This window comes from Psychrobacillus sp. FSL K6-2836 (genome assembly GCF_038003085.1).
Lineage (GTDB): Bacteria > Bacillota > Bacilli > Bacillales_A > Planococcaceae > Psychrobacillus.
In genome coordinates this window covers 461,372-519,042 of record NZ_JBBOOM010000001.1, presented here as the reverse complement: position 1 = coordinate 519,042, position 57,671 = coordinate 461,372, and the positions used below count along the sequence as shown (strand labels likewise).

The 57,671-nt window shown below is 35.1% G+C and carries 55 protein-coding genes, 2 pseudogenes and 1 riboswitch (2 of these 58 running past the window's edge); of the genes and pseudogenes, 45 read left to right on the top strand and 12 right to left on the bottom strand.

Going from position 1 to position 57,671, the window contains the following annotated elements; all coding sequences use genetic code 11:
* From MKY37_RS02600 to MKY37_RS02590, 3 genes are all read left to right on the top strand, one after another.
* Positions 1–1,252: the 3' portion of a nicotinate phosphoribosyltransferase gene (locus tag MKY37_RS02600; RefSeq protein ID WP_340773458.1), read on the top strand. Its footprint begins 212 nt before the window's first position; only the last 1,252 of its 1,464 coding nucleotides appear in the window; the start codon falls outside the window, past its left edge; its stop codon occupies positions 1,250–1,252.
* A gap of 75 nt (positions 1,253–1,327) precedes the next feature.
* Positions 1,328–1,942: a nicotinate (nicotinamide) nucleotide adenylyltransferase gene (nadD, locus tag MKY37_RS02595; protein WP_340773456.1), complete on the top strand. Its 615-nt coding sequence runs from the start codon at positions 1,328–1,330 to the stop codon at positions 1,940–1,942.
* 720 nt (positions 1,943–2,662) lie between these two features.
* The gene (locus MKY37_RS02590) at positions 2,663–3,382 is read left to right on the top strand and encodes a TrkA C-terminal domain-containing protein (protein WP_340773454.1); all 720 of its coding nucleotides are present in this window, start codon (positions 2,663–2,665) and stop codon (positions 3,380–3,382) included.
* Positions 3,383–3,547: 165 nt separating this feature from the next.
* Here the strand turns inward: MKY37_RS02590 and MKY37_RS02585 are convergent, their stop codons facing one another.
* On the bottom strand, positions 3,548–5,737 hold the full coding sequence (locus MKY37_RS02585) for a YhgE/Pip domain-containing protein (RefSeq protein WP_340773453.1): 2,190 nt from the start codon (positions 5,735–5,737) through the stop codon (positions 3,548–3,550).
* 336 nt (positions 5,738–6,073) lie between these two features.
* Here MKY37_RS02585 and MKY37_RS02580 point away from each other — a divergent pair, with 336 nt between their 5' ends.
* Positions 6,074–7,339, top strand: a complete 1,266-nt coding sequence (locus MKY37_RS02580) for a M48 family metallopeptidase (RefSeq protein WP_340779825.1) — start codon at positions 6,074–6,076, stop codon at positions 7,337–7,339.
* 210 nt (positions 7,340–7,549) lie between these two features.
* On the opposite strand, the gene MKY37_RS02575 is transcribed toward MKY37_RS02580, so the two are convergent.
* The gene (locus MKY37_RS02575) at positions 7,550–8,740 is read right to left on the bottom strand and encodes an MFS transporter (RefSeq protein WP_340773451.1); all 1,191 of its coding nucleotides are present in this window, start codon (positions 8,738–8,740) and stop codon (positions 7,550–7,552) included.
* Positions 8,741–8,830: 90 nt separating this feature from the next.
* Between MKY37_RS02575 and MKY37_RS02570 the strand changes: the two genes are divergently transcribed.
* Complete coding sequence (locus tag MKY37_RS02570) at positions 8,831–10,516, top strand: ABC transporter substrate-binding protein (RefSeq protein ID WP_340773449.1); 1,686 nt, start codon at positions 8,831–8,833, stop codon at positions 10,514–10,516.
* Positions 10,517–10,872: 356 nt separating this feature from the next.
* Here the strand turns inward: MKY37_RS02570 and MKY37_RS02565 are convergent, their stop codons facing one another.
* The 3 genes from MKY37_RS02565 to MKY37_RS02555 are packed head-to-tail and all read right to left on the bottom strand — an operon-like array spanning position 10,873 to position 14,934.
* On the bottom strand, positions 10,873–12,735 hold the full coding sequence (locus tag MKY37_RS02565; protein ID WP_340773447.1) for an ABC transporter ATP-binding protein: 1,863 nt from the start codon (positions 12,733–12,735) through the stop codon (positions 10,873–10,875).
* Positions 12,732–14,456: an ABC transporter ATP-binding protein gene (locus MKY37_RS02560; protein ID WP_340773444.1), complete on the bottom strand. Its 1,725-nt coding sequence runs from the start codon at positions 14,454–14,456 to the stop codon at positions 12,732–12,734. Before MKY37_RS02560 ends, MKY37_RS02565 begins: the two co-directional genes overlap by 4 nt.
* Positions 14,449–14,934, bottom strand: a complete 486-nt coding sequence (locus tag MKY37_RS02555; protein ID WP_340773442.1) for a MarR family winged helix-turn-helix transcriptional regulator — start codon at positions 14,932–14,934, stop codon at positions 14,449–14,451. Before MKY37_RS02555 ends, MKY37_RS02560 begins: the two co-directional genes overlap by 8 nt.
* 320 nt (positions 14,935–15,254) lie before the next feature.
* Here MKY37_RS02555 and cax point away from each other — a divergent pair, with 320 nt between their 5' ends.
* From cax to glgA, 9 genes are all read left to right on the top strand, one after another.
* The gene (gene cax, locus MKY37_RS02550; protein WP_340773440.1) at positions 15,255–16,307 is read left to right on the top strand and encodes a calcium/proton exchanger; all 1,053 of its coding nucleotides are present in this window, start codon (positions 15,255–15,257) and stop codon (positions 16,305–16,307) included.
* Between the two features lie 203 nt (positions 16,308–16,510).
* Positions 16,511–16,651 carry a hypothetical protein gene (locus MKY37_RS02545; RefSeq protein ID WP_340773438.1) on the top strand — a complete coding sequence of 47 codons (141 nt, stop codon included), beginning with the start codon at positions 16,511–16,513 and terminating at the stop codon, positions 16,649–16,651.
* 207 nt (positions 16,652–16,858) lie between these two features.
* A complete protein-coding gene (locus tag MKY37_RS02540) occupies positions 16,859–17,866 on the top strand; it encodes an LLM class flavin-dependent oxidoreductase (RefSeq protein ID WP_340773436.1) in 1,008 nt (335 codons plus the stop codon).
* A gap of 777 nt (positions 17,867–18,643) precedes the next feature.
* Entirely contained in the window at positions 18,644–20,101 is a 1,458-nt protein-coding gene (dacB, locus tag MKY37_RS02535; RefSeq protein ID WP_340773434.1) for a D-alanyl-D-alanine carboxypeptidase/D-alanyl-D-alanine endopeptidase, read from the top strand.
* 479 nt (positions 20,102–20,580) lie between these two features.
* The gene (locus MKY37_RS02530; RefSeq protein WP_340773431.1) at positions 20,581–21,603 is read left to right on the top strand and encodes a glycoside hydrolase family 15 protein; all 1,023 of its coding nucleotides are present in this window, start codon (positions 20,581–20,583) and stop codon (positions 21,601–21,603) included.
* A gap of 305 nt (positions 21,604–21,908) precedes the next feature.
* The gene (gene glgB / locus MKY37_RS02525; protein WP_340773429.1) at positions 21,909–23,858 is read left to right on the top strand and encodes a 1,4-alpha-glucan branching protein GlgB; all 1,950 of its coding nucleotides are present in this window, start codon (positions 21,909–21,911) and stop codon (positions 23,856–23,858) included.
* Positions 23,848–25,005 carry a glucose-1-phosphate adenylyltransferase gene (locus MKY37_RS02520; RefSeq protein WP_340773427.1) on the top strand — a complete coding sequence of 386 codons (1,158 nt, stop codon included), beginning with the start codon at positions 23,848–23,850 and terminating at the stop codon, positions 25,003–25,005. The genes glgB and MKY37_RS02520 overlap by 11 nt, the downstream gene beginning before the upstream one ends.
* Before the next feature lie 15 nt (positions 25,006–25,020).
* On the top strand, positions 25,021–26,127 hold the full coding sequence (gene glgD / locus MKY37_RS02515) for a glucose-1-phosphate adenylyltransferase subunit GlgD (RefSeq protein ID WP_340773425.1): 1,107 nt from the start codon (positions 25,021–25,023) through the stop codon (positions 26,125–26,127).
* Positions 26,128–26,144: 17 nt separating this feature from the next.
* A complete protein-coding gene (glgA, locus tag MKY37_RS02510; protein WP_340773423.1) occupies positions 26,145–27,581 on the top strand; it encodes a glycogen synthase GlgA in 1,437 nt (478 codons plus the stop codon).
* 186 nt (positions 27,582–27,767) lie between these two features.
* Here glgA and MKY37_RS02505 read toward each other — a convergent pair whose 3' ends face one another.
* Positions 27,768–27,908 carry a hypothetical protein gene (locus MKY37_RS02505; protein ID WP_340773422.1) on the bottom strand — a complete coding sequence of 47 codons (141 nt, stop codon included), beginning with the start codon at positions 27,906–27,908 and terminating at the stop codon, positions 27,768–27,770.
* A gap of 419 nt (positions 27,909–28,327) precedes the next feature.
* Here MKY37_RS02505 and MKY37_RS02500 point away from each other — a divergent pair, with 419 nt between their 5' ends.
* Positions 28,328–29,563: a sugar ABC transporter substrate-binding protein gene (locus MKY37_RS02500; protein ID WP_340773421.1), complete on the top strand. Its 1,236-nt coding sequence runs from the start codon at positions 28,328–28,330 to the stop codon at positions 29,561–29,563.
* A 278-nt stretch (positions 29,564–29,841) separates the two neighbouring features.
* On the opposite strand, the gene gdhA is transcribed toward MKY37_RS02500, so the two are convergent.
* Positions 29,842–31,224 carry an NADP-specific glutamate dehydrogenase gene (gdhA, locus tag MKY37_RS02495; protein WP_340773419.1) on the bottom strand — a complete coding sequence of 461 codons (1,383 nt, stop codon included), beginning with the start codon at positions 31,222–31,224 and terminating at the stop codon, positions 29,842–29,844.
* Between the two features lie 373 nt (positions 31,225–31,597).
* Between gdhA and MKY37_RS02490 the strand changes: the two genes are divergently transcribed.
* From MKY37_RS02490 to MKY37_RS02475, 4 genes are all read left to right on the top strand, one after another.
* Positions 31,598–31,996, top strand: coding sequence for a VOC family protein (locus MKY37_RS02490; protein WP_340773416.1), 399 nt, complete (start codon positions 31,598–31,600; stop codon positions 31,994–31,996).
* A 569-nt stretch (positions 31,997–32,565) separates the two neighbouring features.
* Positions 32,566–33,534, top strand: coding sequence for a tRNA dihydrouridine synthase (locus MKY37_RS02485; protein WP_340773415.1), 969 nt, complete (start codon positions 32,566–32,568; stop codon positions 33,532–33,534).
* A 321-nt stretch (positions 33,535–33,855) separates the two neighbouring features.
* Positions 33,856–33,981 carry a hypothetical protein gene (locus MKY37_RS02480; RefSeq protein ID WP_340773413.1) on the top strand — a complete coding sequence of 42 codons (126 nt, stop codon included), beginning with the start codon at positions 33,856–33,858 and terminating at the stop codon, positions 33,979–33,981.
* Positions 33,982–34,035: 54 nt separating this feature from the next.
* Positions 34,036–34,386, top strand: a complete 351-nt coding sequence (locus MKY37_RS02475) for a hypothetical protein (RefSeq protein WP_340773411.1) — start codon at positions 34,036–34,038, stop codon at positions 34,384–34,386.
* A gap of 257 nt (positions 34,387–34,643) precedes the next feature.
* On the opposite strand, the gene MKY37_RS02470 is transcribed toward MKY37_RS02475, so the two are convergent.
* Complete coding sequence (locus MKY37_RS02470; protein ID WP_340773409.1) at positions 34,644–35,630, bottom strand: diaminopimelate dehydrogenase; 987 nt, start codon at positions 35,628–35,630, stop codon at positions 34,644–34,646.
* An 850-nt stretch (positions 35,631–36,480) separates the two neighbouring features.
* Between MKY37_RS02470 and MKY37_RS02465 the strand changes: the two genes are divergently transcribed.
* The 3 genes from MKY37_RS02465 to MKY37_RS02455 all read left to right on the top strand — a co-directional run bounded on the left by MKY37_RS02465 (position 36,481) and on the right by MKY37_RS02455 (position 38,502).
* Positions 36,481–37,029, top strand: coding sequence for a sigma-70 family RNA polymerase sigma factor (locus MKY37_RS02465; RefSeq protein WP_340773408.1), 549 nt, complete (start codon positions 36,481–36,483; stop codon positions 37,027–37,029).
* A complete protein-coding gene (locus MKY37_RS02460) occupies positions 36,999–37,388 on the top strand; it encodes a YvrJ family protein (protein WP_340773407.1) in 390 nt (129 codons plus the stop codon). The genes MKY37_RS02465 and MKY37_RS02460 overlap by 31 nt, the downstream gene beginning before the upstream one ends.
* A 424-nt stretch (positions 37,389–37,812) precedes the next feature.
* Positions 37,813–38,502 carry an N-acetylmuramoyl-L-alanine amidase family protein gene (locus tag MKY37_RS02455; protein ID WP_340773403.1) on the top strand — a complete coding sequence of 230 codons (690 nt, stop codon included), beginning with the start codon at positions 37,813–37,815 and terminating at the stop codon, positions 38,500–38,502.
* Between the two features lie 188 nt (positions 38,503–38,690).
* Here the strand turns inward: MKY37_RS02455 and MKY37_RS02450 are convergent, their stop codons facing one another.
* Positions 38,691–39,656, bottom strand: coding sequence for an aromatic acid exporter family protein (locus MKY37_RS02450; RefSeq protein ID WP_340773402.1), 966 nt, complete (start codon positions 39,654–39,656; stop codon positions 38,691–38,693).
* A 300-nt stretch (positions 39,657–39,956) separates the two neighbouring features.
* Here MKY37_RS02450 and MKY37_RS02445 point away from each other — a divergent pair.
* The 3 genes and pseudogenes from MKY37_RS02445 to MKY37_RS02435 form a co-directional block, all read left to right on the top strand.
* Positions 39,957–40,061 (top strand): annotated as a pseudogene (locus MKY37_RS02445) (SMI1/KNR4 family protein); the annotation flags it as partial.
* A 167-nt stretch (positions 40,062–40,228) separates the two neighbouring features.
* Positions 40,229–40,945: a dihydropteridine reductase gene (locus tag MKY37_RS02440; RefSeq protein ID WP_340773400.1), complete on the top strand. Its 717-nt coding sequence runs from the start codon at positions 40,229–40,231 to the stop codon at positions 40,943–40,945.
* An 844-nt stretch (positions 40,946–41,789) separates the two neighbouring features.
* Complete coding sequence (locus MKY37_RS02435) at positions 41,790–41,996, top strand: hypothetical protein (protein ID WP_340773399.1); 207 nt, start codon at positions 41,790–41,792, stop codon at positions 41,994–41,996.
* 685 nt (positions 41,997–42,681) lie between these two features.
* On the opposite strand, the gene MKY37_RS02430 is transcribed toward MKY37_RS02435, so the two are convergent.
* Positions 42,682–43,851: an MFS transporter gene (locus MKY37_RS02430; RefSeq protein WP_340779823.1), complete on the bottom strand. Its 1,170-nt coding sequence runs from the start codon at positions 43,849–43,851 to the stop codon at positions 42,682–42,684.
* 90 nt (positions 43,852–43,941) lie between these two features.
* Positions 43,942–44,042, bottom strand: a riboswitch (purine riboswitch).
* Positions 44,043–45,527: 1,485 nt separating this feature from the next.
* On the opposite strand from MKY37_RS02430, the gene MKY37_RS02425 reads away from it, so the two are divergent.
* A complete protein-coding gene (locus MKY37_RS02425; protein ID WP_340773398.1) occupies positions 45,528–46,274 on the top strand; it encodes an SDR family NAD(P)-dependent oxidoreductase in 747 nt (248 codons plus the stop codon).
* Between the two features lie 102 nt (positions 46,275–46,376).
* Here the strand turns inward: MKY37_RS02425 and MKY37_RS02420 are convergent, their stop codons facing one another.
* Complete coding sequence (locus tag MKY37_RS02420) at positions 46,377–47,033, bottom strand: TetR/AcrR family transcriptional regulator (protein WP_340773397.1); 657 nt, start codon at positions 47,031–47,033, stop codon at positions 46,377–46,379.
* Between the two features lie 594 nt (positions 47,034–47,627).
* On the opposite strand from MKY37_RS02420, the gene MKY37_RS02415 reads away from it, so the two are divergent.
* From MKY37_RS02415 to MKY37_RS02395, 5 genes are all read left to right on the top strand, one after another.
* Positions 47,628–48,107 (top strand): GNAT family N-acetyltransferase, encoded by a 480-nt coding sequence (locus MKY37_RS02415; RefSeq protein ID WP_340773395.1) that lies wholly within the window; start codon positions 47,628–47,630, stop codon positions 48,105–48,107.
* A gap of 163 nt (positions 48,108–48,270) precedes the next feature.
* Positions 48,271–48,567 (top strand): hypothetical protein, encoded by a 297-nt coding sequence (locus MKY37_RS02410; RefSeq protein WP_340773393.1) that lies wholly within the window; start codon positions 48,271–48,273, stop codon positions 48,565–48,567.
* 115 nt (positions 48,568–48,682) lie between these two features.
* A complete protein-coding gene (locus MKY37_RS02405; RefSeq protein ID WP_340773390.1) occupies positions 48,683–48,844 on the top strand; it encodes a hypothetical protein in 162 nt (53 codons plus the stop codon).
* Positions 48,841–49,347 (top strand): hypothetical protein, encoded by a 507-nt coding sequence (locus MKY37_RS02400; RefSeq protein WP_340773388.1) that lies wholly within the window; start codon positions 48,841–48,843, stop codon positions 49,345–49,347. Before MKY37_RS02405 ends, MKY37_RS02400 begins: the two co-directional genes overlap by 4 nt.
* A 195-nt stretch (positions 49,348–49,542) precedes the next feature.
* On the top strand, positions 49,543–50,202 hold the full coding sequence (locus MKY37_RS02395) for a Yip1 family protein (RefSeq protein WP_340773387.1): 660 nt from the start codon (positions 49,543–49,545) through the stop codon (positions 50,200–50,202).
* Positions 50,203–50,559: 357 nt separating this feature from the next.
* On the opposite strand, the gene MKY37_RS02390 is transcribed toward MKY37_RS02395, so the two are convergent.
* Complete coding sequence (locus MKY37_RS02390; RefSeq protein ID WP_340773386.1) at positions 50,560–50,865, bottom strand: hypothetical protein; 306 nt, start codon at positions 50,863–50,865, stop codon at positions 50,560–50,562.
* A 173-nt stretch (positions 50,866–51,038) separates the two neighbouring features.
* Between MKY37_RS02390 and MKY37_RS02385 the strand changes: the two genes are divergently transcribed.
* The 14 genes and pseudogenes from MKY37_RS02385 to MKY37_RS02320 form a co-directional block, all read left to right on the top strand.
* A complete protein-coding gene (locus tag MKY37_RS02385; RefSeq protein WP_340773385.1) occupies positions 51,039–51,377 on the top strand; it encodes an ATP-dependent metallopeptidase FtsH/Yme1/Tma family protein in 339 nt (112 codons plus the stop codon).
* Positions 51,378–51,603: 226 nt separating this feature from the next.
* A complete protein-coding gene (locus tag MKY37_RS02380; protein WP_340773383.1) occupies positions 51,604–52,164 on the top strand; it encodes a hypothetical protein in 561 nt (186 codons plus the stop codon).
* Positions 52,165–52,170: 6 nt separating this feature from the next.
* Complete coding sequence (locus MKY37_RS02375) at positions 52,171–52,917, top strand: hypothetical protein (protein WP_340773382.1); 747 nt, start codon at positions 52,171–52,173, stop codon at positions 52,915–52,917.
* Complete coding sequence (locus MKY37_RS02370) at positions 52,904–53,068, top strand: hypothetical protein (protein ID WP_340773381.1); 165 nt, start codon at positions 52,904–52,906, stop codon at positions 53,066–53,068. The genes MKY37_RS02375 and MKY37_RS02370 overlap by 14 nt, the downstream gene beginning before the upstream one ends.
* A 19-nt stretch (positions 53,069–53,087) precedes the next feature.
* Complete coding sequence (locus MKY37_RS02365; RefSeq protein WP_340773380.1) at positions 53,088–53,438, top strand: hypothetical protein; 351 nt, start codon at positions 53,088–53,090, stop codon at positions 53,436–53,438.
* 339 nt (positions 53,439–53,777) lie between these two features.
* Entirely contained in the window at positions 53,778–53,909 is a 132-nt protein-coding gene (locus MKY37_RS02360) for a hypothetical protein (RefSeq protein ID WP_340773379.1), read from the top strand.
* Between the two features lie 175 nt (positions 53,910–54,084).
* Entirely contained in the window at positions 54,085–54,681 is a 597-nt protein-coding gene (locus tag MKY37_RS02355) for a hypothetical protein (RefSeq protein WP_340773377.1), read from the top strand.
* Positions 54,682–54,791: 110 nt separating this feature from the next.
* The gene (locus MKY37_RS02350; protein ID WP_340773376.1) at positions 54,792–55,013 is read left to right on the top strand and encodes a transcriptional regulator; all 222 of its coding nucleotides are present in this window, start codon (positions 54,792–54,794) and stop codon (positions 55,011–55,013) included.
* Positions 55,010–55,213, top strand: coding sequence for a LexA family protein (locus MKY37_RS02345; protein WP_340773375.1), 204 nt, complete (start codon positions 55,010–55,012; stop codon positions 55,211–55,213). The genes MKY37_RS02350 and MKY37_RS02345 overlap by 4 nt, the downstream gene beginning before the upstream one ends.
* The gene (locus MKY37_RS02340) at positions 55,210–56,472 is read left to right on the top strand and encodes a Y-family DNA polymerase (RefSeq protein WP_340773374.1); all 1,263 of its coding nucleotides are present in this window, start codon (positions 55,210–55,212) and stop codon (positions 56,470–56,472) included. Before MKY37_RS02345 ends, MKY37_RS02340 begins: the two co-directional genes overlap by 4 nt.
* Positions 56,473–56,483: 11 nt before the next feature.
* Complete coding sequence (locus MKY37_RS02335; RefSeq protein WP_340773373.1) at positions 56,484–56,813, top strand: YolD-like family protein; 330 nt, start codon at positions 56,484–56,486, stop codon at positions 56,811–56,813.
* 12 nt (positions 56,814–56,825) lie between these two features.
* Positions 56,826–56,957, top strand: a complete 132-nt coding sequence (locus tag MKY37_RS02330) for a hypothetical protein (protein ID WP_340773372.1) — start codon at positions 56,826–56,828, stop codon at positions 56,955–56,957.
* A 357-nt stretch (positions 56,958–57,314) separates the two neighbouring features.
* A complete protein-coding gene (locus tag MKY37_RS02325; RefSeq protein WP_340773371.1) occupies positions 57,315–57,572 on the top strand; it encodes a hypothetical protein in 258 nt (85 codons plus the stop codon).
* 35 nt (positions 57,573–57,607) lie between these two features.
* Positions 57,608–57,671: pseudogene (locus tag MKY37_RS02320) on the top strand (holin); its annotated part runs 176 nt beyond the window's last position; the annotation flags it as partial.

The window sequence follows — 57,671 nt, the reverse complement described above, 5'->3', positions numbered from 1 at the left end:
CGCATATCTGAGCGAGATTGGGAGTTATTCAGAGTCATACCTGGAATACCTAAGTAACCTTAAATTCACTGGAACGATTAGTTCTATGAAAGAAGGAGAATTGGTATTTGCAAATGAACCAATTATTCGAATAGAAGCACCACTAGCAGAAGCCCAACTTATTGAAACAGCACTATTAAATATAGTGAATTTCCAAACATTGATTGCAACAAAAGCTTCACGAATCAAACAAGTGATTAAAGATGAGACGGCAATGGAGTTTGGTACAAGACGAGCTCATGAATTCGATGCTGCTATTTGGGGTACTCGAGCTGCGTATATAGGAGGATTCTCTGCTACGAGTAATGTGAGAGCAGGGAAATTATTTGGTATCCCTGTGGCAGGAACACATGCACATGCTATGGTTCAAGCTTATCATGATGAATATGTAGCATTTACAAAATATGCAAGTACTCATAAAGATTGTGTTTTCTTAGTAGACACTTATGACACGCTACGTTCCGGAGTTCCAAATGCTATCCGTGTAGCAAAGGAATTTGGAGATAAGATTAATTTTATTGGCATTCGATTAGATAGTGGAGATATGGCTTACCTTTCAAAAGAAGCAAGAAAAATGTTGGATGCAGCTGGTTTTACAAAAGCGCAAATATCAGCATCTAATGATTTAGACGAATACACTATTATGAACCTAAAAGCACAAGGGGCTAGAATTGATACATGGGGTGTAGGAACAAAATTGATAACTGCTTATGATCAGCCTGCTCTTGGTGCTGTATATAAATTAGTTGCTATTGAGGATCCGAACGGAGAAATGGTTGATACCATTAAAATCTCTGCTAATCCTGAGAAAGTAACAACACCTGGACGCAAACGAATTTATCGTATCATCAATAACGCCAATGGTCATGCTGAGGGAGATTATATTGCGTTAGCTCATGAAAATCCACAAGAGGAGGAACGATTGAAAATGTTTCATCCCGTACACACCTACATTAGCAAATTCGTAACAGACTTTACAGCTAAAGAGTTGCATGTAGATGTGATTGTAGATGGTTCTGTTGTATATAAAATGCCAACAATTCAAGAAGTACAATTATATGCAAAAGATAATCTTGGGTTATTATGGGATGAGTATAAACGTACGATGAATCCAGAAGAATACCCAGTAGATTTGAGTCAAGCTTGTTGGGATAACAAGATGGTGTTGATCAAAGATATACAAAGAAAAGTTACAGAGATGACTCATCGATGAATCATGAGATTACTTTGTAAAAGGCATTTGAAAAAATAGTGGAGAATTAAACAACTGATAAGGAGGGAATATTCCATGGGTAAAATTGGTATTTACGGATCTTCATTTGATCCAATCACAAATGTACATTTATGGACTGCAAGCACTGTTGCACATCGTTGTAAATTAGATCAGGTAATCTTCTTACCCTGTTCAAATAAAAGAAAAGATAAACGGATGAAAACGGAAGATGACCATCGTTGGAATATGCTTCAAATAGCTATAGAAGATGACAGTCGTTTTATTGCAGATGATCATGAAATGAAACAAGAAGCGTGGAATATATATACGTATGATACAATGGAACACTTTAAAAAGAAATATCCGAATGATGAAGTGTACTTCATTATGGGAGCTGATTTGTTAATAGATATAGGAAAAGGAGAATGGGTCAAAGGGAGAGAGTTAGTTTCTGAAAATAAATTCATTGTGATGGCAAGAAATGGAGTAGATATGCTATCAACGATTAGTCGCTCGGCTATTTTAAGAAATAATGACGATGGATCAACATTCCACTTAATAGATAAGGGATTAGCTATGGAAATTAGTTCGACGTATATTAGAGAAGAAATTTCTATGGGAGGAGAACCTAGATATTTATTGCCAAATCAATGCTATAACTATATAAAAAAACATGAACTATATAGTTGAGAATACTTCCTGTGCTAGAAACAAATCGGAAAAATATATTTTCATCCCGGTTTCACAAAGAGCAATTCAAAATGAGGACAAAACGAATTAATTAATCTGGCAGTAGTCAGCAGTGGATCTAATGAAATGATAATCGAAGTCTGTGGGAGGAGCATGTCGCATGGACCAGAATACTAATATTAGCCTTACGTTTAACTTGCCAGATGTAAGTTTATAGATAATGACAATAATTTCACATCTAAAAATAGAAGGATAAAACACTTTAACATAACTTATACGAGTGAAAGTGAAATGATTCTGAGTCGGTTTACGGCAAACAAAACTGTGATAAACCAGAAATAACCCATAGCATGCAGTTAGAATAATTGCTAAAAAGTATTTGACGATTTAATATTGTTGAATGCTTTTTTTATTATTAAAGTTTTTTTCAATTTTTATAGAAATAGTAGTTTTCCAATATTCTTTAAATATTTGTTTTCGTTGATTGTCTAGCGTTTCTTTGTCGAGTTTCTGATTTCTTCTAATTTTTTTATTTGAAAATGCTTCGGTTGAAGAGAGTGGAGGAAACACTAAAAGTTAAGGTATTTATGTTTTAATCTTGCTGCAAATGGGAAAGTGATGTTAAAAGTTTACCGTAATATATATTTATCAATTATTGGATAAAATAGATTAACTTAGAGGTTTTTATATTCCTCACAGTTTAAATCGGAGGTGGACCATATGGGGTTTGTATTTATTTTAATATATTTAACCATTATTTTAGTTGTAATAGAAATTAATACCGTTCTGTTTACTTTTACTGGGTTAAAAAAGCATATTGCCAGATTTCAGGTTATCTCCATGCTTACAGGTACTGGATTTACCACAGGAGAATCAGAACTAATCATTGACCACCCCATACGCAGAAGAATTGGAGCTTTTTTAATTCTCTTTGGGGCATTTTCTTTAGCGGTTATTATTTCTGCAATTAGTAGCATACTCTCTGATGAATTTCACACTATGAAAATAGGCTATGTTGCAGGAGTATTGGTTTTGTTTCTATTTGTTTTGAAAGTAGGTAAAGTAAAGAACAGACTAACTGTCTTTTTCGAGCATGAACTGGAAAGCAACTTTGAGCTTCAGGATTTGACAATAAAGGATGTCTTCCTAAAAGAAAAGAATGATTACTTAGTGGAAGTTCCTCTCCACAGCTCTTCCACTATGATTGGAGGGGAGCTAATAGAAAAACTAAATTCAGAGGAAGACATAAATATTCTATTAATAAAGCGTGGTGAAATCATTATCCGAAAGGAAAGACTTAATACTGAACTTCAAGCTGGAGACTTCATCCTAATGTTCGGTGACAAAGAAGTGATTAGGAATATGTTTAAAACGGAACTGAAAGAACATGAAGCGGAGACGAAAGGCGAAATTGATCGAAGGAATAATATCCAATCCTAAATGAGTAGTTTTAACTCAAAATTACTAGAGAATATGCTAGATGGGGCAAGTTCTAGTTTTCATATTAAATTTTGTATGATTTCATTCTACTTAAAAAACCTTGATTGGCAATGCCTTTCAAGGTTTTGTTCGACTGGTCCGATAACTAGGTACCTGACATTAATTTTAATGAAATAATCCGGATTCACGTGACTTTTTCAACATTAGTTTTGTTTTTTGGTTTATTTTTTTCTTTAGGAAGGTGCCTAATATTAAAAACGATAGACTGAAGAGTAGAAGGTGGGATGCATCCCGTATTGCTCTTTGCCACACAATGCCACCTACAGCTTCTCGCATAATATCTACCGCATACGTAAAAGGAAGCGCAGGATTAATCGCTTGAAAAAACTCAGGTAATAGAACGACTGGATAGGTTCCACCTGCCCCGGCAATCTGTAAGACGAGCATAATAATTGCTAAGGCTTTTCCAATGTCACCAAATAGAGAAACGAGGGTGTATACAATAGTCATGAAAACGAAACTAATAAGGAATCCAAATAGTATAAACCAATAGGAATCCTTGACATCCACACCTAATAGAACAATGTCTCCTACTGTTACAATCAACGCTTGTAGTAGACCAATTGCTGAAAATGTAAACAACCTACCGAAATATACGGAGCGTTCACTTACATTATTATCATGGTTGGCATCTGTAGCAAGTAGTGAGATAAGAAGCAAGCAACCGACCCATATAGCAAGAACTGTATAAAAAGGGGTCATACCTGTCCCATAATTTGCGATAGGGAAAAGTTTATTTTCATTTAAAACAATTGGTTCTTCAAAAAAACTACGTTCCGCTTGTGGATCATTGCGTAGTAACTGGATTATTTCAAGGATATTCGTTTCCCCCTGAACTTTTCGAATCCTTTCTGCTAATTGCTTCACTTTATCATTTATATATGGATACTGCGCCAATGCCCGATCCAATGTAGTTTTTCCGTCTTTAAGATGAGTGTTTGTGCTATTTAGTGTACGGGCGACTTCTGGTAACGTGGACTGTATATTGCTCAGCATTTCTTTGGCATTTTCTAGAGTCTTTTTTGCTTTGGATACTTCGGAAATAACAGTTGGTTCAATCGTGTTTTTGTATTCGAGAATAAAGGTATCCAGTTGGACGGATGTATTTAGGGTTATTTTTTGTAAATCATTCACTGTCTTTTGCATTTGTTGCTCTTTATCTTTTACTATTGTATCGATTGTTCTTGCATTTGTTTGCACTTCTTGTAAAAAAGTTTTCAGTTCGTTTGTTTTATCAATTGCATTTGCCAATTTTGATTGTTGTTCTAAGTTATTTTCTTCCAAATTAGATTCATTTGTGCTTTTGGACAAATCTTCTAGCCAATTGAGGTCCTTCTCGATGGAGTCCACTGTTTGAATATTGGAGGTTATCTTGTTGTCGAGATCCTTTTTTAACCCATCCAACTCCGTATTATCTAATTCGATGTTTTGCACGTTTTGAAGAAGTTCATTTGCACTTTTTGAAATCTTTGATACTTTTTCCAAATCATTCTCAACTACAGGAGCCAGTTCATTTAAACGATTTTGTGCCTTAGTCAAGAAATCGATTGTTTTTTCAATGGAACTCAAACCTTCTGTCGTTACTTGCTCTGCAAGTGGCATCATTGATTGTGATTGCGTGATAATTTTCTGTGCGGAAGAAGCATCTTTTTGAGCATCTGTTAGCAAATTGTGAATCATTGGCAATTCTTGTTCCAATTTAAAAACATAGTTTTCGAAGTTTTGAATATCCGGTAGGTCATTTTCAATTTCAATTCCTAAATCATTAAAAAGATCGAAAATGACACCATTCACACTTGAGATAAACTGGCTGCTAACTTTTTGAACAATAACCGTTGCACCTTTTTCTGTTATTTTTGGCGCAATGGAGTTTATTTTTTCATTTACATAGTATTCAATTTCCGCCTTCTCGGGATGATCCGAAACGACGGAAGCTAACTTTTCGGAAAAGTTTTCGGGAATAATTATGACAGCAAAATAATCACCGTATTCAACTTTTTCCATAGCCGTTTTTCGAGAAGTAAAAGACCATTTCATATCTGGACTATTTTTTAATGTATTGGTTAGGTCATTACCAACGTTTAGCTGTTCTCCTCGAACTTTCGCTCCTGCATCTTCGTTCACAATGGCTACAGGGAGCTGATCAGTTTTAGCATAGGGATCCCAAGATGCATAAATATTAAGCCATGCATATAAAGAAGGCAGGAAAACCAAACCAGCTATAAGAATTGCAGCCACCCAATTCTTGCTTATATTTTGAATGTCTGTCTTGAAAATATTCCAACTATTTTTCATAACCAGTCCACCCTACTAAAATTGAAGTTGATAGGTATTCGATATTTTTAGTATGCCCCCAATTAATAGTGACTAACCTAAGAAGGACAGGGGATTAGTAAGAATAAGCTTTAGGTACTTGGTGCTCAAACAATATAAGGATCGGCTTCCTTTTTCGCTGAAATATGGAAATCGGAATAGGGACATATATATTACTCTAATTATATTTTTGTCACCCGGCTCAATGACAAAGAAAATTGCAACTTCTTCAAAGTAGCCTATCACTATAATTGGTTCTATCTTTCTTTTTTTTGATTACACTTAATGTAAGAAAGTGTGAATGGAGTTGAAGTGCATTTGGCGAAAAAATACGGAATTACCGCTCTTTTGTTATTTGGGGTATATGCATTATTGATGTATGTATATATTTTTCATAGTAATGGTGGGGGTATCCCGGAATCGTTGAAAGGGACGGTTGCAGATCCACAAGTTTTTATGTCTGAGCAAGAATTATACCTTAGTGAGGAGTATTCAAAAATAAAGAATTTCCTCTTTTTTGTAGCAACACCGTTCGAGTGGCTTGTCTATATATTTGTATTAACTACCGGACTTTCTCAAGCGTTTGAAAAATGGAATCCCTTTCGAAATAAATGGGGAATAGTGCAAAACGGAGTATATTTATTTTTACTTTCTCTTTTTATATTTATCGTATTCTTTCCTTTAGACTATTACCGATATTCTTTAGGAAAGAGCTATGGGATCAGTACCCAAGTTTTCGCTTCCTGGATGCGAGATAATGTAATTGGTTTTTGGATAGACTTCGCAATGACTGTAGTAATTGTGTCCGTCCTCTATTGGCTGATTAAGAAAAGTCCTAAAAAATGGTGGCTAATAGCTTGGCTATTAATGATTCCATATTCCATTTTCCTTATGTTTATCCAACCGGTAGTAATCGACCCATTGTATAATGATTTTTACCCATTAACGAATAAAGAATTAGAGACGAAAATACTCACGTTAGCCGAACAAGCAAATATTCCAACCGAGCATGTGTATGAAGTGAATATGGCGGAAAAGACAAATGCGCTAAATGCTTATGTTACGGGTATTGGTAGTAATTCCAGAATTGTATTATGGGATACGACGTTAAACCGTTTATCAGAAAATGAGATTCTCTTCATTATGGCCCATGAAATGGGACACTATGTGGAGAAACATATATATTTCGGAATAGCTGAATATATTTTAACTATGTTTCTGGGGCTCTGGTTAACAGCGAAAATAATGCCTTGGATCGTCGATAGGTTTGGGCGTAGTTTAAAAATAAAGCAGATAAATGCTATTCACTCGTTACCATTGTTTTTACTAATTACATCCTTTCTATTATTCGCTTCAAGTCCACTTTCAAATTATATTTCTAGATATCAAGAAACAAGGGCTGATCAGTATGCAATAGAGTTAGTCACAGACCCAAGTGCTGCTGTGAGCACTTTTCAAGAACTTACAAGAGCCGGGTTAAATGAAGTGAATCCTCCATTCCTCGTAAAATGGTTTCGATATTCCCATCCGACAATGCTAGAAAGGATTAATAAGGTAGCCAATGAAATAAAATCTAAAGAGTAAATAAGTAGATAATTTAAAAGACTTGTCCTTTATAAAAGGCAAGTCTTTTAAATCGTCCTCCATCTAATCTAACGAGAAAGAAAACAATCAACATGATTAACCTGGATGTAGAAGGATACAAGTCATAATTCTCTACTGCCTTTTTAATTTAACGGGAAAGAATTCATTTCGAATAACCTTTTATATATTCATTTTTTATTTCACAAGATCCTACACTAACTTTTGGAAATTGTTTTTTCGCAACAGTATACAAATGCTAAGTACTATCGATGCTGAGATGATGAAAATATATGGTATTGGAAATGTTTCTGCCCAAATCCCCCCAAAAAATAATCCAATTGGTAGCGCTAATTTCATGAACATAGAAGAAGTCCCCGCGACACGACCAAGCAAATGATTCGGTGTGGATTCTTGACGAATTGCTAGATAAATAATATTGGTAATAACCGTCGTACACGAACGAAAAGCTAATAAAATCCCAAGTTGCCACCAAGTTGTTGCAAAGAAGAAGAAAACAAGAACGAAAGCATCTATGGCATGTAGCCCAATATATATAGAACCTCTAGTCCAGCGTTTTCTTAATGGCTTAATAAGTCGTGCCCCTACAAGCCCTCCTAGTGCAGCAATTGAATACATAAGACCAAGCTGCTCCTTCGTTTCACCTAATATATCAACGACATAAAACATAAGTACCCCAATAATTAAACTAGTTGCTAAGTTTACTAATAAAATAGAAAGTGTTGGGGTAAGAAGCAGTTTATTACCAAATAATTCTTGAATTCCTTCCTTCATATCTTCAAGTAGTGACTGCTTCTTCAGGCGTTCGGGAGTTGTTGTCTGATCAATAAAAAGACTAATGATCCAAATAGTAAGTAGCGATACTGTGTATACGATCATTAAATGATCGTAGGCAATTATAAGTAGTAGCGCACCAGCCAAGGAAGGTCCAATAATTGAGACAAATGTATTTACAAAAGAAAATTTCGCTTGAATATCGGTCATCCACTTTTTATAGAACAGCTGCGGAATAATAGCGTGAGTAGCATTACCAACAGTATAACTAACGGTTGAAATGAGAAAGCCTAAAAGGTACAAATGCCATGGCTCCACTGCATTTAAGTAAATAACAAACGTTAAGAAGGCGGAAAGGAGCACCTTTAGGAATCCACCATATGTAATCATCATATTACGATTCACGCGGTCAACAATAGCTCCGGCAAGCATACCTAACAAAACATTCGGCAAAAAATCAACAATCCGCATTGTACTCATTGCTAAAGCTGATTGGGATAAATCATATATAAGTAAAGGCAAAATGAATGTGTAAATGGTACTTCCAAATGTGGATAAAATCGTAATGGAATAGAGAATAGTAAAGTTTTTATTGCGATATAAATTCATATAAACCCTCCTATACAAATGATAAAATAATAAAAGAAGAACAAAAAGTGAAATATAAAATAAATTTGTTCACCTTTTAGGGGGATATGGATGATTCGATATTTATTGCCTTTATATGAAAAGTTCGAGCCATTTACAAATTATGAGACGACGATTGAGGAGCTATCAAATACTTGGAACTGCTCAACAAGGTATGCGAAAACCATTATTAAAAAGTGCTATGAGTCAGGTTGGGTCGACTGGGAGACCTATCAAGGTCGTGGAAAAAAGCCACAGTTAAAAATCAAGCTACCAAAACTACAGGCAATATTTATAGAGTTTGATAAACAGTGGCAAGGAGCACAGTATGACAAAGCTTACAAGCTGCTACACAAATATCAGCTATTAGGGAAACCAGAGGTGAATACATGGCTGATAGATAGATACGGGTTTACCAAATCTGACGATGAACAAGATGTTTTTCGTTATCCCTACCCAAAAGTTGAACTTATTTTAGATCCTCTTAAAGGATTATCAAGACATGACAGCCATATCGCACAACAAATATTTGGAACATTATTTGAATTTTGTACTGAAACACAGCAAGCTCGACCGAATTTAGTATTTGCCTATCATACTGTAGATCACCGTGTATGGAGATTTACACTTCGTAAAGATGTCACGTTCCATGATGGGGAAAAGCTAACGAGTCGTGATGTAGTCGCATCATTAAAGAGAACGATGAATACAGTATTTGATTTGTTTACGATTGTGAAAATTATTTCACTGAATTCGTATAGTATCGAAATTACACTTAAAAATCCGAATGCATTATTTCCACGTCTCTTGTGCAGTACTAAAATGGCGATTGTATCTTATGAGTGGATAAAAGGTGGAGAAATAGGAGTTCCTGTTGGCTCTGGACCGTTCCAGTTAACTATTTTTAAAGAGGAATATATGCAATTAACTGCCTTTCCTAATTACTTTAAAGAACGCCCATGGATTGATGTTGTAGAAATTATCCATACGCCGGCAATAGTTAAGTTTGGGCTATCAACTAGCCCAATTGATGTTACGATTCCGCATACAAAGAAAACTTTTCATGAAGAAGGTGGGGACTTTATATTATTAAATACTACTTCACATAGCGTTCTACAAGATGAGCAGCTTAGAAGGACCGTTTATTCACTTATTAACCCGAATGAATACTGCTTAAAGGAATACGGTGAAACGGTGGCACATAGCTTTTTCTTAAATGCAGATGAAGTAGTCGTACCAATAAAAGATCTAGTTCCAGGAAATTATTTTCCAAAATTAAAAATCGGGGTACAGCAAATTCGTGCGAATGTAAACCATTTACGAGAGGCAAACATCTTAAGTGAGCGTCTAACGGCTTACGAAATTGAGCATGAAATAGAGCTAGCACCTTACCGTACACCTTCAGATCAACTTGCATCCAATTACGATATTTATATAGGTGGTGTTGCCTTAGGGCAAGATCGAATTATATCGTTACTTCATATTTTTCAATCGGTTCAATTTCCGTATATGACGTTTCTTAATGGTAATGTAAAGGGACAGGTAGATGAATTATTGGAACAGATATTGAATTATACAGATGACCAGCTAGTGTTTAAATTGTTTATAGAGGTTGAAAAGATCATGCAACAAGCAGCAACTATTAAGTTTCTATCTCACCGTACACATAATTTATACATTCGAGATGATAGTCCGTTCGCCGGTATTGAAATGGAAACAAACGGGAAAATAGATTACAGGAAAATATATCGAATTTAATAAATTTTGATAACTAAAGAAGTAAGTGAGTGGAGCAAGAAGGAGTATATTTGTTGCTAGAGACCTTTTTGGTAAACTTTTTTAACTCCCATGAAAATTTAAAAAAGCTCAGAGTCTAATAAATTGCTTAACAAAAGAGCAGATTAGTGAAACTTGGGAGACCAAAAAGTAGATTTAGACTGGAACAATTCAGTCTTGTTCTACTTAATGTACTTATTCTATTGATCCTCAAAGAGCTATTAATACATACGTTTTAACCTGCAAACCAAACCTATGTAATAAGCATATAGATAGAAAAGATGAATAAATGTATGTAAGAAAAAAGAGAGTCAGGCGAATGACTCTCTCTCATATGTTTAAATCGCTTTTTTAGTTGAAAATTGACTGTTATATAGATCCGCATAGAAGCCATTTTTTTCGATGAGTTCTACGTGGCTTCCTTGTTCAATTACTTTCCCTTGATTCATTACTAATATTAAGTCTGCATCTCTAATAGTAGAAAGTCGATGGGCTATAACGAAGCTAGTTCGTTCTTTCATTAAACGATTCATCGCTTGTTGAATTAGCAATTCTGTACGAGTATCCACACTAGAAGTGGCTTCATCTAAAATCATGATTGGTGGATTTGCAAGAACGGCGCGAGCGATTGTTAATAGTTGTTTTTGACCTTGCGAAATATTGGATGCTTCTTCGTTCAAAACTGTATCGTAGCCATCCGGTAAAGTGCGTATGAAATGGTCGGCACGGGCTGTTTTAGCAGCTGCAAATATTTCTTCGTCTGTCGCTCCGTCTTTGCCGAAAGCAATATTGTCTTTAATCGTGCCATTAAAGAGCCAAGTATCTTGAAGAACCATTCCAAATGTTGTGCGCAAATCTGAACGTGACATCATTCGAGTATCATGGCCATCTATTGTTATTTTTCCGTTATTTAACTCATAAAATCTCATTAATAAATTGATCAATGTTGTTTTCCCAGCGCCAGTTGGACCTACTATCGCAACCGTTTGACCTGGAAGCACATTAATATTCATATTTTCTATTAATAGCTCTTCTCCATAACCAAAGTCTACTTGTTCAAACGTTACGGCACCTTCCGCTCTAAATAGCGTTTCGGTAGTTATTTCTTTTTCTTCCTCTTCTTCATCCAGTAATTCAAATACACGTTCGGCAGCTGCTACGGTCGACTGAACGATGTTAGCAATATTGGCTGTTTGCATTACCGGTTGTGTAAATTGCTTAGAATAAGTGATAAAAGCTTGTATATCACCAATTGAAATGGCACGTTGTATAACTAATATTCCACCGACAACACTTATCACGACATAGCTTAAATTTCCGATTAAAGACATCATCGGCATGATAATCCCAGAGATAAATTGAGCTTTACGACCGGCGTCATACAATTGCTCATTCACTTCGTCGAACTCGGCTAGTGCTTCCTTCTCATGACCAAATACTTTAACGACTTGGTGTCCTGTATACATTTCTTCAATATGACCATTCAACTGCCCCAATGTCCGTTGTTGGTCGGCAAAATGCTTTTGCGATCTTTTCAAAATCGGTTGAATCACAAACATCGATAACGGTAAGCTGATAATAGTGATTAAAGTTAGTATTGGACTTATTGTAAGCATCATTACAATTATACCGACTATTGTAACAATGGAGGTAATAAACTGTGTTAAACTTTGTTGAAGTGTACTTCCAATTGTATCGATATCATTCGTCACACGACTTAGTGTCTCTCCATTTGGCCTTCCGTCATAATATTTAAGTGGAAGTTTTTCAAGTTTGTTATTTACATCTTCGCGTAAATCATAAACCGTTTTTTGTGCAACACTTGACATGATGTATTGCTGAATATAGGTAAACAGACTGCTTATGACATACAGACCCGCTAGTAGCAAAAGAAGTTTACCAATTGCATCAAAATCGATTCCTGCACCTGGCACTCCTGAAAGTTTTCCATATGCGCCTTCAAATAATATTGTAATTGCGTTCCCCATAATTTTAGGACCGACAATCGCAAATACAGTACTTAAAATAGCAGCGATAAACACTGCAATTAGTTGATTGCGACGAGGTTTTAAGTAAGACAGAAGGCGACGTAATGTACCTTTAAAATTCTTCGCCTTCTGCCCGCCCATCATCATCATGTTTCCTCCGCCAGTTCCCGTGGGATGTCCGCCTTGAGACTGCGATTTTTTTTGCTTGCTCATGCGATTTCCTCCTCTGAGAGCTGTGATTCGACTATTTCACGATATACATTATTCTTTTCAAGAAGATCTTGATGAGTGCCAATTCCTACAATTTCGCCTTTATCTAATACGATAATTTGATCAGCATCGGCTACAGTGCTAACTCTTTGTGCAACAATCACCACAGTGGAATTGGTAGTTTCGTCATTGAGTGCTTCTCGAAGTTTTGCATCTGTTTTGAAATCGAGCGCCGAAAAACTATCATCGAAAACGTAAATGTCAGGTTTACGAACGAGCGCCCTTGCAATCGATAGACGTTGTTTTTGCCCTCCAGATACATTCGAACCACCTTGTGTAATAACTGCATCGTATTCGTCGTCCATTTTGCTTATAAAATCTTCAGCTTGTGCAATACGAGCAGCATGCTCAATCTCCTCTTGTGTTGCATCTTGTTTTCCGTACCGTATATTTTCCTTAATGGTACCGGAAAAGAGAAGTGCTTTTTGAGGTACAAACCCAATTTTCGAACGTACCTCATCTTGGGAAGCTTCGCGAATATCGACACCGTTTACACGAATGGTCCCACTTGTCACATCATAAAAACGAGGTATCAAGTTTACAAGCGTCGACTTACCAGCACCTGTACCTCCGATAATTGCAGTTATTTCTCCTGACCTTGCTTGAAAGGTAATATTCGATAAAGCTGACTCTTCGGCTCCTGGATAACTAAAAGATACATGATCAAATTCAAGTGTTCCCCGTTCTTTATCCGCCGATTTTGTTCCCTCAGTCAAGTAGATCGGTTTTTTACTAAGTACTTCGTTAATCCGATTTGCTGAAACTGCAGCCCGGGGGACCATGATGAACATCATGGATGCCATAACAAGCGCGAACATAATTTGCATTACATATTGTATGAACGCCATTAAATCACCAATTAACATGGAGCCCCCGTCAATACGAATTCCACCGAACCAAATGATTAAAACTACAGTTATATTCATTACGAGCATCATGACTGGCATTAAGAATGCCATAACTTTGTTCACTTTAATGGATACATCCGTCAAATCTTTATTTGCTTTTTGAAGGCGCACCTTTTCCTGCTTTTCATGGTTAAACGCACGGATAACACGAATTCCAGTCAAATTTTCACGTAATACTAGATTTAAGCGATCTAACCGCTTCTGAACAGTTTTGAAAAGCGGTACACCTTTATACAAAATTAGTAATACGGAAGCTACTAACATAGGCATCGTAAGAACAATCACAAGGGATAATTTAGCATCTTTAGATACAGCCATAATTATTCCTCCAACAAACATAATTGGAGCGCTGACAACCATACGAAGCATCATAATTACCACTTGCTGAACTTGGGTAATATCATTTGTCGTTCTAGTAATAAGTGAAGCAGTACCAAACTCGTCAAATTCTTGTAGTGAAAATTGCTCTACATGTTTAAAAACCTTGCGGCGGATATCCCTTCCTAGTCCTATTGCTGCTTTGGAGGAGTAGTAACTTGCAGCGATTGATGCAATGGCACCAAATGCAGCCACCAAGAGCATTAGACCACCAATTTTCCAAATATAAGATGTATCACCAATCACAACGCCTTTATCAATAATATCTGCCATTAGCGTTGGTAAATAAAGGTCAGCCATAGATTGTATAAAAACGAATCCTAGCACGGAAAGAACAATCCACTTATACACTGATAAGTTTTTTAAAAGTTTAATCATTGTGGATGTTCTCCTTTGTGATGATTTCATTTTCTAATAAATCAGCGATATGAAGGAGCGTATTTTGTAGCTCTTCAAATTTCTTGTCGTCAATGGTGTTTATAATGGTTTCAATTGTATGATGAATGCTTCCTTTTTGAAGACTTATTTTTTCAAACAATGCGTTTCCTTTTTCGCTAAGTATTAAATGCATCTCCCTTCGATTATCCTGAACCGGCTGCCTATTGATCCATGCCGTTTGAACAAGGCCATCAACGGCTTGACTTAAAGTACTTTTCGGAATTTGTAATATTTCCCCTAATTGTTTTTGAGTCATTTCTTTGCGTGGTGCAATAATCATTAATACCGAATATTGTGGAATCGATAGATCATTTTCTTGAGCAGTATTATGTACAAAACGCATTAGGTTTCTGTTCACACGCCAAAATGAATGTAAAAACTCCGATGATTTGTTATCAGATACACTGTTAAAATCCATTATTTATCACTCCGTTCTCATTAGAATAGTTCGCTTATGAACAGTTCTTAAATGGTTACTTTAATTTACTCTTACTTATGAAAGGAGTCAACCATAAAGGGAGGGGAGTGATTCTATAAAAATTTAATACACAGAAAAAGCTAGCCGAAAAAGCTAGCTCTTCACTATGCTCATGTCATTTTTAAAGGTGCTCCTTTTCCATTTGTGACTTTGATGATCCTCAGATAATTTGCTTCATAAGTTACAGATTATAATAGGTTTCTATTTATAAAAAAAGGGAAAGATAGTGTAGGAACTCGTTTAATGAAGAGGTGTTTTTTATGGATAAATTTTTTGCTATTCTTGTTTTTGCGGGAGTGCCATTAGTTCTGGCAGGTGCATTTCTCAATTGGTCGGATATGGTTATGTTCATTCTTTGTTGTGCAAGCATTATTGGTCTTTCAGGATACATAGGGCGTGCTACAGAAAGTCTTGCAATTGTGAGTGGACCAAGAATTGGGGGATTGTTAAACGCTACCTTTGGAAACGCAGTTGAACTTATTATTTCTATTTTTACGTTAAAGGCAGGTATGGTTGGAATCGTTTTAGCTTCTCTGACGGGATCCGTTCTTGGAAACTTACTACTTGTACTTGGGCTTTCATTTTTTGCTGGTGGTATCAAGTTTAAACGTCAAAAATTCAGTGTTCATGATTCCAGATATAATGCAGGGTTGCTTATTTTTGCTGTTATTATTGCGTTTGTAATTCCTGAAGTATTTTCAATGGGGATGGATTCGCAAAAAACGTTGAACTTGAGCATTGGAATTGCCGTTATTTTAATAGCACTATATCTTGCGGGCTTATTTTTCAAACTGGTAACACATCGAGGGGTTTTCGCATCTTCGGACCAACCAGAAAAGGAGAAAGAAGTGCCGGAATGGACAAAAGGTAAATCTATTTTAATACTTCTATTAGCAACTGTAGTGGTCGCTTTTGTGTCGGAACAATTAGTCCATACATTTGAAATGCTTGGCGAGAAGTTTGGTTGGACAGAATTATTTATCGGGGTTATTATCGTAGCGATTGTTGGTAATGCAGCTGAACATGTTTCTGCCATTACTATGGCCGTAAAAAACAAAATGGATGTATCAGTGGAAATTGCAGTCGGTTCAACATTGCAAGTTGCCATGTTCGTAGCACCAATATTAGTTATTGTTTCTTTGTTTATGCCAGAACCAATGTCGCTCGTGTTCACATGGCCAGAACTGGTGGCAATGGTTACTGCCGCACTTCTAGTGATTAACCTTTCAAATGACGGGGAATCGAATTGGTTTGAAGGATTGACCCTTTTTGCCGCATACTTAATCATGGGAATCGGTTTTTATCTTCTGTAGGAGTGCAAAGTAAAAAGTCAGTGTCCGAGAGATGGATGCTGACTTTCTTTAAAAAAAACAAGAGGTTGTTCCTGCGTATTGTGCAACTCGAACTCATGAAAGAATAGAAGTAGAGGATATCGCAGTTGCATCAATAAATTCAAGACTCATACGAGGGTTGGAGAAAACCTGATAAACAACGGGTAGATGATTTAGTATCTAAGATGACACTTGCTGAAAAAGCAGGATTAATGTTGATTGACACACAAACTCCAATTGTGAATCCAACAAATGGAAAGTATGTTAAATCAGATGATCCATTATGGAAAGATGCATATAAGTATAGTTTTGGTCTTTCCTATTAAAAGCGGAAAGCAAAAGAAATAAGACAATGCAGGGAATAAGTAAACCTTAAAAAATAGGAAGTTTTGGAGGCTCATCCTTTGAGGATGGGCCTTTCGAAATGTAAAAATTTACTCGGTGATTCATTTATAAAGCAGATACCTTGAAGAAACCTTTACTTGGTTCTATTATCATATGGAGATGTTTGAATAACGAAAGGAAGTAAATATATGAATAAAAAACCTCAGTCCGTCCATGTATCGGTCTTAGATTTAGTAGCCGTTAAAGAAGGTCAGACAAATAAAGAAGCTTTTAAGGATATGGTTAAACTTGCACAACATGCGGAAAAGCTCGGCTACAAACGATTTTGGCTAACGGAACATCACAATTCACCGACCGTTATTAGCTCTGCTACTTCCATTTTAATCGGCCAAGTGTTGGAAAAAACAGAAACTATTAAAGTAGGTTCAGGTGGGATTATGTTGCCAAATCATGCTCCGCTTGTCGTTGCAGAGCAGTTTGGGACACTTGAAACCATCTATCCGGATAGATTAGATTTAGGACTTGGCCGCGCTCCAGGAACAGACATGCAAACTGCTCATGCTCTACGCAGAACGACACAGGAAACTTCTTTTTCTTTTCCACAGGATGTGGTGGAATTGCAAAATTACTTTAAATCACTAGATTCCCAAGGTGGAGTTCGTGCCTTTCCAGGTGTAGGTGTTAATGTACCAATTTACATTCTTGGCTCAAGTACTTCAAGTGCGGAATTAGCTGCTCGTTTAGGACTACCTTATGCATTCGCTGCACATTTTGCCCCACAGCAGTTAGAACTAGCGATTCAAATTTACCGAAATAAGTTTGTACCTTCTGAATATTTATCTGAACCGTATGTGATAGTTTGTGTAAATGTAATAGCAGCAGATTCAAATGAGGAAGCTAAAAAGCTTGCTACATCTAGTGATCGATTTTATTTAAATGTAGTAACTGGTAAAAAGGACTTGTTGCAACCTCCAGTTGATACAATGGAAGGTCTATGGAACCATTTAGAAGAAAATGCGGTACGTAGGATGTCATCTTATACTTTTAAAGGTGACCCAAATGTAATCTCTGACCAATTAAAATCATTCTCGGGAACATTACATATTGATGAATTGATGGCTGTTTCCTATATTTATGATCAGGAAGCGAGAAGACGTTCATATGAAATATTTAAGGAAGCCGTTGATCAACTTTAAGGAAAACATTTTCTGCCAAATTGAATTTTTACTGTTCAATTAAAGAATTCAGGATTTGTGTTTCCAATAGATGGCGTTGGACGGATAGTTTAATAAAAAAGACATTCCTTTTGGAATGTCTTTTTTGAAAGATAAGAAAGTATATAAAAATGTCCCGTGAATACTGGGTTCATCGGACTTGGAATAATGAATAATAAGCTGATTTCCGTTTCAGGTGGAGTACAAAGGCTAAGTGCGCCACGTCGTGTGGCAACGCTTAGTGATCAACTTCCTGTTGGCCTCCGCAGTGTGAACAGGTTTAGACTTTAAAGGACCGGGCGTCTATATCCGGTTTTTCTTATAGAAAAATCCACTAATTAGGGAATGACCCTTATAAGAATAGCAATGCAAAATAAATTGAACAGATTCTATTTATAGTAGAAAATCTTTGCTAGATTGCTCGCTAAAAGTTCTCTTTTAGAAGTTAGTACTAACTATACTATACTCTATAATATTCTTTTCTATCGACTTAGTATCTATTTTTTAGTTGTTCAGAAGCGGAATAAATTAAAACGACTTAACAGTCATAATTTAATGAATCTAATAATTATAATTTATTGTCCGAATATTCCAGGGCAATAGATATAATTTTCGAAAAAAGTATAGGTTTTTATATTTAGAGTAAGTTCTTTAAGCTCAATCTAAAAGCCTGTTTCTTATTGTCTTAGAGGATAAATTTTCTTTTTGATGAATATACACTTAAGTAATAATTGTAAAATTCAAACAAGGGGGAAAAACATGAAGAAAAAATGGATTACCATTGTGATGACTTGGGTGTTGGTTATGGGTATGTTTAGTTTTCAAAATGCTGCTCAAGCAGAAGGATTAGTTAAGGAAACGTTAAATGATTCTATTACTAGGGTTGTAGAAGAAAAATTAGCAGGAGCAAATGTAAGTATTACTGTAAGAGACCGATTCTCCGGAGAAGCGATTTATGACTACAATGGTCTTGCACCTGTAAAACCAGCGTCTAATATGAAACTATTGACTACTGCAGCGGCTTTAGACATATTGGGAAAGGATTACCGCTTTAATACAAGCCTTTATACCTCTGGGAAAATTTCAAACGGGATTTTAAAAGGGGATGTATTTATAAAAGGGCAAGGTGATCCAACTTTATCCATAGAAGACTTGCAACAGTTCGCAGAAGAATTAAAAGCACAGGGTATCCATGAAATCGATGGTCGGATTGTTGGTGATGACAAATGGTTTGATGATGATTTATTAACACCGGGAATTTGGGTTGGGGACGAGTCTTATTATTACGCTGCACCTATTTCAGCTTTAACCACTTCTCCAAATACAGACTACGATTCTGGTACGATTATTGTAGAAACAGTCGGGACTATAGTTGGAGACTTACCATCCATTAAAGTAACTCCTCACATTGGTGATTTACAAATAGTAAATGAAGCACAGACAGTGGAAGAGGGAAAAGCCAATACAATAACGATCGAAAGATTACATCAAACAAACAAGATTGTCATTAGTGGTAACCTTCCTGTCGATAAAACTAAGAGAGAATGGGTGACAGTCAAACATCCAACGACACATACATTGACGATGTTCCAGACAGTTTTAGCAGAAGCAGGAATTGAGTATTCAAAAGAAAAAGTATTTCAAGCTGCAACACCAAATAGTGCAAAACTCGTTGCAATGAAGCAATCGATGACACTGGAGCAACTGCTTATCCCCTATATGAAACTAAGTAATAATGGTATTGCGGATATTTTAGTGAAAACGATGGGTAAAGTGAAAAATAATCACGGTAGTACAAAGGCTGGTCTACAAGCTATTAGAGAATATGGCAACTCAAAAGACTTAAATATGAAAGATTGGCAATTTGAAGATGGTTCAGGAATGTCTCACGAAAATAGGGTTTCGAGTTTATTGGTAAGTGAGTTGTTATATCAAGTGCAAGGAGAAGATTGGTTTACTACCTATTTTACTAGTTTACCAGTAGCTGCAAATACAGATCGAATGGTAGGAGGTACTTTAAGAAATCGATTGAAAGATCCATTAACAGCCGGAAAAGTCTATGCAAAAACCGGGTCATTAACCGGTGTTAGTACTTTGAGTGGTTATCTAGAAGCTGGTAGTGGCCGATCGTACATCTTTAGCGTGTTAGTACAAGATAAATCTGGGGCTTCCACTACGATTGATGAAATTGTTAAAATAATAGCAGAAGAATTGTAAGGTTTTGTGTTAGCACTTCTACTATTCTGTATTTAGTAAGCTACTGCTTAACTAGAATTAGATATTATATAAACACCTTTACGTAAAAATGGGTTCTGTCCCTTTCAACGTGAGGTGTTTTTTATTTGTTTGTAAGTGGAGAGTAACTTTATGTTTTTTCTAAAAAAATACTAAAGAAAAGGTAAACTCATTACAAATGTCAAAAGTTGATTTGAAGTTTTATCTTTCGGGTATTAGTAACATTAGTTACTAAAACAAAAATCGTGATCATTTCCCATATTGAATATAAAATGTTGGCCAATGAACATTTTGGGGAATTGGGTCTGATTGCTTTTCCAAATAACAATTTCCTACATAATATATATATACTTAACTTTCTTCAATTTAAAAAGGAAGCGCTTTCGCAAAATAGTTTGTCTAGAATAAATGCAAATGGTTAACAATCACTGTAAAGGTATTATTTCAGGGAGGTCTCATATATGAACATCAATAATGCAATTGAAGTATTAGATCGGATGCGCCTACCGAACGGCGCTTACACTGCAAGTGTTTCAAAGGATTACCATTTTGTTTGGATACGTGATGTCGTATACACAGTTTTGCCTTTTTTGCAAAGCCAATCTGATCGGTACGAAAAAGCATATCATGCCTTATTTGAACTATTTACAACTTATGAATGGAAAATCGACATTCATCGAGAACAAAAACCGGTTTATCTTTTTGAATATATTCACTCACGATATTCCACAGATCTAAAAGAAATGAATCAAGAATGGGGGCATGCTCAAAATGATGCAATTGGAGCATTTTTATGGGGAGTAGGGGTTGGTGTTAGCCACGGACATAAGGTTATCCGTGATGAGAAAGATCTCGCTATTGTTCAAAAGCTAGTAGATTATTTAGAGTGTCTAGGGTACTGGCAGGCAAAGGATAATGGAATGTGGGAAGAGAATATGGAACTGCATGCTTCAAGCGTAGGTGCATGCGTGGCAGGCTTGCGTGCGGTGAAAATGCTCGTAAATGTTAAGGATGAACTGATACAAAAAGGTGAAGAGACCCTGCGTTTTCTTTTACCTAGGGAAAGTGAAACGAAAGAAACAGACTTATCCCTGCTTTCACTTATTTATCCGTATCGTATAGTTGAAAGGAAAACAGCACTTAAGATTGTCGAGATGGTTTCTGAGCGTCTTGAACGGACAAATGGCGTAATTCGTTATCAGAACGATCAGTATTACAACGAAGGCAGCGAAGCAGAATGGTGCTTCGGATTACCTTGGCTCGGAATGTGCTATTTTGAACTGGGTATGCATGAGAAGGCGCATGAATATGTAAATAAAACTGAAAGAATCGTACCAAATAATTGGGAAGTGCCTGAATTATATATTGGCGGTAAAAATGAGCCAAATGGTAACACTCCACTAGCTTGGTCCGTCTCGCTTTCTTATTTATTTTTAAATCGTATGATAAATCTGTCTTCTGCGCAATTGACTGGAAATGACTGAAGCTTCAAATATAGATGTATTCATATGGATCATATTTAAAGTATAGAAGTATGGTATGTGGGAGGACAGCTGATAAATAGTCTACGGGTATCGCATTTTAGAATTTTATTATTTTCAACATTTCACGATCTAAATGAAAGTTATAAAAGTCCTTCATTCCTTGGAGGATTTTTTGTTTTGTCTGAAATTATTAATTATTGTAAAGAGTCAAATATTTTAAAGGTGTTTTTAGAAAGATGGCGAATAATTTAGGATAAGAACTGATATATAAGATGAAATAATCATAGAGTGAAAGTGGTGTTGAAATGGTAGGAACTATGAAGTTGAATAACCTGCAATACCCAAGTGATTTTGATGTATATCTTTTTCATGAAGGAACACTGTTTGAAAGTTATAAGATGCTCGGAGCTCATATACTGTATGAGAACGATATTCAAGGTGTGCGTTTTGCAGTTTGGGCGCCGAATGCAAGACAAGTATCCGTTGTGGGTAACTTTAATAATTGGAATGGTACACAGCATCCAATGGAACGTTTGGCTCATTCTGGAATCTGGGTATTATTTGTTCCCGAGCTTGTACATGGAGACATTTATAAGTATGAGATTACAGGACCAGATGGACAGAAGGAACTAAAAGCAGATCCGTATGCCTTTTATTCGGAGGTACGACCGGCAACAGCTTCTATTATCTACAATTTAAATACATTTGAGTGGCAAGATCAAAAATGGATGGCACAGCGAATAAAGAAAGACATTTACCACAAACCGATGATGATTTACGAAGTTCACTTGGCATCCTGGAAACAAAAAGAAGATGGTGAGTTTTATAGTTATCAAGAAATTGCTGACGAATTAGTCGATTATGCAATTGATAATGGATTTACACATATTGAGTTAATGCCTGTTATGGAGCATCCTTACGATGGTTCATGGGGTTACCAAATAACTGGATATTATTCAGCGACAAGCAGATACGGTACGCCTGAGCAATTAATGTATTTTATTGATCAATGTCATCAAAATGGCCTTGGTGTGATTCTGGATTGGGTACCTGCGCATTTTTGTAAGGATGTGCATGGCCTTGGACGGTTCGATGGAACACCTCTATTCGAATCGGCGGATCCCATGCGAGCTGAGAGACCTATCTGGGGAACATATAGCTTTGACTATAGCAAGCCGGAAGTCGTCAGCTTTCTGATTTCAAATGTAATGTTTTGGATGGATTTTTATCATGTTGATGGAATTCGGGTTGATGCAGTATCATCGATGATTTATCTTAATCATGATAATCCGCTTCCAGTAAAATTGAAAAATCAGTATGGTGGTGGAGAAAATCTTGAAGCAATCGATTTTCTAAAAAAGTTAAATGAAACCATTTTTCAAAAGTATCCAGGTGCCCTTATGATGGCTGAGGAAGCAACCGAATGGCCACTAGTTACAAGTCCCACTAGTTCAGGTGGACTAGGATTCAATTATAAGTGGAATATGGGCTGGTCAAATGATGTTCTTAAATATATGAAACTTGATATTAATGAACGATCAAAGCATCATCACCTACTGACGTTTTCATTTTTTTATGCATTTTCGGAAAACTTTGTCCTTCCATTTTCACATGATGAAATGGTCCATGGAAAAAGATCTTTAGTAAATAAAATGCCTGGCGATTACTGGCAAAAATTCGCAAATTTACGTCTCTTATTTGGCTATTTATTTACGCATCCAGGAAAAAAACTTTTATTTATGGGCAGCGAATTTGGGCAATTTGACGAATGGAAATACCAGCAAGAAATGGATTGGATGCTGTTAGATTTTGAAGCTCACTCCAATTTCTATCGATACTATAAAGAGCTAAATAAATTTTATCTGGAAACCAATGCTTTATGGCGCCTGGATCATGAGCAGGCAGGCTTTCAATGGATCGATGCGGACAATGCAGGACAAAGCGTAATTACTTTTATGAGAAAAGGAAAAAGGAAGGGAGATTATTGCATTGTAGTTTGTAATTTTTCTTCCGATGTTTACCATAATTATCAAATAGGAGTTCCGTCCAATGGGAACTATTTCGAAGCATTTAATAGTGATACTACATCATTCGGTGGATCAGGACAGCTGAATTCTGCCCCAATTCATGCCAGTAAAATTCCGCACAATAACCAACCTTTCAGTCTAGAAATAACCGTACCACCGCTGGGTATTGCTGTTTTCATGAAAGAAACAAAAACAAGGAAAAGGGGAGTCAGTACAAATGGCATCTAAAAAATGGGTTGCAATGCTTTTAGCAGGGGGTCAAGGCTCAAGACTCGGGAAGTTGACTAGTGACTTGGCTAAACCCGCAGTACCATTTGGAGGTAAATATCGGATTATCGATTTTACCTTAAGCAACTGTACACATTCAGGTATAGATACAGTCGGTATACTTACTCAATATCGTCCGCATATTTTAAATTCGTATATTGGTAATGGGCGCCCATGGGATCTTGACCGCAATAACGGTGGAGTTTCTATACTTCCGCCTTACCAGGGGAAAGATGGTGGGGAATGGTATAAAGGTACAGCAAATGCCGTGTACCAAAATTTCCATTTTATCGATCATAATGACCCAGAATATGTATTGGTAATCTCAGGAGACCATATTTACAAGATGGATTATAATAAAATGCTCGAAGATCATATTGATAAAGCTGCCCATGCGACCATTGCTGTCATAGAAGTACCTTGGGAGGAAGCAAATCGCTTTGGTATTATGAATACAAACGAAACAGATCAAATTATTGAATTCGATGAAAAACCAAGACATCCAAAAAGTAATTTGGCTTCGATGGGTGTATATATTTTTAATTGGAAATATTTAAAAAAATATTTAACAGAAGACGAACAGGATAATAGTTCCACTAATGACTTTGGAAAAGACATTATTCCAAAGATGCTGAAAGATGAAGCAAAATTACAAGCGTATCGATTTAAAGGCTACTGGAAAGACGTTGGGACGATTGAAAGCCTATGGGAAGCTCATATGGATTTATTGGATGAATCAACTGATTTCAAGCTCGGAGACCCAAACTGGCAAATATATGCAGGAAATGCCAACCACCCCCCACAATATATATCCGAAGATGCTGATGTGACCCAATCTTTAATCAATGAAGGGTGTTTAGTATTTGGAAAGGTAGAACATTCTGTTCTTTCCTATAATGTTCAAGTTGGAAGTGGCACTATCGTAAAGAATTCCGTAATCATGCCAAATGTGAAAATCGGAAATAATGTAATAATCGAAAAGGCAATAATCGGTAGCGGTACAATTATCGAAGATGGCGCTGTAATCTCTGACGTTAAGCATGGACTTACATTAATTGGTGAAAATCAGCTGGTTTCTTCGGAAAATCCTTTGCTGCAAGCTTTATAATAGGGGGTAGCTTAAATGAGGAATGTACTAGGTGTTATTAATCTTGTAAATGAAAGACCCATATTAAAAGAATTGACCCGTCATCGTTGTCTAGCCTCCATACCATTTGGCGGACGTTACCGGATGATTGATTTCACCATGTCAAACTTTATGAACGTCTCCATAAGTAAAGTTGCCATTTTCACAAAAGACAAATATAGATCATTGATGGATCATCTAGGTTCTGGAAAGGAATGGGATCTCGATCACCGTTCGCAAGGTCTATTCATTCTTCCTTCGATTCATCCTGATGAAAAAATTAAAGGGGATTTACAGCAGTTCTATGATCATTTAGAATTTTTCCAACGGGCAACAGCAGATACAGTAATTATTGCTCCTGGTCATCATATTTGTAAAATTGACTTTAATGATGTGATCAAAGAACATGAAAATAGTGAAGCCGATATTACAGTTCTGTATAAGGATTATGATGGGGTACCAGTGAAAAGACCAATTTATCACCAATGTTCACTTGATACAAACGGTGAAGTCCGTGATATAAACCTTTATACATCACCTAAGAAAGGTGATCATATTTGTTTGGAAACATATGTGATTAAAAAACAATTATTAATAGATTTAATAAAGAATTGTATAGAGTATGATGAATACGATTTTTTGAAAGATATCGTTAAAGCAAATTTGATAAATCTAAAAGTGCAAGGATATCATTTTACTGGATATATGCCATTTATTCATTCTCTAGAAACATACCATGCTAGTAATATGGAGTTTCTTAACCCAGAAATTCTTCGTAACTTTTTTTATGATTCATGGGAAGTTTTCACGAAGATTAAACATGAAGCCCCTGCTGAATTCACAAATTCCTCCAAGGTGTCTAATTCATTAATTGCCAATGGATGTATTATTGAAGGCACCGTCGAAAATAGTATTATTTTCCGAGGAGTAAAAGTTAAAAAAGGAGCAGTAGTTAAAAACAGTATCATCATGCAAAAGGGCGATATTGAAGAGGGAGCACATATCGAAAATGTGATCACTGATAAACAAGTAATCATTACGAGGGATCAAATCATTGCAGCGAGAAATAAGCCGATGGTTATCAAAAAAGAAGAGGTAGTTTAAACTGGAGGTACGACAGCATGAATGTTTTATTTGCAGCATCAGAGTGCGCCCCATTTATAAAAACTGGTGGACTAGGTGATGTTATTGGTGCCTTGCCTCAATCTCTACAAGAAAATGGTACAAATGTCAGCGTGATATTACCGAAATATGCGGATCTTCCACTACATTTTAAAGAACAAATGCAATGGATCAAAAGCATTGAAGTACCTGTAGGCTGGAGACGTCAATTTTGTGGTATAGAAAAAATTCATTATCAAGGGATAACTGTATACTTTCTCGATAACGAATATTATTTTAAAAGGCATGGCAGTTATGGCTTTGGGGATGATGGTGAACGTTTCGCATTCTTTTCCCGAGCCATACTGGAGGCATTACCATATTTAGAAGAACGGCCCGATATTCTCCACTGCCACGATTGGCAAACAGGGTTGATACCAGTGCATTTGAAGACCAATTATGAAAATAATCCATATTATCAGGGCATCAAAACTGTGTTTACCATTCACAATTTACGCTACCAAGGGATATACCCTAAATCAGTGCTTTCTGATTTACTGGATATAAGCGAGAATTATTTTCACATGGACGCTTTAGAGTTTTATGGGGATGTCAGCTATCTCAAAGGAGGACTGGCGTTTGCTGATCGCGTGACGACTGTAAGTTCAACCTATGCATCAGAAATACAGTCTCCCTATTATGGGGAAAGACTTGATGGGTTTTTAAGAAAAATAGGCGCTGATCTTCAAGGTATAGTAAACGGAATTGACAATGGCACCTATGATCCAAAACGAGATGAAAATTTATTGCTTCCATACGACGATTATAAGGGGAAGTCGGTAAATAAAAAGCATCTACAGGAAACTCTCAGGCTTCCTTTAAACGCTGATATTCCAATAATCTCCATGGTAACAAGACTAGTTGATCAAAAAGGTATAGATTTGATTTTACATGTATTCCATGAAATCATCGGTTTAAATGTGCAGTTTGTGCTATTAGGTACAGGCGATCAGCGATATGAAGAGGCATTCAAATATTTTGGAGAAGTTTATCCCGATAAAGTGTCAGCCAATCTATATTTTGACGAAGCATTAGCACGAAAAATTTATGCCGGTTCTGATCTTTTTCTAATGCCATCCCAATTTGAACCGTGTGGTATTGGACAATTGCTAGCACTTCGCTATGGAACTTTGCCGCTCGTTCGTGAAACAGGTGGACTGAAGGATACGGTTATACCTTATAATGAATTAACCGAAGAAGGAAATGGATTCAGCTTTGCTAATTATAATGCCCATGAATTACTGTATACAATTGAGCGAGCGGTTGCACTTTTTCGCTTCCAGCCTAACAAATGGAATAACCTAGTAGGAAACGCAATGGACATTGATTTTAGCTGGTCATCATCCTCGCAGCAATATCTCAAATTGTATCAGGAACTACTGAAATCTGATAAATAAAAAAGAATGGTTTTCAAATTATTGAAAACCATTCTTTTTGTGCATTTCAAAAATTAAGGATTACCCTAAACATTAATAGTTGACACTGTCCTTGAGGGATGCGTCATCTTTTGGTTCGATACGTTTTTGGTAGTAGTTGTTTAATAATTCTTGTTTCCCTTTATAAATGAGTGAATGGATGATTTATTATCGATTCTTCTGGTTATTTTGTTGTGCATTTTTACGTTTAGCTTGATTTAAATCTAAATCTTCAGCAAATTCTTCCCGATTGTCATTTCTTGAATTAGGTTCCTTCTTCTTAAAGTTTGGTTTGTTTTTCTTTGTCATGATATCGTCACCTCCTAGAATTTAATGTGCTCAGTATAGAAGATGTTATTCAAAACTATTTGTCCTTTTTAATTCTTTAAAGATAAACAAATTTTTATCAAAGACTCGTGACGGGTAGTGAGTTTGCCTATAGTCTGAGGCGTCACTTTGTATTATTAATTTTTTTGTTTATTTAATTGCCTTTTAAGACTGTTTAAAGACGTTGTCTGTTTTTATTTAATCATATACTATTAATCTAATATTCTACCAATTCTGTAAAATTATTGTTCGCAAAATTAATGGATTTCAAAATGTGTAGAAAATTCTCTTCTTTTTTGCAACTTTTGAATATCCATTTGATATGAAAGGGGATAGGTTTGGATTAGAAACTAAAGAAAAATGGATTATTTAGGATGAATGAAATTGGAAAGGGCGATTAAATGAAAAAATTAATAATCTTTTTACTATTTTTAACATGCAGTGTATTACTTATGGGGTGTAGTGATGAAGCCGGGTCTTCTGAATCTAAGGGCAAAGGAGAAATTACAGTTTGGGCTCATCCTTATACAGACAATCAAGAAAAAGAAGGGGAAATGTGGAAGGAATTAATCGGTTCCTATGAGAAAGCAACGGGTGTAAAAGTTAACTTTCAACAAATTCCTTGGGCAAACCGTGACCAAAAAATTCTTACAGCCTTAGCAGCCAATAATGGACCAGATGTGTTTTATGCAATTCCAGATCAAATGCCCCAATATGCAGAAGCAGGAATGCTATTAGATCTCAGCTCTTATTTAGAAGACAATGATATGGAGGATTTTGTGGATAGTTCAATGGTTTCGGCTACATGGAAGGGGAAAATGTACGGAGTGCCTATCCTTCAATCGGTTGAAACCTTTATTTATAACGTGGATGTTATTAAAGCAATAGGAGAAGACCCAACAAAACTTCCTACTACATGGGAGGAATTTGAAAACTGGGCTGCAAAAGCTAAAGAAAAAGGGTATTATGCTTCTAGTTTTCTAGGAGGAGGATCTATGAACGGGACTCTATATCCTTACCTATGGCAAGCGGGAGGAGAAATTCTTACAGAAGATAATAAAGTAATGATTAATAACGAAGATGGAGTAGAGGCATTTGAATTTATTAACAAAATGTATAAAAATGGATGGATTCCAAAGGATTCTATTACTGCTCTAGAACATGATTCTTTATGGGATAGTGGAAAATTACTATCTATACAAGGAGCGGGTCTTTCGGTTAGTAGAATGTTAGGAAAAGAGACTTTTGAGTTTGTCATTGCTCCTCCATTAAAAAATAAGAAGCAAGCTACTTATGGAACTACTGGAATGTTTGTAGTACCAGTCAATTCAGATAACCAAGATGCAGCGGCTGAATTCATTAAAGTTATTACCAATGCTGACAATCAAAGAATATTCAATAGAGAAACACAATTTATCCCTACTAGAGAATCTGCAAAAGATATTTATGATGATCAGAAGTATTTAGCGCAATTAGCATCCTACACTGAGTTTACTCAATCTGGAGTTATACATCCGGAAGGACGTAACATTATGCCTTTAATACAAGCTGAACTTCAAACTATGCTAGAAGGTAAAAAAACTCCAAAAGAGGCTGCTGATGCTGCTGCTGAGTCCATCAAAGGAAAGCTTAAATAAGATTAATAATAACAATGAGATAACTATTTATACATGTTAGATCACTTTATTTGGTTTAAGAGTTAATGTGAATCTATTGGTAAGAGATAACTTCTTAGATGTTAGATTACCGAAAAAAGTGATATTGGTTGTGACGGGGGTCACAACCAATATCACTAAAAATTCACTCGGTAATCATATAGCAAAACGTCTGTTCAAAGCCCTTCGAAAACGATAGAAACAGGTTTTGATTTTCAAGGACCGAGTGTCTTTTTGAACGGTTTTTCTTACTTTTTTACTTAAATAACTCCCTGAGTCACCATTGCATTCGCTACTTTTAAGAATCCCGCGATATTAGCGCCTACTACCAGATTACCAGGATAGCCATACTCTTCGGCGGCTTTGACGCTATTTTGGTAAATGTTTTTCATAATTTGCTGCAACTTTTCGTCTACTTCTTCAAATTTCCAGGACAATCGTGCGCTGTTTTGGGCCATTTCTAATGCAGAGACTGCAACCCCGCCAGCATTTGCAGCCTTTGCTGGGCCGAAGAGAATGTTGTTTTTCAAAAACACGTCAATTGCATCTAGTGTTGAAGGCATATTAGCACCTTCAACAACAGCCTTTACTCCATTTGAAACTAAGGTCTTTGCAGATGTACTGTCAATTTCATTTTGCGTTGCACATGGTAGTGCGATATCACAAGGGATTGACCAGATACCTGAGCAACCTTCTATGTATAGTGCCTCATGGTGCTCATTCACATACTCACTTATTCTTTTTCTTTCAACTTCCTTAAGCCGTTTTACTGTCTCAAGATTAATGCCATTCGGGTCATAAATATAGCCATTGGAATCACTGCAGGCCACAACTTTCGCACCTAACTGCGTTGCTTTGTCTATTGCATAGATGGAGACATTACCGGACCCAGATACTACAACTGTGCTGCCTTTAAAGTCAAGCCCTTTGTCTTTAAGCATTTCCTGCACAAAATATACAACACCATAGCCAGTAGCTTCGGTTCGTGTTAAACTTCCACCATATCCAAGACCTTTTCCAGTTAGTACACCTGCCTCATATGCTCCACGAATTCTTCTATACTGTCCAAACATATACCCAATTTCTCGTGCACCTACCCCAATGTCACCAGCTGGTACGTCTATATCAGGTCCAATATGTCTGCTGAGCTCCATCATAAAGCTTTGAGTGAATCTCATGATCTCTCCATCAGATTTGCCCTTAGGATCAAAGTCTGATCCCCCTTTGCCTCCGCCGATTGGTTGACCAGTTAGAGAATTTTTCAAAATCTGTTCAAAGCCAAGAAATTTGATGATGCTCAAGTTTACAGAAGGATGGAATCGTAAACCGCCTTTGTAGGGTCCGATAGCACTGTTAAACTGTACACGGAATCCGCGGTTAACTTGTACTTTACCATTGTCGTCTACCCATGGGACTCTGAAGATAATAATTCTTTCTGGCTCCACAATTCTTTCCAGAATACTGTGCTCCATGTACTGTGGATGCTTGGCAAAAACAGGTGCAAGAGAATCAAAAATTTCTTTTACTGCTTGATGAAATTCACTTTCATTGGCATTCCGCTTTTTCACAGTTTCAAATACTTCATTTATATAACTGTTTGCAATAGTTGTTTCCGCTGTTTTACTTTCTAATATCGTAGTCATGTGTCTATAGCACTCCCTTGGATTAAACGATAATCTGACATATATAATATAGTTTTCAGTCAATTCCCTAAATGTTCGATTAATTTATTCTATTATTGAAAAAGAATCTAAACAATATGAAAATTAGATAATAATAATGCCGATATTAGATGAAGAGAGAAAAGAATTGGAGAGGAAGAAATGATAGCAGGCATTAATCTACCATATATAGGATAGTTCTCAAAAGCAGTTAAGTCGTCAATGGATACTATTTGGTAAATAAATTTCTATCTACATAAATATATTAATGAAAGATATTATGATTCAAATGGATGTTTCTTAAGAATTACATTATAATTTGGAGTATATATGTATGAAAAGGAGTGGATTTATAATGCAGAAGGTAGCAACATTCTTAATGTTTCAAGAAGACAATGCAGAAGAAGCGATGAATTATTACACATCCCTCATTGAGAATTCTGAAATTACAAGCATTGTTCGATACGGACCTAATGAATCTGGAAAAGAAGGAACCGTAATGCAGGCTACTTTTACTTTAAAAGGGCAAGAATTTATGTGTATTGACAGTAATGTGAAGCATCAGTTTACTTTCACTCCTTCATTTTCAATCTTTGTGACTTGTGATACGGAAGAGGAACTTGACAATCTTTACCATAAGCTCATGGAGGATGGACAAGCACTCATGCCTTTAGGTGATTATGGTTTCAGTAAAAAGTTTGGTTGGTTAAATGACCGCTTCGGAGTTTCGTGGCAACTAAATCTTCCTAAATAATACGAAGTGCTAAGTATTGTCCTCCTGATTCCAACAATAAAATGTAATTTCTAATTTAATATTCTTTGAAACATAAAAAGCAGACGGTTTAGAAGTGCGATATTGCACTTTTAATTGACCGTCTGCTTTTACTTCTAATTTTCCAGAATAAATCAAGCAAATATTGTAGGAAGAAATTTGTTGAAAGTGTAAAGTGAAGTAGGGCTTTCTCTAAATATCGTATTTCTTTAACCAAAAATAAATGGGCAATTTAGAGCGAAAGGCTTACTATAGCTTCTTCCAAAATGAAAATCTAGTTGAAGAGGAAATTGTATGAAGATAAATTAAAAAAGCTAGGTTATACTATAATAATGACTTAACGACTTAAACCAATTGACATCTCTTGAATTGCCAAATATATTCCACACACTGTTCGGGATAGGTTAGTTTGGGTATTATTATAAACTAATAATAAATAGATTATACATGGTAAAAGCGTTAAAAATTAGGAGCATTTTTGCTTTTTAATTTTGGGATGAGCGTTTGACAGTGTATCCCTTAATACATAATGAGAGGATTTGAATATAAATATGACAGTTAATTTTTGGCGTGATTTACCTCGACCATTTTTTGTACTTGCACCAATGGAAGATGTGACCGATGTTGTTTTTCGTCATGTAGTAAGTAAAGCAGGTAAACCGGATGTATTTTTTACAGAGTTTACAAACTCGGATAGCTATTGTCATCCAGAGGGTATGAAAAGTGTGCGTGGACGCTTAATTTTTACAGAAGACGAACAGCCAATGGTGGCACATATTTGGGGGGATAAGCCTGAATATTTCCGTCAAATGAGTATTGGCATGGCAGAGCTAGGATTTAAAGGTATCGATATAAATATGGGCTGCCCTGTCCCAAATGTGGCTTCAAGAGGGAAAGGTAGTGGCCTTATTCTGCGCCCGGACGTTTCGGCAGAACTTATTCAAGCAGCAAAAGCTGGTGGACTACCTGTCAGCGTGAAAACAAGGCTTGGTTACACTGATATAGAGGAGTGGCACGAATGGCTAACTCATATTTTGAAACAAGACATCGCTAACCTTTCGATTCATTTACGTACAAAAAAGGAAATGAGCCAAGTAGATGCGCATTGGGAGCTAATTCCGGAAATTAAAAACTTACGTGACCGTATCGCGCCAAATACGCTACTAACAATCAATGGAGACATTCCTGACCGTCAAACTGGGCTTCAGCTTGCTGAACAATATGGTATAGATGGCGTTATGATTGGGCGAGGTATTTTTAAAAATCCTTTTGCTTTTGAAAAAGAGCCAAAAGAGCATAGCAGTAAAGAGTACCTGGATCTTTTAAGATTGCAGCTTGATCTTCAAGATCAATATGCTGAAAGCTTACCTCGTTCTATCACAGGGCTTCATCGCTTTTTCAAAATTTATGTCAAAGGATTCCGTGGAGCTGGTGAATTAAGAAATCAATTGATGAACACAAAGTCAACGGATGAGGTGCGTGCACTGCTCAATAATTTTGAATCAAACAATGTTGAATGACTATTCCGCCATATATATGTTGTCACTTACCTCACCACATTGTGAAGCGATTGCGTAGTTAGAGTTAGTATAATGAAAAAGAACGAATTTCCGATGATGGATTTCGTTCTTTTTTTGCCGTTCTAAGTAAAATGCCTTTAACAGAATATGTACTGAATGAATTAGTTAAAAATTAATTTGGGGGTAACGACCCAGTTATTAGTACAATTACAGGAACCTTTCGAGATTCTCGTAATGCTGTTAGGTTCATAAAACGTACCGAAATTAAAGATGATTTTATTAATGTTGATTGTACTTTAATGAATTTCCATATTCATTACTATGCTAGACAGATTACACAGTGAAACAAAAACGATACACCATGCAGTGCAGTGGGGGGCAGTTTCAGATGAAGGAAATGCCATCCGTTTTATAAGAAGACAATTTAGTATTCTAAATGTAAAATGAAGGATAAGTTTAAAATGTGGATTTGAAACAAATCTTAATAAGGAGTTGATATTTTTGATTGATAAAGAAACTCAGATAAAGATACTGCTTTATGGGAATCCATTAGACTTTGCTTGTAAAACGCTAGGTGTTAGAGATATGAGAACTCGTAAATACTCAGAAGTTTTTACGGTTAGCAATGAAGAAGTGTATGAATATACCTCTATCCATGGGATCCCACATAGTGATTCAACGAGCAGAGATTCTCTGGTTGAAGGCTTCCATTATTTTGAGGAAGAAGGTAAATGGTATACCTTTTTTAGAGAGAGAGGTTACATTCACGATGAAAAGTGCTTTGATGATGAGCTTGGTAAAAAGTACATAGTAACTACCTTGCTGAAATTAAGTGGTACTGGACTATATTAGTAGTTGTTTTTAACAAACAGATGCGATTGAAGAACAATGAGCAGTCACTTTTGTATTGAACAAATTATTACGTTCAATAAATGGTGGATGAAAATAATTAAGAAACCCAGCTAATCTTCACAGTATGAAGGTAGCGGGATTTTTAAGTTGGAAGAGCAAAATAGTGGAAAATGATTCGAAACTCAAAAAATTGAATTTTGAAGGGAATCTAAAACAACCCCCTATATAAAAAAGGGAGTTGTTTGTACAAACATTTCTTATAAATAATCTCTTCTTAATTCTTCGGATGATCGTGGTGAAATATAACCAGGTGCGACATCATAAACTGTTTTTGCTCCAAACTGTTTTTCATTATTTAAGCGATAAGCTGCTCTCGCGTAGGCTACTAATACGCTTGCAGTAAATTCAGGATTGCTCTCTAGTTTAAGTGAAAATTCGTAAATTTGCTTGTTGCCAGCTCCCGTATTCCCACCTCGGATGACAAATCCGCCATGTGGTGCTTTGGAGTGATCACGTTTTAATTCTTCTTCTGCGATGAAATTTACTTCTGTATCATAATCAGCAAAGTAGTTTGGCATAGTTTTGATCTCATACTCGATTGCTGCTTTGTCTGCGCCTTCTTCAGCAACGATATAGCAAACACGGGCGTGCTTTTCTGCAGTTGTTAGTTCAGGATTTGAACCACTACGAACTTTTTCGATTGCTTCTTCAGCTGGAATTGTATATTGTACACCATTTTTTACACCATTTACTCTTCTTACTGCATCCGAGTGTCCTTGGCTCAGTCCTTTACCCCAGAATGTATAGTTTTCACCATTGGGTAAAATTGCATCTGCCATCACGCGATTGATGGAAAATAAGCCTGGATCCCATCCAACTGAGATAATTGCGGTTGTATTATTTTTTGTTGCAGCTTTATTTACAGATTGATAAAACTCAGGAATTTTTGCATGCGTATCAAAACTATCTACAGTATTGAACATGCTTGCAAAGTAAGGAGTTTGTTCAGGCAAATCTGTTGCAGATCCACCACAAAGTAACATCACATCAATTTCATTTTTGTAGTCATTCGCTTTTGCAATATTTACAGTTTTAACATTGGGTTCATCAATATTTAAGTCTTTAGGATCTCTTCTTGTGAAAATTGCTACTAACTCCATATCTGGAGTTTGTTTGATCGCTTCAATTGCACCTTTTCCGAGATTACCATATCCAACGATGCCTAGTTTAATCATACTACTCATATACCTATCTCCTTATTCTTTACTGAATTTTTTAGTGAAGAAATGAATCTAATCTTAGCTAATGCTAATTTTTTTGATAGAATCAATCGAAAATTAACTAATGGTTTTCTCTATTATACGTGGATTAAATATTTTTTGTAATAATAGTTGAATTAGTATAAGTTAACTCTAAAAAAGAGATAGTTTTATACTAGTTCCATACATGTTTTGTTACTATACCAGTGACCCACAAAAAATAATGCAACAGGTCATTTCTAAACTTTCATTTATTAATAGTTTATCAGTGGGGTAGAAGAATGATCACCTGTGGGGACGATTATTTTAACCGTTATTTTCCTAAAGTGTTAGTGTAAGAGTCCCAGTAAACTTTATATATATTAATTCGTAAGGTTTATTTTTGCGGATATTAGAACTTCTCTCTTTACCTTCCTTCTAAAAAGTGAAATATTAAAGAATATTGTGAAGTGGTTATTTCTGTATGCTTGATGAGCATAACCTATGAAAATATTGGACGTAGATTGAAATGGAAGCCATCCACCATGCGGTGAGGGCTATTTAAATAGATGTTTTTGATTTAGCCTAAGTTTATTGTTTTTTGAAAGTTACAAAGGAGATTCTTTGTTCCAACAGTAAAAAAGTGTGCGAGAAGAAATCCAGTATAAGAGCGGTATTTATAGAATGGTATAATAAGAAAAAATATATTAAAAAATCACATTAAGGTTGTTATTCATCAAAGAAATTTACCTTTACTTAATATAAGATACTTTTACATATTAAGAACATTATGTTCTTATATTTTTTAAATAAAATAGAACATATGCTCTAAAAATAAAGTTGGGAGGATGATTTTATGGAAATATTGGAGAATAAATTAATAGTATCATTTTTAGATGATACAGATAATCGAGAGTTGTTCGAGAATTATCAAAAGGAGTATTCAGATGACATAAAAATAATATTAGACGAACGCTTCAGAAGTTTTTACCAAAGGTACAGACTAATTTCATATTTAATTAAAGTATTGCACTTTGAAAGTATACATTTTGATAAGAAACTCCACCTACACAATAAAAGGTATCAGTTAGCTACGGAACAAACAGGAGGAGCAGAGTTGATTTGTGAGCAGCATTTTAATCAATACTATGAATACCATTCACCTTCGTTACGTTTTCAAGATCATTTAACAAGTGAAGAACTTTTTAAAAGCTTTAACCAGCTAACTGAAAAGCAAAAATATATTATAACGCTTTCCTATCTTCATCAAATGACAGATACAGAAATCGCAAAATCATTAGGAATAACTCAACAATCAATATATAAAACAAGAAAAAGTGCTATTAAAAAGTTACGAGATGGGGTGAATTCGGTATGTTTGAAGGAGAAGCATTTGTTCAATTGATCGGAAATTTTGGTTTTCCTATTGCTGTAACAATCTACTTATTACACAGATTTGAAAGAAAGATTGAGGCATTAGAAAGCGCAATAAGTTCCTTAGCCGATGTATTCGAAAAAAAAAGTCATAAAAGTGAGGTAGCTATGTCTGATAAAGAAATGATAAAAATAATTGAACTGCTGGAGCCGAAGATAAAAAAAGTACTTTTGCAAACAAACATTCATGATCGAGATGATTTAGAACAAGATTTGCTGGAGCTAATAATAAAAAAAATCCGTAGCAATGATATAAAAGATGTACCTGGTTTCTTCGATTTTATTAATCAACAACAAAAATTAGCCGAAAATAAGCCACAGAGCACTTAGGGACTATACCAGAATAATGAATCAAATGATTGCGTTCTAAGTAGAAGAATCAAGTTACGTCCAAAAATAGCATTTAAAAAAAGAGTACAAATTCGTTTAATGGGATTTGTATTCTTTTTATTGATTCCGGCCACTAATCGATCTCTTTAAAATTTGAATTTAATATAATATTTCCTATCAGTGGTTGTATTTATCCTCTTTTCTTTCCCTTTTATAAATGAATACATTATAAAGGAGGGAAAAACATGGGACTAGAAAAAAATTACAATGTTTAAATTAGAGTTGTGGGAGAAGGAATTATGATATGCGATGTTCCTTGTAACTATGATCAAGTGAGAGGCACCCGAGCTAATACGAAACAAACACTTGATCACTAAGGCAGAAAGATTATAGCAATATAAAAACTAATAAGAGGTGATTTTTAATGGTAAAAGTATTTATTGATGCAGGTCATGGCGGGACAGATCCAGGTGCAACAGGAAATGGGTTACAAGAGAAAAATCTAACATTGCAAATTGCCACTAGAATCAAAGATATTCTAATTGCTAATTACAACAATGTCAGTGTATTGATGAGTAGAACCGGAGATCAAACACTAACTTTAACTCAGCGTACTAATGCAGCTAACTCTTGGGGAGCTGACTTTCTCCTTTCGGTCCACATAAATGCAGGAGGTGGGACAGGTTATGAGGATTACATTTACCCAGGAGTAGGTACGCCTACTACTACTTATCAAAATACTATTCATACAGAAATCTTAAAGCTTGTTAATTATGCAGATCGTGGTAAGAAACAGGAGAACTTCCACATGTTACGTGAATCCAATATGCCGGCTCTATTGACGGAAAATGGATTTATCGATACTGCAACTGATGCCACAAAATTGAAAACAGCTTCCTTTATAGAAGCTCTAGCGCAAGGGCATGTGAATGGAATTGTTAAGTGTTTCAATCTTCCTCCGAAAAGCACAGTCGTATACCATACGGTAGTAAGTGGCGATACTGTCTATTCATTAAGCCAAAGATATGGTAGTACAGCACAACAGATTAAAAGTTGGAATGGTCTTGATGCCAATTACACAATTTATATTGGACAAGTGTTAAGAGTGAAATAAAAATAGAGAACAAACGTAGCCCTGTTCAATTGAATGGGGCTACGTTTGTTATAAACCATCTAGAAAATTCAAATAAAATGGATTAAAAATCGAGAGGATATCGACGAGCATTATATAATCGATATCCTCTGTAATTTTATGAAATCATGATGAACCATCTGAATATCCCCACTCACAAGCTCCTTACACTATCGACTTCTTTTTGTGAAAAGTTTTTTCTTTATGTTTAGGTAGTTTTTCATTTCAAAAATCAAATAAAATAGATTCGCTCGTACTTCAAATTCTTCTCTTGTCTTCGGCAACTCCATCTTGCGGATTATTTCATTTAATTCTTCTAACTCATTTAATGAAATGTCCGTAGTATCACCCGAATGAACGTTCCGACTTAAGTTCTCCAAGAACTCTGCAAACATTTCTTTCTGTTTGATGTCTAGGCTGGATGAAGAGAAAATAGCAATGATTTTCATCATATGTTGTAGGAGTTCCAGTTGATCCTCTCGCATTTCTAAATAATAATAATCTTTATTTTGTTTTCGCAACAGATGATTTTCTACATCTTGAATGGCAATGCTCTTGGATTGATTGATCAAATCCTCTACCTCAAGTATTTCTTTCCCATCCCAGCTTCGCATACTATCCCTTAAATGGGCAGAGAATTCAAAGAGAATGATTTCAAACTTTTGTTCAATCTTCTTCTTAAAGATTTCAATATCTCGCTTGAAATTTGGCATGAAACTATTTACAAGAAGAGCTATTCCTATGCCGATGAAAATAATATAGATCTCGTTCAGAAACGTAGCCCAGCTAGCATTCTTTACCGTATAAACATGTAATACGACAACCATACTTGTGACAAAACCACCCTGGATGTGAGCTCTTACGAGGATTGGAACAAATAATAATATAAATAAAGAAAAGACAATGGGAGAATAACCTAATACTTCAAACAACAAAGCACCGAGAATTAAAGATAAAAGTGAGGCAAAGAATTTATCCTTAATTGTAATTAATGTCTTTTTCTTCGTTTTCTCAATACACATAATAACAATAATTGCTGCAAAGGTCGCAAATTCCAAATCCAATAAACTCGCAATCCAAATTGCCAGCCCTGCTCCTACGGCAGTCTTTATCGTCCGATAGCCCATACCAATCATTGAAGCACCATCCTATTATTTTAATTTCTATGTAAATCCTTGAATGTACTTGTTTTACAAACATTCGCATTAATACACAAAAATGTACAATCATACACACTATAACCGTTTGGCATCAGCTTCGAAGTATATCGTTACATTTGTAGTGTAGTTTAAGAATAGTTTTCGGACTATTCCTCAATATTTATCTGTCTATATTTTAACACGTAGATAATGAAACGTAATATATTCATCCAACGCATTAAGATGATAAGGATTTGTTAAGATATACAAATGGTTTTCAATTGGTAAGTTGGTTAAGAGGTATTAGCTATTGACTCTGGGGATATAGACCCGATCTATGCTACTATAATTACCTCGAATTTTAGCAAATGGGTGAATAGTGGTTGTTTAAGTGAAATAGAATAGAAAACAATAATTGTACTATAATATTGTTATAGCAAAAGGTGTTGGACCTGGACCATTATATGAAGCTTAAACTAGTTATAATCAAACCTTTTAATTGAGAATTATTATCACTTATTGTATATTAGATAATAACGATAAATATAATTAAGTAGGGGGAATATAAAATGCAAATATACTGGACTAAAATAAATAAGATTATTGAAGAAACGCCTGAGGTTAAAACGTACCTGCTCGACTGTCCGGAAGGCTTTACATGGGAAGAAGGTTCTCACACACACTTCGCACTGGAAGGTTTTAATGCCGGAGATAAACCAAACCGTAGTCTTATTCGCCACATGTCAATCTCTACTTTACCGCATGAAAACTCAATCGGTATCACAACACGTATCAGAGAGCAGTCCTCTGAGTTTAAAACGATTTTAAGAAATCTTGAAGTCGGCAATGAAGTTGCAATATTTAAAACTCATTCGAATGTACCGCTTAAAAGAGAAGACAAAAATGTTTACCTGCTGTCATCAGGTGTCGGCCTGGCAACTTTCAGACCGCTTGTACTTGATTATTTCGAGCGTGCTGACAACGTCAATCAAATTCATTCCCTGAATATCGATTCATCAAAAGATTTCTTATTCACCAATATATTTAAATCCGAATCTAACAAGAAGTTCACATCACAGTTCGTCGATAACCGTAAAGACTACTATGAAGAAGTGAAAAACCTTGCTGCAGACAAGGATGGACTTTTCTATGTTGTCGGCAGCGACGAATTCCTCGTTCAGAACATTAAAGTATTGCGTGAGCAGGGCATCAAGCCGGAACAGATTATGCTCGACAAGCATGAGCAAAAACTGCCTGATTTTTTATCATTTGATTTGTCAATTTAAGCAAGACAAAATATACGATACTTCTTCCCAAGATATAGAAAAAAGTGACAGTAATAGCTATTTAATTTATTATTACAGAGGTCCTCATAATATGTATAAAAATAGTTTATTTGAACTCAATTACCTTGATTGGCTAAAAGCCTTTCAAGGTTTTTTACTTAAATTTATACTAAATCAGCTAGAAAATATTGAATGGGTACCTTTGAGAATATTGCTGAGTAAATTCAAGATTGAAATGATAATTCGTTCATTTCGTACAACTTTTATTATGTGAAAGCGTCTGTGTAAGAAGTAGAAGAAAATGAGGTGATATTATGGGATTTTTGTTCAATAAGATAACACTTTTTAGCATAATTTTTATATCAATTTGTTTAATAGTAATTGGATTTATATTACAAACCATCCTTATCCCTTTACAAGATATCAATCTTATAAGTAATAAAGAACTATTGGAATATCAAAAAGAATATGCAATAAACTATCCCTTAGGAACAGGGTTACTCCATTTAGGACAGTTTCTTATGATTTTAGTAATAATTCTATTCATTATTAAGTTTATAAAATTAAAAAGTAATAACCAAAAATCAGATGTATAACTATCAAACTACAACATTTGTTCTTCAACTAACTGCGTGCTTTAGCGAAATATGACCATCATTTTGATGGTCTATTTTTATGTCCAAAACATTAAGCTGTTCTCAGATATACATTGTGAAATGTTATGCTTAAACTAGAGCCGCAGTATAATTTAAGAAAGATTGCTGGAAATATTGTAAAAAATGGAACTATTTTGTTTTTAATACGTAAAAATAAATAGCAATACTAGTTGAGAGGAGAAATCGTGTTGAAAAAGAGGGGTCTATTATTTAAAAGCGTTGCGTTTATTTTTTTATTGGCAGCGTGTTCGGAAGATGTTATTCAATACGAAGCAAAACCAAGTGATTTTGAAGATAGTGGGTTTAAAAATAAATATTCACAGATTATTGCAATTCATGGTGAAGAACTACTGATTTTTACTACTTATGATCATAACGAAAAAAAACAAGTATAGATGAAATTTTTGAATCAGAGGATTCTACTGAAAACCCTCTTCAAAAAATCTATAAGAATGTAAAAATTAGAACAAAAAAAGATAGATATTATATTACTGCGGAAGATAGTTTGTCATTAGAGTTTAAAAAAATTGGAGACCGAATTATAGTTGATGAAGAAGGTGTGGAGTATTACACTTCAAAATATCCTGAATAAGGATAGTTCTTATTAAACTCCCATGAAAATTAAAAAACGTTTAAAATCTATAAAATTGCAGAATAAAAGAGCATCAGTAATAGTTTTTTTAAAGGCTTAGCCTTCAGAATATTCATGTTGATTTAAAGACCACGATTGCTCAAAAGCTATTTATTTCGATTTTAAGAGCATTTAACCACGCGTATGAGGAATACCATTAAAAACAAATATAATTTTGGGAGAGATTTGCAAATTTTAAAATTGTGACTTGGTGCGAGAGATATCATAAGAAATTATGAAACTATTAATAGTAGGTTAAAAATAAAGTTTGATTTTTAATCATTTTCAAAGCCTGACTTCATTGCAAATAAAAAAGCCATTGTTTTTAATATAGATTAATATTATCCCTTTGTTAAATAATTAGAGGAATAGGGATATGAACCATTCGAAAGATCATAAAAAGGTTAAAAGTTAGCTTATACAATCGCCAACTTTTAACCCCTTGGGATTTAGACCGCAGCCTTTTGTTCTCTTGATATGATCGGTCTCGTAAAAGAAAAGACAGCGCATAATAACGAAATAATGACAATGCCGCTACCAAACCAAGCTGTGCTGGAAATCGAGCCAGTTTGGTTTAACACAAGGCCTCCAATTGCTGACCCAAGCGAAATACCAATTTGCAATGCGGAATTATTAAAGCTTTGCTGTATAGAAGACGTAGCTGGATCGATTTGTATCAAATAGCTTTGCTGCGGTGGTGCCAAGCTCCAACTCAATGCTCCCCAAACCATCATCGTTGGGATGAATAAGAAGAGTGAAGAAGTTGTAAATGGCAATAAACACAATACAACAGCAAATGCACTGATAACGATGATGATACTTTTGGGAGCACCAATCCAATCAGAAAGTGTTCCCCCGAATGCTCCACCACTTACAGCTGCAATTCCAAATACAAAATAGCAGATACTAATCCAGTTGGAATTTAGATGAAGATTCGTTTCTAAGAATGGTGTAAAATAGGCATAAATAGTATAATGTCCTGCTAGCATAAACATGGTAGCTAGATGGGCACTGATTATTTTCCCACTTCCTAAAGCCTTTAATTGTTGTGAAAGTGGAATGGTTCTTTCTCCAGGAATGCGCACCAAAAATCGTGAAATAAGTGCCATCGAACCGATTGATAATACAGCAATTCCAAGAAATATTATGCGCCATCCAAACATGTTGGAAATCAGGATTCCCAATGGTACACCTAACACTAGTGAAGAACTAATACCCATATAAATGAGGCCCAAAGCTTTTGCTTGGTGGGCTGGAGCAACAATTTTAACAGCAATGGTTAAAGAAAGGACAACGACAAGTGCTGTACTAGTTGCCGTCAACACCCTAGCTATCATCATAAAGGTAAAGTTTGGACTAAAATACGTCATTACATTTCCGATGAAAAAAACAAACAAGGAAGAAAGATACAACTTCTTGCGTTCGATATTGCTGGTCAATACCAGTAGAACAGGACCGGCAATGGCATAAATAAGTGCAAACACCGTAATAAGTTGCCCAGCAGTACTTAATGAAATATTGAAATCGTCGGCGATTGTCGGCAATATCCCACCAACGATTAATTCAACCAATCCAACTGCAACAATCGATAATGCTAATATAAAAACTTTCAAATTCATATTCTGTTTCATATCCTTTCTTAGTTGAAATAAAAAGAAATGGCTCTGAAGATCCTTTACAGAAAACACAAATAATCCTGACTACAAAAAATGAAGAAATTCATTTTCTGTAATCAGGATTATTAAGGTTCCTGGTAGACACCCTCTAGCCATATTCTAGAGGTTATACAGTTCCTATAAAGTTTTAGAGTGATCACTTTACTGATTTTACTATGAATTATCCTAACTCTCAAGTGTAAAATGAATTCCGAAGCTAAAATTCCAATGTTGTAAATAGAAGAAGAACTCATTTTAATCAATCTTTGTTAATGAGTTCTTTTCATTTATAGCTCAAACGTTTATAGAAACTTTTTGAACAAACTGTATTCCAACCATCAATTGCATAACTTTGTGGAAGGATTCGATGGCCACTTGCTGAAGGAATTAAAAATATAAAGAATGCCGTCTGTGATGCACCGTGGTCGTGGGATCAGACTAACGGATGGCTATATGGCTACAAAGTTCATCGAGCTTCTTCGCTAGCCTTAGTACCCACAAAATGTAAATATCTATTATTACAATCCTGTTTTGAAGAAATAGAACTGAATCGAGTACAAATTAAGACAGGACATGATTTTTTCGATCACAAAGAGCAATGGAACGATTAGGTGCAGCAAAAGAAGGTTATTTATGAAATCACATGTTTCTAAAAGAAGGGAAGATTCGTCATACAGTAATATACAGCATTATTAGAGAAGGGGCAGACATTAAACAACATTTCTTAAACGAATTTCAACTATACTCGAGTTAACATATACGTAGCAGTGGATAGAAGCTTTTCCTATTATGAAACAATTACGAACTGATTTAACAAAAGAAACATACATAGAATTACTTCAAAATATTAGTAAAGATGAGTACAAGCTTATGCAATGTATGTTGAAGATGAAATAGTTTCATTGGTAGGATTAAGTTGGAGAATTAACTTTTATAATAATCCATCATACTTTTATTTACGATTTAGTAACTGATGTGTTTCATCGCACAAATTTGGATATGAAGAGAAATTGTTAAAATACATACATAATCGGTTTAATGAAAATGGGGCAGAGTATATAGCTATAGAATCGGTTTTACAAAGAAGTGATGCATATCGATTTTATGAAGATAAATCTAGACTATGACAAATGGTGGTACTCCTTTAGGAAAACACATTGTAATTCAATTTTAAACTTTAATTATAATTTTTTACTCAATTAACGAGTGCTGATGAAAGTGGTAATTGGAGATGTTCACCTGGAGAGGAGTTCGCCAAAGAATTCGGTCTATATACTGAATCACAATGAGATAATCCATTATGATCAATCTTTGTTCATAATGGATTATTTTTTGTATACCAGGTTTAAAGTGTAAACCTTCTTAGGTGTTATCTTCAGTTAGAGCCTGTTGTTTAATATAGCATCAGCGAAGATAGGAGAAACCACATACCCACTTGTGAGTTAGTTTGAATAAGCATTTATAAACATCTCTTATCATGTTCCAAATAAACATTTAATTAACATGGTGTTAATAACTTCACAATATAAATATATTTAGTGTATAATATAAACATCCTAGGTATACATGAAATATTTTTGTAGAAGCTATTTTTTGAAAGTCAGAGAAAGATATTTAATTTTTTGAAAAGGGTGATTATGATGGGACGTTTAACAGGTAAAGTAGCAATCATCACTGGAGCAGCACTAGGGATGGGAGCTTCAGAAGCAAAGCTTTTCGCATATGAAGGAGCAAAAGTAGTCGCAACAGATATTCAAGATGATTTGTTAAAAGAGGTAATTAGTGAAATTAAAGCAAATGGCGGAGATGCAATTGGATTAAAACATAATGTTACATCTGAGGAAGAATGGAAAAATGTTATTCAAGAAGCTATAAACCATTACGGTAAGGTAGATGTACTAGTCAATAATGCTGGAGTAGCTAGTCCAAAAACGATGACTCAAATGGAAATGGATGAATGGAATAAAGTTATGGATATTAATTTAAATGGCTGTGTACTTGGGATGAAGTATGTCATTCCAGAGATGCAAAAAGCCGGTGGTGGGTCTTTGATTAATATTTCATCTATAGGTGGGATAGTGGGTATGGCTGGATCAAGTCCATATACTGCTGCAAAAGGGGCATTACGCTCTTTATCTAAATCAACTGCTGTAGAATATGGAAAAGACAAAATAAGAGTGAATTCTGTTCACCCTGGTATTATTGAAACACCTATGACTGCTGATTCATTTGAGCAGGCATTACCATTCTATCAAACTTTCACTCAGCTTCCTTATTTCGGAAAACCCGAAGATGTTGCTTACGGAGTACTATTCCTTGCATCTGATGAATCACGTTTCATGACCGGATCTGAGCTAGTTATTGATGGCGGTTGGACAGCCATTTAATATTAGGGCATTAAGGAAAGGCTGCCACATGTGCTATAAAGAAAAAAGTTTAGAAAAACATAACTATTTTTTGAACTAAACTTCAAATAAAAAGTCGATCATTTAGTTGAGCGGCTTTTTATTTAACTCGTTTTCAGCGAGCGATTCATCTCTTTTCTTCAGAGGGTTATTTTTGTAAGGACCTTTAATAGACAAATTCATTAATTGAAAAGCCATTTCACGTTCAGAATAATGCAAGTTATTTTTAATCCACCAAATAATAACCTCCAAAAAGGCAGATTCCACATATTTGATTATTAAATCTCTATTAGCGGTAAGGTTTTGCTCACTAGGTTCGATTTGATTGATCCCTTCAGAAACAAACTCATGTATAATTTCTAAAAGTCCCGAAGCTAAATATGGAACGCGGTTAGTAACAAGTAAGGCTTTATAAAAAGCAAAATTTTCTGCAATTTGGTGAAATAATTGAACAAAACTTGGATGAGGGTCTTCTTCTAAATAATCGAAGTTATCTAAAAGTGACACTTGGACATTTACTTTCTCACGTAAATCACTTAAAATTTCATCAATACATTGTATCAGAAGCTCATTCTTATCTTTATAGTGAAGATAAAAGGTCACACGTTTTACTGTAGCTCGGTTAGAAATATCCTGTACCTTAATTTCCTCAAAGGCTTGTTCTTCCATTAGTTCAATTAATGCCTGCTTTAGTAACCTTCTAGTTCTAATTACACGCGGATCTTTTTTTAGTCTTGTCATCAATTTCTATCCCTTTACAATTAGATTATGTTTTTGAAACTTTCGTTATCGTTTTTAAAATCCCACATCACTACACAACTTTTCAATTACATCACGAAGAACCCTTTTATATTAATTAAGAAAAACTGTTTATTAGCTGCTTTACATAATTTACCTCATTAACTTTGACTAGTCGAAGTCTTGTATCATTCTCAAAAATAATACTTCGTTATTACAATTATGCATAGTAACCATAAAAAAGACAATTACTTATGTCGAAATGAAGTCAGAGTAATTTTTCCTTATCAAAGGAATTAACTATATGAAAACTATCTTACAGTGAGTGAATCATATGAAAACTATCTTACAGTGAGTGAGTCAGAGGAGGAAGCTAATAGAAGAATGGAGGAGTTTGTGGGATCTTTGGAAAGAACGTTCAAATGGACGTTCTTTTTATGTAAGGAACCTTAAATGCAGCATAAGCTAGCGTTATTTTTTATGTTTCAATACCTTTTATTTATAGTAACTAATTTGCAGGAGGAAACATAATTATTTTTAGATATATATTTACTCTAAATTTAAAATGAATGGATGACATGAATGGGGAATTGCATTATGGAAAATATTAACGCTGTTGAACTTAAGCCTTTTTCAAGTGAGTATTTGACAGGATTGAACTCTTTTGTACTTACAGATGAACAAAAACAATTTTCTGCATTGCCAACCAAATTTGTGGATGCTACTGATGGACAGCATCGTATAGTTATTTTAAGTGATAATACACCTGTTGGTTTCTTTCTATTAAATTCAAATGAACGTGTAAAGAAATACTCCGCTAATCTGAACGCTTTGTTATTAACTGCTCTATCAATTAATCATGCAGCGCAAGGAAAAGGCTACGCAAAAAAAGGAATGTCACTATTGACTGAGTTTGTTAAGTCAGAATTTCCTAAATGTGACGAAGTTGTTTTAGTAGTAGATAAAGAAAATATACCAGCCCAAAACTTATATTTAAAAGTAGGGTTTGAAGATACAAATGAGAGGCAAATTGGACGTATAGGTGAAGAGATTACCATGAGACTTTCAATAAAATAATTATTAAACCACTATTAGATAATGACGTTCTATTTTAAGTCGTTGTTGGAGCATTATGCGTCGTATCAAAATTAAATAATCAAGACAGAGGAGCATCCAAAGGGGTGCTCTTCTTATGTATCAAAAAAGGGGTGAGAGGATGCCAAAAGGAGGCAACTCGTCAATGTTCGAAACAGTACAAAATCATGAAGATCGTATCAGTGACTTAGAGAGAGTGGATAGAGAGCATGAAGAACGCTTGAAGCGTTTGGAAGACCAATCCATGAAATTAGAAAATACAATTTTAACAGAAAACAGGGATACTAGAACCACGATAAAAGAACAAACTGAAAAACTATTTGTCATTGTGGAAAGTGCTTTAGGTATACAGTCTACTCTAACAACGCAGACCCATGAGTTTAAAATGTTAAAATGGAATACCTTATCAACACTGAGGTTTGCAATCGCAATTGATTATTGACGGTTATAGACGGTTGTTAGTCGGAAATTGCTATATAAGATTACCAAATTTTGTGATATACTCACATAAAGAAAAATATGTAATACAGTCTTCCTATGGTGAGTGTTTTGTTCTGATGGAATTATGTGAAGGAAAAAATATTCAGACGGGAACAGCAAACGAAGAACAAATGTATAGTTTAGGTAAAAAAATTGGAGAAATGCATAAAATCTTAAATTCCAATAATACAGTTCAGTTACCATACACTGCGATGTTCGATCTAAGGAAGGTATGTTGAAAAATTGGAATAAGAGATGGGATGAAGCTAATAGACTTGAATGCACCAATATACTTTCTAATTTAGAAATACAAAGAAAAATTTTGGAAGGTAATGATTTGGATATTTTTTCAGATTGTGAAAAAGGTTGGGGTCACTGGGACTTATTTGTAGATAACATTTTATTTAATGCTAATAGTGTCTCAGCAATTCATGATTTTGATAGGATGAACTTTGTTTATCCTGAATTTTACATATCAAGACCTATTTTATCGTGTTGTGTGGACAATGGACAAATACATATAGATAAAGTTTATACATTTGTTCAAGGTTATCGAGAATATCATAAACTTACAAATCAAAACTTAATACGCTCAATAAAATTAACTAAGTGGAAAGAGGCAGAATGGGTTCGAGCTATTAAGGTACAAAACTCTTCTCCATTAAAAAGATTTAATGAAGAAAACATATGGATTGGTGAAAATTGGGATGATTTAGAAATTATATTTTCTTATATCCGTTAATATGTAATTAGCTTGTGAGTGGTTTTACTTTAACTAGCGTGGGCTTGTGCAGCAGATCCAAAGTCGTATCATATAGCGGGTGAAAAGAAACGGATCGGTGCTATTCCAAGGTAAAGCATATCTAAAATTTGTTTCATCTACATACTTTAATAAGGGGGTGCTTGTGAAAAATAAAAATATTCTGGGAGGGATTATATGACAGAGGAAATGCAATATAAAGAAATAGAAAAATTGAATCCATTTTTTTCGATTTGGCTTTCAACTAGGAGAACCATTCGCTATGTACTGGAAAACAAAGATTTAAAGTATTCGCTTATGGTTGCGGCTCTCGCAGGAGCACCAAGTGGGATAAGTGCGTTCGGAGAGTTAAGTAAGAATTTAGAGCTCCAATGGTGGTTCTTGTTAATCTTAATTGTTTTGCTAGGTCCAATTTTTGGTCTAATTGGTTTGTACGTCGCAGCCGCTCTTTATACTTGGGTTGGAAAATGGTTTGGTGGGACCGGAAAGTTTAAAGAAATGCTTCAAGCTATTGGAGTTGCAATGATTGCGAATTTTTGGATGACTCCATTTTGGATACTTTCCACTATTTTTGTTCGGAATGATATATTTGTGATGGATATGATATCTGGAATGTCAATAGGAGCTATTATTTGGTTTTTGGTGTCAAGTTTGGTCTCGGCGACATTTTCGATTTGGATGATTGTTATTCAAAGTAAAGCAATTGGTGAAGTTCATCAATTTTCAAGTTGGAAGGGTTTTGCTACATTAATTATTCCTTCACTTGTTATTGGAATGATTGTATTTATCATTACATTAATCGTTATTTTCTCCTTGATTGGAGTTTCCGCTTACTAATAAATGCAAGTTTTTTTTATGTTATTTTCAGTGATAAGTACCAGGTTCTTCCTTTCAATTTTTCGACAGTTAGCTTAGAAGATGTAGAAGCATTTGATTATAATGAGCTTGCTATCTCTATTTCTCGACTAAATAGTTCTTTACGATTAATGGATGTTCATACAATTTACGTAGGCTTCAAGCCGAGATTTATTCGCGAGATTGTTTATACTAGTATTTATGTAGAAATAGAAACATACGTAGTTTCCGAGTAGCATTAACTCATCTTTTACAGGAAGATAACAAGGTAATTACTTCAAAATAATTAACTTAAAAATACAGCTAACGCCAATTTATAGCGATAGCTGTATTTTTAAGTTATTCAATAAGCTGTTTTGTCATAAATACTTGTGAAATATCAGTGTTTTTAAATCCATTATTTTTTAAAAACGAAAGTACATTTTTCATTTTGTCTTCCAAATTATAGGTAGTTCTTTTAATTGAACGATTAAAATGAAGCCCTTCCTGTAGTGCAGCTTGAAGAGCGTGTATTCCATCTGTATGTTCATTGTTAATAAAAGCTTGAAATAATGTGACACCTTCAGCTTCATAGCCAAATTGTTGTTTTGTTCTTACTAAACAAGCAGCAAGTACTTCACTATCCTTCACTTGAAAGAAAGACAATCTACTTAGAGAAATTATTCGGGAAAGAGCGTCATCATTTTTCTGATCCCCTTTTCTATTATTTTTTGTTTGAATGAAACAGAATGGAATACCTCTATAGACCTCACCTCCTTAAATAATAATTGAAATATTAATGTATATTTTGTAAAAAACGTTCTAAAGGAGTGAAATAATTGAAAAAGAGATTAATAATTGGTTTAGTTATTGTGGTTGGGTTAGCCGTTTTAACTGTATTTACTTTTTATCCTGGGAATCAAGACGTTGCTGAAGCAGAATTCACTGAGTATCTGAAAAAACAAGGTGTAGATAGTAGTAAGATCTCTTCAAAAGAGATTCTCAAAGACTATAAAATGGGTGGATATGTATTTAAAATCACTTATAGGGATGATCCCACTTACCGTTATGAATACTTTTATGACGCTGACTTGGAACAGATAAATTTAATTGTTTATGAAGGTGGAAGAGGAATTGAGGAAGGAATGAAATATCCTCCTGTAAATGATTACAAATAACGTAACATTTAGATATGTTATTTGTAAATATTTGTAATAATATTTCAAAAACTACTTCTAAGTGGCAAATATAAAGGGGAATTTTAGGGTTTTTCTTGAGTGATAGTGATTAAGTGGAAAATTAATTTATTTATGTTCATTTACTGTTGCTGGACTTATATACCGAAAAGTGGACCATGTAAGGCATGATATTCTTATCTGTAGCTGAAAACGTGATGATACCTTAATGCAACTTTATGAATTTGATGCTATCCAGACATATACACTGAATCCAATTGAACAAGGCCTGCAGACGATGGACACGTGGTTGACGGATATGGAAGGATTATTCCAAGCAGGGGTCAAGGATATAAATTTCTTGCCTAGTCAGTGGGATGTCCTTACGTATAGAAGTGACATTAGAACAGAACTGTTCCCAAAAGTATTCTTAGATCCAAATTACTTATGGGTAAGAGAACATGAACAGCTAATCGGTACGATGATTACAGCAGCGACTTTTCAAACCTTGGAAGGAAAGAAAGTTAAGACGATTGAAGAAAACGTAGCGGAAAATATAAAATATCATGAATATGATAATGGTTTACTCGTTAAAGAGTACGTAGTAAATCAATCTGTTTTCTACGAAGTTGTTTCCAAAGTTGAATATAAAGAAGAGGCCGTTACAGTAGACAAACCGAAAGAAAACGAATTACTAGATTCTTTTCAGTTTGGATTAGATATAGCAGGCCTTATACCTGTTTTTGGTGAATTAGCGGATGGCTTAAATGGGGTTATCTATTCGGCATGAGGGGATATGTTAAATGCGGGACTATCTTTTTCCGCGATGATTCCCGTTGCTGGCTGGGTAAGTACGGGTGGAAAATTCGTAATTAAAGGAAGCGATTTATATTCATCAAGAAATGTTTTGAGTACGGAGAAGGTGGAGTCCATCTATTCACCAATTTATCAAGATGTCGTCAACAGTCCACTGAGCAGAACTCAATATCAACTAGATACCTTATATAAAACTCATTCCCAATTGAATACGCCATATACCCTTATGTTTAATTTGCCATCTGCTAAAACGGATATCCCTACAACCATCAAAAGTGGAGATGCTGAAGTTAATACGGGTATAAAGAATGTGGAGGCTAAGGGTACGGGTAATGGTAAGACTAATGTATATTCTGTTGAGGATTTCTTAAATGAAATAAATAGCTTACCACATGCGAAATTATCAAAAGAAGTTACGGATGGAACAATCAGTACAACAAAAGGAAACAGACCTCTTCCCCAAGTGTATATGACAAAGAAAGAAATATCATCGCATCTAGCTTTATTTGATGAAGGAGCTGTCAAAATTCAAAGCAGTGAATCATACGAGCAAGCAACCAAACTGTATGGTAGCAATATAGGCGATCCTAAAACAGGTACATATGTACTTCCCAAAAACGTTGTGGATAAAGCTGTAGAAGCTTCTAATGGGAATCCTAGAGTTCTAGAAGAATTATTGGGATTGGAAAAAGGTTTTAGGAGAAAAACCCATAATGTTAAAGATTAGTGAAGTTGAAAATATTAGAGTACCATCCGGCAACGAAACAGGAGCTTGGCATGGTTTTTGGGAACCAGGAGGTTATACGCAAGGTGGGATTCCAGAAGCAGTCATAGACCAGATAAAATCTAGTAAATATACCGTTTCTGATATATATTAAACCAATGGAGGTAGAAAGAATGGAAAAAATACATCGTGGAAATGGCTTTGCAATTATAGAGAAAGATGGAGAATATCAAATATCTTGGGCGCAGGGGCCATATAATGAGCCATCTTTTTATCCTATTTCTAAACAAAATATGGACAAAGCGTTTAAATCAGATCAAGACGCTCATGAAGTAATGATTTACGCAGAAACAGGACAATGGCCTACAGGTGTGGATGAAGAGGCAGAAATAAATAGGGCTTTTGTACAAAAATCTCCAGAACTACTCTTAAAAGTTCCAGAAAACCAGGAATTATTTACGAAGTCTGAACTGGATGAACTGTTGCCTTTAGCTAAGCAAGCGCTCCAGGAATCAGAAGATTAACTTTTGGTTAGTTACTAAATGCAAACTTTGAAATTTTTTCCTTTGGTTAGTATCCTGAATTGAAAAAGTTAATACAAGAAACGCTGAAGTTAATATTCAGCGTTTTTTTCGTCATTATTATTAATTGCTATATCAAAGAGCTGCTAGGTATATGAAAGGACATACTATATTTTTCTTTAAAAAAGTATTTCTCATAAGTGTCGATTCGACTAGTGTAAATACTTCCTATAACAGTGTTTAGCTCAGAATTATTCATGGAATGCAGTGTTTCAAGTAATTCAGTATCAATTGGTCTTAAAGTTGTTTTCGAATGACACTAGGTAATATACACACAAAGAAATGGTGAGTAGTGCACGGAGAAAAGTCATTTACACTGGAACATTTACTACCAAAGAAGCTGCACAAGATGTGGATGCTAAAATTAAAGCTAAGTATGGATGGACAACGTATTTGATTGATGAAACTAAATAAATTTTATCAAGCCCTGCTCATAACGAGTGGGGCTTTTTTAATTTACCTTTTCCGTACAATATAATAATCTTGCTCAAATAACGTAGAATAAGCCAGTTAATTAACTTTATTGGTTTGATACAAATCTAAGTATGATATATTAGTTGAAAAAGAAACGGGAAGGAATTGGATAAAAATGAAAAAATGGTTCATGGCTATACTATTAATAGGAGTAAGTTTCTTCTCAGTTGAAACGTCAGCAAAAGCAGAAGAAAAAGTGATCTGGGATGGAGCCGAAGTTGTAAAGGATCAATCTGGTAAAATGACATTTACGAAAGATGTTAAAGTTTATAAGAAAGATAGTTCTGGTAAATTTGTATCGATGGTAGTAAGGAAAGGTAATTATTTACGAGTTTATGATGTTGAAAATTATGATGGTAAAGTTTATTACTGGATGTGTGGTGGCTATCGAGTACAATCAACAAACTTAGTAGTATTTAAAGATGTACCAATGAACTTGAGAGTATCATTCTTTAAAGACCCTGTTTGGATTGTAACAAGTGAAAAAGGAATATTACACAGACAGAATGTACCTTTAAGAACGAAAGGCATGCTTCTAAAAGACTTTAGTGAAGATGTTGGTTACTTTGCTGCTTTTCAGAAATACACAATTGTTAATGGTAAGCTACATGGTGAATTATATCATTCTGGTGAAGGTGAATATGCTGGATATACTATAAAAGAATTTATTTCTGGCTCTGATGTTAAAGTAGTTGAAGATATATATAATTGAAAGTTGAAAGTCGATTCTTTATGAGTCGGCTTTTTTTATTTGCCCAAAAATTTCTAGTTGTAAAATAGAACGATTGTTCGTATGCTAATCAAAAGAAGGGGGGAACAGATGTGCGTATAAATATTTTGAAGTCCATGCAACTCAATCAAATAATTGAAATGATTTACATGAAAAATAATGGTGAAATCAGTAAGCGAAAAGTAAAGGTGTTGTCTGTGGAAGGCAATACGTTTAAAGCATATTGTTTTTTACGAAATACCAAAAGGACTTTTATAATTGATAATGTACTCGCATTTGTTCCCATCATCCACAAGGAGCGTGAGGTAGTTTGAATAGTCTTCAAAAAGAAATATATGAGTACATTGAACATTTTTTAGCCGAGAATAAATATTCTCCATCAATGAGAGAGGTCGGCAAAGCTGCTGGACTTAAATCATCTTCTACTATACATAGACATTTAGATGTCATGAGAGAAAAAGGATATATTGATTTCATTAACTCATCCCCTAGAACTTTACAAATAATCACATGATCAATTATAGCGAACTACCTAATCGCTCTATAGCCTGTATCGATATGATGAGTTTTTATGCCTCTTGTATAGCCGTCCTTCACGATTTGGATGTAAGAACAGTGCCAATAGCTATTGTTGGGAATTTTGAACAAAAAGGCGCTGTTGTATTGGCAGCATCTCCGCCTATGAAGAAACGATTTGGTGTCAAAACGGCATCCACAAGATTACATGAAATACCTAGTCATCCGGATATACGATTATTTGAACCGAAAATGCAGTATTTCCTTGAAATGAGTATGGCAGTTACAAACATCCTCCACAAATATGTTCCACCGGAAGCTGTTCACGTATACAGTGTGGATGAAAGTTTTATCGATTTAACTGGAACTGAAAAACTTTGGGGTTCTCCAGAGAACACGGTCAAAGAAATACAAAAGGAAATATTAGAGACCTTGCAATTACATTCATCCGCTGGAATGGGTCCAAACATGTTAATGGCAAAACTTGCATTAGATTTAGATGCGAAAAAAACTGGATTTGCCAAATGGACATACGATGATGTGCAAACAAAACTATGGTCAGTTACTCCATTAACCGAAATGTGGGGAATTGGTAGAGGGACTGAAAAGACATTAAATAATATGGGGATTTTTAGCATAGGTCAATTAGCTAAAACACCTTTAGAGCTATTGGAAGATAAATTTGGTGTTATGGGAAATCAATTATATCATCATGCACACGGAATTGATTTATCGGATATGAGCTCACCTTCAGTAGAAAGACAAGTCAGTTTTGGCAAAAGTCAAATCCTCATGCGAGACTACATTAAAATTGAAGAAGTAAAAGCAGTTATTCTTGAAATGTGCGAAGACGTGGCAAAACGTGCTAGAGATACTTTCCAAGCCGCTAGAACTATTTCATTAGGAATTGGTTATAGTAAAAATGCATTTGGCGGTGGATTTCAACGATCTAGAACTATCCATGATGCTACGAACGATACCATGAAAATATATAAGGTTTGTTTGGATTTATTAAATGAAAATTATAATAAAAATCCCGTAAGACATATATCAATCTCCATAACAAAATTAGAAGATGAACATTCAATGCAGCTTAACTTTTTCGAAAAGGAGAATTGGAAAATACGAAAATTAGCTACTGCTATGGACAATATTCGGAATCGATACGGATCAGCAGCACTATTAAGAGCGGTTTCTTATACCCCAGCAGGTACTGCGGTAAAACGATCTAAAATGGTTGGTGGACATAAAGAATAAGAGTGGTGAGTTTGATCAAAGATCGAGGCATGATGAAATGGCAAGGCATGATGTTAACTGAGCATGTGACGATGTTGAAAGAATATAACCAGGAAATAAAAAGGACTCCTAAACCACAACTAGACGAATGGGACTATGATGCCATCCAACATACTTTAGATGCAGCCTTAAAAAGCAAGGCGGACACTAAGGTGAAATTGTGGAGGGACGGTGAATTTATTTATAGAAGAGGAACAATAGAAAGTGTCGATATCCAAAAAAGAATATTGGAACTGGATGATCCATTTTCTTTGATACAATTAAAATTAGATGAGATAGTAGATGTAACGATAATGGATTAAGTTTGTGAAATGATGGATAAAACGGAAGAACTATTTAACGAAATGCTTGATAGGTACGATCCGGAGTTAATACTTGGCGCACTAGATGAAATGTCGAGAATGGGTAAAGAACAATTAATAGAACTTAGAAATTTATGTGAATAACGAATAAAGCTGAAGAGGCTAAAGACCACCAACCAGATTAATGGAAGGTGGTTTATTTATTTTATTATCTGTAATCCTATTAGCAGTTTTAATTTTATAAAAATGTCTATTGATAAAAGTCCCTAAAACACGTTTTTAATAAATTCGTCACACATCGGTCACGCAAGAAGGATTTCTACTTGTTTTATAGGTAATAAATTGAATTAAAAAAAGCCAGAAACCATTTAGGTTAAAGGCTTTTGAAGCTATGGTCCCGACTGGTCTCGAACCAGCGGAGAACATGAAACATTAATACACCAAGACATTCTTCCACAATTAAAAGAGATAAAAAAAGAACAGGAAGTACTTGCAAAGGAAATGGGCAAGATAGCTTTATCTCAATCTAGTTTAGAATTAACAGTTATGAAAGATGGACAGCAAACAAGAGAATTATTAGGGCGATTTGTTGATCATTACTTTGGCACAGATGACAAAAAACTTGTGATGAAAGAAAAAGTTACTTTAAAACAATTGAGTACAAGAGCGAAAATAATACTTGGATTGATTGGTGTGTTAGGTGGTTCCGGCGGAATATTAGCAGGAATTGCAGCATTACTTGAAATACTAAAAAATTAGGAGGAGTTTAAATGACATAAGTATTATTATTCGCAACAGTAATTGTACCGATTGTTTTGGCGGTAGTGGAGTTAATTAAAAGATCGGCATCAGAATCAC

Excerpts from the sequence above, each read along its gene's own strand:
- MKY37_RS02575 (WP_340773451.1), bottom strand. The coding sequence starts at position 8,740 with ATGAATTTATATCGCAATAAAAACTTTACTATTCTCTATTCCATTACG.
- MKY37_RS02425 (WP_340773398.1), top strand. The coding sequence starts at position 45,528 with ATGGGACGTTTAACAGGTAAAGTAGCAATCATCACTGGAGCAGCACTA.
- MKY37_RS02375 (WP_340773382.1), top strand. The coding sequence starts at position 52,171 with ATGTTAAATGCGGGACTATCTTTTTCCGCGATGATTCCCGTTGCTGGC.
- MKY37_RS02420 (WP_340773397.1), bottom strand. The coding sequence starts at position 47,033 with ATGACAAGACTAAAAAAAGATCCGCGTGTAATTAGAACTAGAAGGTTA.
- MKY37_RS02455 (WP_340773403.1), top strand. The coding sequence starts at position 37,813 with ATGGTAAAAGTATTTATTGATGCAGGTCATGGCGGGACAGATCCAGGT.
- MKY37_RS02520 (WP_340773427.1), top strand. The coding sequence starts at position 23,848 with ATGGCATCTAAAAAATGGGTTGCAATGCTTTTAGCAGGGGGTCAAGGC.
- MKY37_RS02430 (WP_340779823.1), bottom strand. The coding sequence starts at position 43,851 with ATGAATTTGAAAGTTTTTATATTAGCATTATCGATTGTTGCAGTTGGA.
- MKY37_RS02490 (WP_340773416.1), top strand. The coding sequence starts at position 31,598 with ATGCAGAAGGTAGCAACATTCTTAATGTTTCAAGAAGACAATGCAGAA.
- MKY37_RS02470 (WP_340773409.1), bottom strand. The coding sequence starts at position 35,630 with ATGAGTAGTATGATTAAACTAGGCATCGTTGGATATGGTAATCTCGGA.
- glgB (WP_340773429.1), top strand. The coding sequence starts at position 21,909 with ATGGTAGGAACTATGAAGTTGAATAACCTGCAATACCCAAGTGATTTT.
- MKY37_RS02480 (WP_340773413.1), top strand. The coding sequence starts at position 33,856 with ATGCTAGACAGATTACACAGTGAAACAAAAACGATACACCATGCAGTG.
- MKY37_RS02415 (WP_340773395.1), top strand. The coding sequence starts at position 47,628 with ATGGAAAATATTAACGCTGTTGAACTTAAGCCTTTTTCAAGTGAGTAT.
- cax (WP_340773440.1), top strand. The coding sequence starts at position 15,255 with ATGGATAAATTTTTTGCTATTCTTGTTTTTGCGGGAGTGCCATTAGTT.
- glgA (WP_340773423.1), top strand. The coding sequence starts at position 26,145 with ATGAATGTTTTATTTGCAGCATCAGAGTGCGCCCCATTTATAAAAACT.
- nadD (WP_340773456.1), top strand. The coding sequence starts at position 1,328 with ATGGGTAAAATTGGTATTTACGGATCTTCATTTGATCCAATCACAAAT.
- glgD (WP_340773425.1), top strand. The coding sequence starts at position 25,021 with ATGAGGAATGTACTAGGTGTTATTAATCTTGTAAATGAAAGACCCATA.
- MKY37_RS02540 (WP_340773436.1), top strand. The coding sequence starts at position 16,859 with ATGAATAAAAAACCTCAGTCCGTCCATGTATCGGTCTTAGATTTAGTA.
- MKY37_RS02395 (WP_340773387.1), top strand. The coding sequence starts at position 49,543 with ATGACAGAGGAAATGCAATATAAAGAAATAGAAAAATTGAATCCATTT.
- MKY37_RS02590 (WP_340773454.1), top strand. The coding sequence starts at position 2,663 with ATGGGGTTTGTATTTATTTTAATATATTTAACCATTATTTTAGTTGTA.
- MKY37_RS02585 (WP_340773453.1), bottom strand. The coding sequence starts at position 5,737 with ATGAAAAATAGTTGGAATATTTTCAAGACAGACATTCAAAATATAAGC.
- MKY37_RS02370 (WP_340773381.1), top strand. The coding sequence starts at position 52,904 with ATGTTAAAGATTAGTGAAGTTGAAAATATTAGAGTACCATCCGGCAAC.
- MKY37_RS02560 (WP_340773444.1), bottom strand. The coding sequence starts at position 14,456 with ATGATTAAACTTTTAAAAAACTTATCAGTGTATAAGTGGATTGTTCTT.
- MKY37_RS02485 (WP_340773415.1), top strand. The coding sequence starts at position 32,566 with ATGACAGTTAATTTTTGGCGTGATTTACCTCGACCATTTTTTGTACTT.
- gdhA (WP_340773419.1), bottom strand. The coding sequence starts at position 31,224 with ATGACTACGATATTAGAAAGTAAAACAGCGGAAACAACTATTGCAAAC.
- MKY37_RS02565 (WP_340773447.1), bottom strand. The coding sequence starts at position 12,735 with ATGAGCAAGCAAAAAAAATCGCAGTCTCAAGGCGGACATCCCACGGGA.
- MKY37_RS02330 (WP_340773372.1), top strand. The coding sequence starts at position 56,826 with ATGGATAAAACGGAAGAACTATTTAACGAAATGCTTGATAGGTACGAT.
- MKY37_RS02465 (WP_340773408.1), top strand. The coding sequence starts at position 36,481 with ATGGAAATATTGGAGAATAAATTAATAGTATCATTTTTAGATGATACA.
- MKY37_RS02405 (WP_340773390.1), top strand. The coding sequence starts at position 48,683 with ATGGAATTATGTGAAGGAAAAAATATTCAGACGGGAACAGCAAACGAA.
- dacB (WP_340773434.1), top strand. The coding sequence starts at position 18,644 with ATGAAGAAAAAATGGATTACCATTGTGATGACTTGGGTGTTGGTTATG.
- MKY37_RS02325 (WP_340773371.1), top strand. The coding sequence starts at position 57,315 with ATGGGCAAGATAGCTTTATCTCAATCTAGTTTAGAATTAACAGTTATG.
- MKY37_RS02380 (WP_340773383.1), top strand. The coding sequence starts at position 51,604 with ATGCAACTTTATGAATTTGATGCTATCCAGACATATACACTGAATCCA.
- MKY37_RS02410 (WP_340773393.1), top strand. The coding sequence starts at position 48,271 with ATGTTCGAAACAGTACAAAATCATGAAGATCGTATCAGTGACTTAGAG.
- MKY37_RS02570 (WP_340773449.1), top strand. The coding sequence starts at position 8,831 with ATGATTCGATATTTATTGCCTTTATATGAAAAGTTCGAGCCATTTACA.
- MKY37_RS02365 (WP_340773380.1), top strand. The coding sequence starts at position 53,088 with ATGGAAAAAATACATCGTGGAAATGGCTTTGCAATTATAGAGAAAGAT.
- MKY37_RS02460 (WP_340773407.1), top strand. The coding sequence starts at position 36,999 with ATGTTTGAAGGAGAAGCATTTGTTCAATTGATCGGAAATTTTGGTTTT.
- MKY37_RS02340 (WP_340773374.1), top strand. The coding sequence starts at position 55,210 with ATGATCAATTATAGCGAACTACCTAATCGCTCTATAGCCTGTATCGAT.
- MKY37_RS02360 (WP_340773379.1), top strand. The coding sequence starts at position 53,778 with ATGGTGAGTAGTGCACGGAGAAAAGTCATTTACACTGGAACATTTACT.
- MKY37_RS02555 (WP_340773442.1), bottom strand. The coding sequence starts at position 14,934 with ATGGATTTTAACAGTGTATCTGATAACAAATCATCGGAGTTTTTACAT.
- MKY37_RS02505 (WP_340773422.1), bottom strand. The coding sequence starts at position 27,908 with ATGACAAAGAAAAACAAACCAAACTTTAAGAAGAAGGAACCTAATTCA.
- MKY37_RS02545 (WP_340773438.1), top strand. The coding sequence starts at position 16,511 with ATGACACTTGCTGAAAAAGCAGGATTAATGTTGATTGACACACAAACT.
- MKY37_RS02450 (WP_340773402.1), bottom strand. The coding sequence starts at position 39,656 with ATGATTGGTATGGGCTATCGGACGATAAAGACTGCCGTAGGAGCAGGG.
- MKY37_RS02355 (WP_340773377.1), top strand. The coding sequence starts at position 54,085 with ATGAAAAAATGGTTCATGGCTATACTATTAATAGGAGTAAGTTTCTTC.
- MKY37_RS02530 (WP_340773431.1), top strand. The coding sequence starts at position 20,581 with ATGAACATCAATAATGCAATTGAAGTATTAGATCGGATGCGCCTACCG.
- MKY37_RS02440 (WP_340773400.1), top strand. The coding sequence starts at position 40,229 with ATGCAAATATACTGGACTAAAATAAATAAGATTATTGAAGAAACGCCT.
- MKY37_RS02500 (WP_340773421.1), top strand. The coding sequence starts at position 28,328 with ATGAAAAAATTAATAATCTTTTTACTATTTTTAACATGCAGTGTATTA.